The following is a 55,152-nucleotide window of genomic DNA, read 5'->3' as shown; positions in this document are numbered from 1 at the left end:
AAGATCTATAGATTTTGTGCAACCTTTTTCGGAATTTTCTTTTAATTTATTTTAAATAAAAGGGTATTCGTTCATAAAACCATCAAAGAACGCCTTTTTTGGTTGTTAAATAACCAAAACAACACAAAAACAAGCTGGTTACTCTCATAGATCTGGCATAACCACAGGCACTGATCGCACCACTTTCATCTCTTGGGAATCGATCGCCACTTGATAGGCAATAACTTCCACCCCTTTCTCGACTACTTCAACAAAAGCCTGCGCATATTTTTTATCTATATGTACTGCTGGAGTCACTGAATTTATTCCAGTATGGCTCACACAGAAGAACATTACTGCTCGATGACCTTCTTCGACCATCTTCGCAAGTTCATATAAGTGTTTGCGACCACGATCCGTCACCGCATCAGGGAAATACCCTAATCCGTCTTCTTCTAATAAGGTAACGTTTTTAACTTCCACATAACACTTGCGGCCATCATCACACGTCAGCAACCAATCGATACGACTTTTTTCACCATACTTTACTTCCGCTTTCTGCTCTGCATATCCAACAAGCTCAGTCACAACACCATTGGCAATGGCTTCACCAACTAGCTTGTTTGGATAGCCAGTATTGATACAAGCCAAATACTTATTATCAACCTCAACTAACTCCCATGTATAAGCAAGTTTACGTTTTGAATTATCGCTTTTAGACATCCATACACGTGCATCATCTTGCTGACATCGCTTCATTGATCCCGTATTCGGGCAATGCGCGACCACCACCTCGCCATTCGGCAATTCGATATCCGACAAAAAGCGCTTATAACGCTTAATCAGTTTCCCTTCTATTAAAGGCGTTGGAAATTTCACAACAACACTCCAGAACTTTTTTCGAGATTTCACACAAACAAAAACGGCCCTCTTTATTATAAAGAGAGCCGCTTTATTACATCATTATTAAGAAAGGATTATTCCCACTCAATCGTCGCAGGTGGCTTAGACGATACATCGTAAGTCACGCGGGAAATGTGTTCGATTTCGTTGATAATGCGACCAGATACGGTTTCTAGCAATTCGTAAGGAAGGTGAGCCCAACGAGCTGTCATGAAGTCGATGGTTTCAACAGCACGAAGCGCAACCACATATTCGTAACGACGACCATCACCCACTACGCCAACCGATTTAACTGGCAAGAAGACAGCGAAAGCTTGGCTTGTTTTATCGTACCAACCAGAGCGACGAAGCTCTTCGATGAAGATAGCATCCGCGCGACGAAGAATGTCAGCGTATTCTTTTTTCACTTCACCCAAGATACGAACACCAAGACCTGGCCCTGGGAACGGATGACGGTAAACCATGTCGTAAGGAAGACCTAGCTCTAGACCCAACTTACGTACTTCGTCTTTAAACAATTCGCGAAGTGGCTCAACCAGCTCCATCTTCATATCATCAGGTAGACCACCAACATTGTGATGGGACTTGATAACATGCGCCTTGCCTGTTTTAGACGCTGCTGATTCGATTACATCAGGGTAAATGGTGCCCTGCGCAAGAAAATCGATACCATCTAATTTAGATGACTCTTCATCGAAGATCTCGATAAAAGTATTACCAATGATCTTACGTTTCTTCTCAGGATCATTTTCACCAGCTAACTTACCAAGGAATAAGTCCTCTGCATCAACTCGGATAACTTTCACACCCATGTTGTCTGCAAACATTTTCATTACCTGGTCGCCTTCGTTCAAACGAAGTAAACCGTTATCCACAAACACACAAGTCAACTGATCGCCAATCGCTTTATGGAGCAGCGCTGCAACCACAGACGAATCTACGCCACCAGACAAAGCTAACAATACTTTACGGTTACCAACTTGCTCTTGCATACGCTCAATGGCGTCTTGCGCAATGTTTGCCGGCGTCCACAAAGTGTCACAACCACAAATATCGATAATGAAACGAGATAGAATACGGCCGCCTTGTAAAGTATGAGTAACTTCAGGGTGAAATTGTACACCGTAAAATTTCTTCGCTTCATTCGCCATCGCAGCAATTGGGCAACTGTCTGTAGAAGCCATCAAGGAAAAGCCTTCAGGCATGGTAATAACTTTGTCGCCATGACTCATCCAAACATCTAGCAAAGCCACACCGTTGTTCGCAATGTGATCTTGAATATCGTCGAGCAATACAGGGCCTTCATGCTTGCGGATTTGCGCGTAGCCAAACTCACGAATTTCAGAACCTTGAACCTTTCCGCCCAACTGCTCTGCCATGGTTTGCATACCATAGCAGATCCCGAAGACAGGCACGCCCATTGAAAAAACAGCATCTGGGGCGCGTGGCGAACCTGGTTCAGGAACCGATTCAGGACCACCAGCAAGGATGATACCTTTTGGATCGAAGTCGATCACTTCTTGATCTTCCATATCAAAAGCACGAACTTCACAATAAACACCAATCTCGCGAACACGTCGCGCGATTAGCTGAGTGTATTGAGAACCGAAATCAAGAATAAGAATTTTATGAGCATGGATATCTTGCGACATGGTTAGCCATTCCTTTCACTCTGCAAAAGAAAAACTTTCACAGAAGTAATCAATTAATAATTGGAGCAACAAATAAAGATGGGGCGTGTCATACGCCCCATCTCAGTATCAAATTACTGGCCGTTAACCGACTTGATAATTTGGCGCTTCTTTTGTAATAGTCACGTCATGAACATGACTTTCACGCATACCTGCACCCGTAATCTGAGAAAACTGAGTTTTAGTACGCATAGTTTCGATATCAGATGATCCAGTGTAGCCCATAGAAGAACGCACACCACCCATCAACTGATGAATAACAGCGGCCATCGGGCCTTTTGATGGCACGCGGCCTTCAATGCCTTCAGGCACAAGCTTTTCAACACTGCTTGAATCTTGGAAGTAGCGGTCGCTTGAACCTTGAGATTGAGACATCGCACCCAGGGAGCCCATGCCACGGTAAGCCTTGAATGAACGCCCTTGGAAAAGTACCACTTCACCAGGCGCTTCATCAGTACCAGCCAACAAACCGCCTACCATGATAACACTCGCGCCGGCTGCGATCGCTTTGGCAATGTCACCAGAAAATCGTACGCCACCATCAGCAATCACTGGAATACCACGTGGGTTCATTACTTCAGCCACATTGGCCACCGCGCTAATTTGTGGAACGCCCACACCAGCAACAATACGTGTTGTACAGATAGAACCTGGACCGATACCCACTTTCACGCCATCCGCACCGGCGTCAGCAAGAGCAATAGCGGCTTCAGCTGTCGCAATGTTGCCGCCGATAACTTGAATATGAGGGAAGTTTTCTTTTACCCAGCGAACGCGATCAATAACGCCTTTAGAATGACCATGGGCTGTATCAACCACAATAATATCAACGCCCGCATCAGACAAGGCTTTAACACGATCAGCGGTATCCGCACCCGTACCAACAGCAGCACCAACGCGCAAACGACCTTGATCATCTTTACAAGCGTTCGGGAAGGTAGTGGCTTTGTTGAAATCCGTTACCGTAACCATACCACGCAATTCAAATTGCTCATTCACAATCAACACTTTTTCAATGCGATTTTCATGCAACAATTTGCGGATAGAGCCAGAAGATGCCCCTTCCAGCGCGGTAACAAGACGATCTTTTGGCGTCATGATGTCAGAGACTTTTTTATCAAAGTCTTTGACAAAGCGCACATCACGACTGGTGACAATACCCACCAAATCGGTACCTTGAACAACAGGCACACTTGAAATGCTGTTTGCTGCAGTTAAATCCATCAGCTCTTTAACACTGGCTTCTGGGTTGATGGTAACAAGATCACGGACGATGCCGCTTTCGAATTTTTTCACACGACGCACTTCACGAGCTTGCTCTTCAATGGTCAAGTTTTTGTGCACAATGCCTATGCCACCTTCTTGAGCCAGAGCAATCGCCATGCGATGTTCAGTAACGGTATCCATCGCAGAAGAAATAAGCGGAATATTCAGCTCAATGTCTTTAGTGATTTTCGTTTTGAGGCTAACATCCTTAGGAAGAACTTCGGAATAGCCGGGGATAAGCAATACGTCATCAAACGTTAAAGCTTCTTGCACGATTCGTAACATAATGGGGAGTTTCCAATGCCAACAAGGGTGTTAAGATGGCAGCTAATTCTACTCCAATAGTTGCATTCGGTAAATCACAACCACGAGAGATTGATGAAAAATTTTACAACTTCTGCGTCACAAGAAACGGCTTTTACCGTCTCACAGCTAAATAGACAGATACAACAGTTACTTGAGGCCAGTTTGCCGTGGATTCTGGTAGAAGGAGAAATTTCCAATCTCGCCAAACCCAGCTCGGGTCATTGGTACTTTTCCCTCAAGGATGACAAAGCACAAATTCGCTGCGCCATGTTCAAAGGCAAAAATGCCACGGTTCGCTTCAAGCCCAAAGATGGCGACATGGTTCGCTTACGCGCGCGCGTCACCTTTTATGGTCCACGAGGTGACTGTCAGCTCAGTGTTGAAGGCATGGAGTCTGCGGGTGAAGGCGCACTTCAACAAGCGTTTGAGCGTCTAAAGAACAGTTTACAAGCCGAAGGCCTGTTCGCACCTGAGCACAAAAAGCCACTCCCCACCAAACCAGAGCGTGTCGCCATTATTACCTCACCAGTCGGTGCCGCTGTGCGCGATATGATCATCGCCTTTCGTCGTCGTTTTCCGTTAACTGAGCTAACCATCCTGCCCTCTTTAGTACAAGGCCAAGATGCCGCCAAAAACATTCTAAGACAATTACAGCGAGCCGATGGCAGCGGCCACTTTGACGCCATTATTCTCGGTCGCGGTGGCGGTTCATTGGAAGATTTATGGAGCTTCAATGACGAAACATTGGCGCGCGCTATCTTTGCCGCCAACACGCCGATTGTCTCGGCTGTGGGTCATGAGACAGACTTCACCATTGCGGATTTTGTCGCTGATGTCCGCGCTGCCACACCAACGGCGGCAGCGGAATTATTAAGCCCCGATCGCCATCAATTAATTCGACAAATAGAGCAACAAGAAAAACAACTGGTTAGGCGCATGTCTCGCATTCTCGAACAAAGTCAGCAGCAGCTCGACTTCATGACCAAACGTATTCGCCATCCAAAAGATCGAATCGAGCAACAACAAAATCAACTAGAACAGCTGAAACGCCGTTTGCAACAAAGCATGCAGCGCAAAATAGTAGAGCAACAAACGCAAACCGCCAATTTGGCTCATCGCCTAGAAAGAAATAGCCCCACTCGCCGTATCGATCAGAACAGACAAAAGCTCAAAGACATCGACGCTCGCCTTGCTCGTGCGCTCAATAACACCTTGACCAACAAGCAAACCACCTTTGCTCGTATCATCGACAAGTTAAACCTCGTCAGCCCACTGAATACCTTAGCTAGAGGCTACGCCATTGCCTCCAAAGACAAGCAAGTGATTCGCTCCATTAAGGACGTTGAAAAAGGCGACGCTATTTCGGTAAGAGTTCAGGATGGCATCATTTCGTGTGAGGTAACCGCTAACAAATCCACTCCGTGACGTCTGTTTTTAAACGCATCCATAACGTAAACAAGGTTATAAACCATATCGCTCTATTTTCTTAATCAGCCCTTGCCGTGAAATACCCAGTTGTTTGGCGGCTTGGGTGCGGTTGCCTTGATTTTTTTCTAAGGCTTGGTTAATCAGTCGAATCTCAAGGTCGCGGACTTGTTCATCTAATGAGGCGTCGCTCGTTGGTAAGCTTGCCATGGTTTGACGGACAGGTTCGCCACTTGGATATAACAGCTGGATATCTTCCATAGTGATTCGACCTTGTGGGCAAATAGAAGCCACGCTTTCTAGGGCGTTTTTCAATTCACGGACGTTACCTGGCCATGACTGATCTCGAAACCATTGCACGGCTTCAGTACTGAGCTGTAGCGACTTGGATTGCTGGTTCTGCAAACGCTGTAAAAATGACTGAAGCAGTACGGGGACATCTTCTAGCCGCTCCGCGAGCGCTTGAGTTTCAATGTTGACGCCTTTGATTCGGTAATACAGGTCCTCTCGGAAGCTGCCTTCTCGGACTTTCTCAAGTAAGTCAGCGTTGGTCGCGGAAATCACACGAATATCGATGTATTTCTGCTCTCGCCCGCCAACAGGGAAGAAGGTACCTTCTTGCAGCACTCGTAGTAATTTCACCTGCATCGCCAACGGCATTTCACCAATTTCATCCAAGAACAAGGTACCGCCATCAGCCAAACTCAATAGGCCAATTTTGTCTTTTTCCGCCCCAGTAAACGCGCCTTTCACGTAACCGAACAGTTCGCTTTCTAATAAATCCGCCGGAATCGCGCCGCAATGCACCGAAACAAACGGCTTGTCTGCGCGATGACTCAAGTCATGTAAGGTGCGCGAAATCACTTCTTTCCCCGTACCCGATGGCCCCGTGACCAACACCCGCACGTCGGTTGGTGCAATACGCTCCACCAGCGCCCTGACCTTTTGTGAACTGACCGAATGGCCAATGTAAGCCGACGCGCCTTGAGGCGAATGACTGGCTTGCTTGAGCTGAGTCAGCTCTCGCTCTAAGGTGGTTTTGGTGATGGCTCGACGCACCACCACCGCCAACATATCAGGATCAATGGGCTTGGCAATAAAGTCCCATGCGCCCAGTTCAATGGCTTTTAGGGCCAAATCCCGATCCGCGTGGCCGGTAATAATAATCACCGGACGACCCGCAAAATCGTCCATCGCATCCAAAGTCACTTGCGGATCAAAATGCGGTGGCATAGACAAGTCTAATAGCACCAAATCCGCATCAAACGATGCCAATGCACCTCGGGCGTCGTCTAAGCTACCCGCGGTTTTGACCTGGTAATCTTGCTTCGCCAACCAACGGCTCGCCAATTCACGAAACGCGGGTTCATCGTCAACCAGTAATATTTTATTTTGTGTCATGGAATTCTCTGTTTAAAATCGCAACGCCAGAAAAGTGGCGAGGCAAAATAAGCTCGAAGGTCACCGGCCAAGCCGAATCAGAACGGTGTCTAATCTTCCCGCCATGGGCATCAACAATACGACGCACAATCGCTAACCCAAGTCCACTGCCACCCGCTCGCTTGGTGACAAAGGGCTGGAACAAGGCCTCACCTTGCAGGCTTGGGTCGATGGCTGGCCCGTTATTATGCACTTGGATAACGATCTGCTGATCTTCTTCTTTGGCTTCAATGGATAACTTGCCCTCTGGCATATTGCGCAAAAACGATACGGCGTTATCGATGAGATTAATAAACACCTGCTGGAGTCGTTGCGGGTCAGCATCCAACTCAATCGCTTCATCGATATCAAGCTCAAACGCCACACCCTCTAGCTGAGCTTGCGCTAGAATACTCGCTATTAAAGAGCGTAAAGGCGTGGCAACGACTTGCAACGTCAAGCCACCGGAATACACCAACATATCGCTCACTAACCGATCCGCGCGTTTTAGCTGAGTCTGAATATGCTGACGCGTTTCAGCTGGCGCGTCATAGGCTGCCATGGCAATAATATTAAGTGGGTTGCGTAATTCGTGGGCCATGGCTGCAGACAAACTGCCCAGTTCGACCAAGTGCTGTTCATCCATACGTTTTCGTTCCGCCACCGCCAAGGCCAACGACCGCTCAAGCAGACCACAACTGTTTGAAAATAAGGAGGCAAAGACTTCGGCCGTTAAACGCATTCCAGGACTGGCATTTTCCCAGCCAATCAACACAAAATGCCAATCAGAATGAGAAGATGAAACACAAATCGCTAAGTCAGGATGTTTCTTATTACTCGAAAAACGATCTCCATCCAAATGAATCGCCACACTTCGCCTTATCTGTAAAGAGAGTAAACGCTCACCAATGGCAATCAGTTGTGGCCAATCTTGGGCGTCTTTCAACTTCGTTGACCAGGTATCCAGCACGGCTTCATTTAAGGAGGCGCCAGGATAAATGAGCCGCGATACCAAGCGACTCAATGGCTGATAAACGACCGCAGCGACAACCAAGATCAACAAGGAATACAGCCACAACTGCCAACTTGGCACATTGGCTAACGCCTGCAAACCAAGGCGCCCAGACACCACGCTGATCACCGCGATGACACAGAGAATCACCAGCATCATGGCCAACCAAAGCAAGGCGCGATTGGCAAACGCATTGACCGATAAAATCTGATAGCGCACCACCGCGTACACCAACAACAATAAATAAGTTGGCAGCAGCAACATAGGGTAAGGAAACCAACTAATGCCGAAAGAAGGGAAAACAAAACTGGTCGCCAAGAATAAGCCCCAAGCTCCCACACCGAACATGGCCAAAATGGAGCGTTTCTTGTTACCAGAATGCCGATACCAACCAAACAGCAGTACACCATGAGCCAAGATGCCAATCAACACGGTGTAGGCGAGATTCCAAGCCCCCGCTTCGGTAAAAATGAAAAATGAACGTGTCTCTAAGGTGCTAATCGCATCACCCGCTCCGACCCACCAACTTTGCAACACAACCACAACGCTGGTGAAATAAAACCAAGGCACAGCACGATATAAATGCTCTAACATAGGCTCTTTAACGGAGCCAGAGTTTACAAAACGGATAGCAAAATGTAAGAAAAAGGTCGGCATTAACGGGTTAGCAAGAATGATATGAATACCAATTTGCTCATAGCCTTGAAATAAAACCACATGCCCAAAACACCAAATCGCCATCATGATGGCGAAACCTGCCAAGGCTTGAAGATCGCTTTGCTTTCGTGCTCGCCACAATAACCAAGCCGCTACCAATACACCGCACACGCTCGTCACCAACATGGCGACTTCAAACATCAAGGAAAGCGTCAAAATCGTAAACCTCGTTTACACCTATAAGTGAAAAAATCGTAAACCTTTTTTACATCGCAAGCAAAGAAATAAAAATTCTCTTTAAAATCAATAACATAAATTTCACTCATAGTTGGCCTGCCCTTTGCTATGACTAAGACAACCTTTGATTTACATCAAATATTTATCAACTAACAGGACTAACACCATGAACACTGGCTTTTTAATGACCGAAATCATTGCACTTTTTAGCATTGTAGGATTAGCAATACTGCCTTTAGCGGTACAACAAATACGCACGCTAAGCGTTAAAAACAACATTTAACTACCTAACGCTTATTTATTGCTCAGGGAGCCATTATGGACCTCGACGTCGCCATCTTATCTCGCATACAGTTTGCCTTTACGGTGAGCTTTCATATCATTTTCCCCAGCATCACCATTGGTCTAGCGACGCTGATTGCTATTTGGGAAGGTTTGTGGCTCAAAACGCACAACCCCTACTACTTACAGTTGGCCAAGTTTTGGATCAAACCCTTCGCCATTACCTTCGGAATGGGTGTGGTGTCCGGTATTGTCTTGTCCTACGAGTTTGGTACTAACTTCTCCAAGTTCTCAGAAATGACCGGGGCGGTACTTGGGCCATTGATGGCCTATGAAGTCCTGACGGCTTTTTTCATGGAAGCGGGCTTTCTTGGTGTCATGTTATTTGGCTGGCAGCGTGTGGGTCGTAAGCTGCATTATTTTTCCACACTGGTTGTTATGCTCGGCACTTGGGTGTCTTCGTTTTGGATCATCGTAGCCAATTCTTGGATGCAAACCCCCACAGGGCACAAAATCGTCGATGGTAAATTTGAAGTGGAAAGCTGGATGGCGGTGATCTTCAATCCTTCCATGCCCTATCGCTTGACGCACATGGTGGTCGCGTCATTCATTACCGCCACTTTTGTTGTAGCCGGTATCTGTGCCTATTACTTATTGAAAAAGAAACACATTCCATTTGCGAAAAAAGGCCTGTCTATGTGTATGTGGTTCGCCTTGGTGCTGACGCCGCTACAAGCCTGGATTGGTGATCTGCATGGATTGAACGTCAAAGAACATCAGCCTACTAAATTGGCGGCGATGGAAGGCATTTGGCCAGCGCAGGAAGAAAACGTGCCGTTATTATTATTCGCTATGCCGAACATGAAAACCGAGTCGAACGATTATGAACTCGGCATTCCAAACCTTGGCAGCCTGATCCTAACTCACTCGTGGGATGGCGCAGTGCAAGGCCTAAAAGCGGTACCGCCAGAAGACAGACCCAACGTGCCGTTAGTGTTTTGGTCTTTCCGTGTCATGGTTGGCATTGGCTTTGGCATGATGGGGATTGCGGCGCTTGCTCTCTTGTTACGTCGTAAAGGCCGCTTATATGAAAACAAAGCCTTCTTGTCTCTGGTGACATTATTTACCCCTATGGGTGTCATTGCGGTACTGGCAGGTTGGTATGTAGTCGAAATTGGTCGTCAACCTTGGATTGTCTATAACTTGGTGAGAACGTCCGAAATTGTATCGCCACTGCCTGCAGAACGCGTGCTCTTTACCTTGACCATGTTTGTCATCATTTACACCTTACTAATTGGTGTTTATCTCTACTTCATGGGCAAGCTGATTAAAAAAGGACCGCCCTCTATGGAAGCCTTAGAGCAACAGCTCATTGGTATGAAAGCGCCAGGCTATGCCTTGGCTTGGGTAAAAACACTGCAATCGAAAGAGTCACACTTACACAATCAACCAACCATAGTGCAAGGAGATAAATGATGGACTTGGCGCTTTTCTACTTCCTTGTTTTAGGCTTTGCCATCTTTATGTACGTGTTACTTGATGGCTTCGACCTCGGGATTGGCATTCTTTACCCTTGGTTTAACCAAGAAGGCGAGCGCGACCATTTAATGCGCTCTATATCACACGTTTGGGATGGCAACGAAACCTGGTTAGTCTTTGGTGGTGTGGTGTTGTTTGCCGCTTTCCCTGCCGCTTATGCGGGAATTGCTTTAACCTTTTATCTCCCTATCATGCTGATGCTGTTTGCTTTGATTTTTCGTGGGGTGGCATTCGAGTATCGATTTAAGTCCGATACGTCTCGACCTTATTGGGATGTCGCCTTTAGCGCGGGATCCGCTATCGCGGCGTTTTGCCAAGGCATGTTGCTGGGCGCCATCGTTCAAGGTGTGCCCGTCGGTGTCGAGAGTATATCCAGCTTACACTGGTTAACCCCCTTCTCTATATTCACGGGATTTTCAGTGATGGCGGGATATGCTTTGCTGGCAGCTTGTTACCTGTTTATGAAAAGTCGTGGACGTATTCAAGAACACGCGGCGAAATTAGGCAAACAACTCTTAATGATAACCGTGTTTGCCATGATCATCGTCAGCGTGTGGACAGTGGCAAACCAAGTAGACATTCGTCAGCGTTGGTTTTCTGGCTTGAATTTCTTGTGGTTATCGCCCTTGCCTATCATCACCTTGGTGGTTGCGGTTTTAGCATGGCGAGATTTAAACAGGCATTCGGCTGACATCGTTCGCCATGAAGGTCGACCATTTTGGTATGCCGCTACCCTGTTTTTATTAGGCTTCGCGGGGCTTGTGGTCGGTTTGTTCCCGTACCTCATACCAAGGCAACTCACTTTTATGGAAGCGGCATCGCCAGACAGCAGCTTGCTCTTCTTGCTTCCCGGTATCTGCATCTTCGTACCCTTGATATGCGCCTACACCTTATGGGGCTATCGCGTTTTTGCTGGCAAGGTGGAAGATTATCAGGAGGGTTACTAATGCCATTTACCAGAGCAGGTCTAAAAAGACTAAAAGAAAAAACCGCCAAGCTTAAATCGTGGCAATGGTTCGGACTGCTGTATGTCACTGGGTTCATTGCGATTACATGCCTTTCATACAGCCTGAAACTGTTAATAACAGGACTACCTTAAAGCAATATCACTGTGTCCTCGGTTATTTGTGGATCTGTCCATGTGCAAACAGAAGTAAAACACGTAAAGTGAATGGCTTATTTTCACTTCACGATTGTACGGTTAAGGACTCACCATGATTCGCAAAGACATGTTTTTGGCGCTGATTATCATAGTCGCATGGGGCTTTAACTTTATCGTCATGCGCTGGGGCTTAGATGAACTTACGCCTATGATGTTAGGTGGATTACGCTTTCTTGTTATAGGTTTAATTGGCTGTTTCTTTTTTTCACGACCCAACACACCGCTACTGTGGTGTATTGGGTACGCATTAGCGTTAAATTTTGGCCAGTTTGCGTTTCTATTTAGTGCCATGTCGTTTGGTATGCCGGCGGGACTTGCGTCTTTGGTGCTGCAATCTCAAGCGATTTTTACGCTGCTATTTGCCGTCTTGCTATTAAAAGAAACCGTACGCCCTTACCAGGTGCTCGCTATTGGCATCGCTATTGGTGGCCTCGCGGTGATTGGTCTTGATAACGACGACACCACTATGACGGCGCTGGGATTTGGTTTAACACTGGCGGCGGGGTCAAGCTGGGCGCTGGGCAACATCTTCACCAAAACCATCAGCCGAAGAGGCTACGACGCCAACCTAAACTTAATCGTTTGGTCTAGCTGGGTTCCCCCTGTTCCCTTCTTCCTTTGCGCGTATTTTATTGATGGTGGCGATGTTATGTGGAGCAATATTGTCGGGCTGAACATTAAATCGATAGCCACCCTTGCATACCTGTCCTTGTTTGCAACCTTAGCAGGCTACGGCTTGTGGAGTTATCTACTGTCTCGCTATCCAGCTGCCACGGTAGCACCACTGACGTTAGGCGTTCCCGTTGTCGGACTGACTTCCGCAGAAGTTTTTCTATCCGAAACGGTAAGCATGATGCAATGGTGGGGGATTTTTATCGTTCTACTAGGGCTGATGTTAAACACCTTTGGTGGCCGCTGGTTAAAAAAAGTCAACCAGCAGCCGACGTAAATCACCCTAACATAAGGGGTTATCGGTTCTTGTCATCTTGTTGCGCGTCAATCTTATCCGCAAGACGCGCGACCTGAGCTTGTAACTCAGAAATTTGCGCAACTAACGCTTGATGATGATTTTCTTGGTTTTCATGCTCTTCTTCCGCCGTTTCTCGAGTCATCACATCCAACACCACGCCCACCATCATATTTAAAAACACAAACGCTGTTAAAAAAATGAAGATAATGTAAAAAATCCAGCTAAGTGGGTACACTTCCATTGTTTCATACATCACATCTGTCCAGTCCTCAAACGTCGCCACTCGAAACAGTGTCAACATGGAAATGGCGATATCACCCCAAAGTGTCTCGTTGACGTGGTGAAAAAAGATCGAGCCCACCGCGGCAAAGATATAGAAAATGATAAACATCAACAGGGCAATGTAGCCCATTTTGGGGATGGCTTTGAGCAAAGCATTAATCAAGAAACGCAGATCTGGAATGATCGATACCAAGCGTAATACGCGAAACACTCGCAGCAGACGCGCGACCAGAATCATTTCGGTATCCGATATCGGCATTAGACTGCCCGCCACAATCACCACATCGAAGATATTCCACGGGTCTTTGAAAAAATGACGCTTACTTTCACACGCTAAAAACCGCAAACTGATTTCAACAAGAAAAAAGATTGTAATAAAGATATCTAAATAATTAATCGCTTTATCAATGCCATACGGCAAGGGGTAGGTTTTAGCTCCCACAGTTAACGCGGCAATCACGATGATTGTAATAATAAAACCTTGAAACCACTTACTGCGCTCAATGCGCTTCATCATGGTAAACGCGCTTCCAGAACGACTCATATTCATTGTTTTTCACACCCAATACGCAAAGATACATCCCTGAAGTAGGGACAAGCGCGGCTATATTAAGTTCATATCAACAAGAATTAAAGCAGAAGTGCTAGGGATCGCACAGCACAGAGACTAGGTGCGCTTTACTCGGACGACTTTCATAATTTCGACAGGAATGCCCGCAACCATTTCTTGGGTAGGATAATAAGTCAAATTTACCCTCGCCCCACGCAGCGTACGATACTTGCCTTGTCGCTTAAATCGAAAAGGCACGTCGTAACCTTCGATCATTAAGGTGTGCAAAACCCAGTCTTCTTGGGGGCGCTGGGCATGAGATTTGACTTTAAGTGCTTCAGAGTGAATCAGCTTATCGTTATTTTTTAACAAGGATTCAGGATCAGATTTCACAAGAGAGGTTCCCTTTTTTAAGATAAAACCAAACCAGTATGACACATCTTTAGGTCATCTCAAAAAAACTGATCGTTATTTAACCAATCCTTAAGGTGTTGGTGGTAACTCATCGGGCTTTGCTGGTAACACAAATTGGCTCATGGCTTGTGCCGCTTCTTTATTTTCAAAACGCACAACCGCTTTTTGTAATATCAGGCTGTTCGGATAAGTGACGACATCGCCTGATAAACGCTGAATAATCACGTGAAACGTCGATATTTCTAAAATTTGCCCTAAAACTTCATCGTCTTTATCCACAACCTTGACCCAATCTCCAACGCGATATGGGAAACCAAAAAAGATAATCAGACTGGCGGTAATGTTACTTAAAATAGACCATTGGGCAAACAAAGCCACACCAACGACCGCAAACACAGACGAGAAAAAGATCGCCAACTGGCCATAACCTACCCCTAAAATCAGGCAGACCACCAACACAAAAGTCGCCGTCATACCAAGATGCAACATCTTAGAAACATAGGTAATACGAACTTCGTTCACCGCTTTTTTATGACCTAACAAAGCAATGCTTGATTTAAGAAGACGCGAAAGGACAACATACGCCACCACCAATAAAACAATTAAACCCACTTTTACCATCATCGCTTTTTCCTATCGTCTTCTGATTGGAGCATTACAGCACATAAAATAACACACAAGGAATAATCGCGATGCTCATGATATTACTGATCAACACGATCGAGGCAACCTTATGGGGCTCTTGCTGGTAGAGTTCAGCCACCATATAGTTCAACACCGCAGGCGGAAGACAGGCAAAAATCAGCAAATACGCAAAATTTTGCGCGGACATCCCAACAAAGTACTGCCAAATCACCGCCACAATTAATCCACTTAAAGGACATAACACACCACTAATCACTCCCAATCGCCATTGACCGAAGTCCACACTGGTCATACGCACCCCCAAGGCAAACAGCATCAAGGGAATTGCAATTTGCCCAAGCATATCAACAGACACTTTAACCGCCGGGGCAAGGGTCCATCCCTGAAAACTCCACACTAAACCCAACATGGTGGCAATAATCATCGGCATTTTTAACACGTTGAGAGGGTTCGACTTTGGGTTAAGTAAATACATACCCACCGTAAAGTGCAGCAAATTTTCTGTTAAAAACAGAACTACCGCGATCGGTAAAGCGGATTCGCCAAATGCCAGTACAATCAGCGGAATACCTAAATTGCCACTGTTATTAAACATCATTGGTGGGATAAAGGTCTTAGGAGAGATTTTTAACCACTTACAAAATGGCAAGACGACCAGTCCAGAGCCTAATACCACCACAGCGGCGGCTAAAATAAGATCCAGATATTGCGCAATATGAAACTCTTTCGATGCCATCACTGAAAAAATCAGCGCCGGACAAAAGACACTAATATTAATCCGGTTAGCCACCGCCATGTCGGTCGGTCGGACACGCGCATAGAAGAACGCCACCAATACGATACTGGCAAGCGGAAAAACGGTATTAAAGATTTGAGAGAAAAGCGTAGACGTGTCCATGAGCGGCCTCTATAACGAAGCCCGATAGCTTAACCCCGTTCACAATAAAACACCAAGGGACTAAGACTAAAAGCCAAGATTCGAAACAAAAATAAACGCAACTATTTTCACCGGAGTCGGTTTTAATGAGGTCAATTTTACAGAGGTCATCCCCTTTACGGCTTTTCGACCAAAGCGGATGGAATAAGAAAAAAACGCTGTGCAACCTCTTTGCCTTGCAGCAAATCCATACCTATCTCGATGGCTTTTTCTGCCATAGGTACAGGACGTTGGACTGCTGTGGCGACCCAAGGGTTGTCAGATTGAGCGATAATCTCTGTTGCAAACGGCGCACCGTCTACAGAAGCTAATAAAAAATCGTGGCGATTGGCTTGTTGAGCGGCGCGTAGTACACCCAACGCCGTTGGATCGTTAATCGCAAAAACAGCGTCAATGCTATCATACTCTTCCATCAGATAGGTCATGGCCTCCATACCACCTTCTACGCTGCCGGTGCCATTCATACGGTCACTCAATAAGGTAATGTTTGGGTACTTAGTCAGTGCTGACTTACAGCCAGCGACGCGTTCAATCACCGACGAAACAAGCACGCCATTAACAATCACAAAGTTCCCTTCATAACCTATTTTTTCAGCCAACTTTTCACACGCCACCACACCAGCTTGAACATTATTCGTGGTGATGGTTGCATCCGCTCCGTGGGCATTGACATCCACAGCGATCACCTTAATACCGGCTCGTTGGGCTTTGGCAACCACGCCCGCCACCTTGTATTCATCCGCGGCGGTTAACACGATTAAATCGACTTTTTGTTCAATGAAATCATTAATTTGATCAATTTGTCTTTGCCAATCATAAGCATCCGAGCGAATTAACATTTTTACGGGGTGTCCCGTCAGCGCTTCGGCTTTCGACGTTGCCGACTCGACCAACTGAACAAAATAAGGGTTACCAAGATCGGCCACACTAATGCCGATTGACCTAAGAGGCTGCGGCTCAGAAGACTGGGATGACAAAGGTGAAAAAAGCAAAACAGCGACAATAAAAATAGCCAAAAGACTGGACATAAAACGATATTCTTTAAAAGACAATAATCGCCCAATAACATGCTTCTCAGTCAATGTGTTAACCCTCATATTACCACCTCAAGATTGCCATCCACTTTATACACTTGCGCTGAAAGGCTTATTACTAAAGCACTCTTTTACTGCATGCAGAGCATAAAAAGCCGCTATTCTGCCTTACTTTGCCGTAGAAACAAAATAGCGGTTTGATTTTTCTCTTAAGCCGCCTGTGTTGGACTATTCACATCCATGGCACCGGTCATAATCGCCACGGCATCCGACATTGAATGGGATTGAGGTGTGACAATCGCGGCACGTTTACCCAAGCGATGAATATGAATACGGTCAGCAACTTCAAAGACATGAGGCATATTGTGACTGATGAGAATAATCGGCAGACCACGATCACGCACTTCTTTGATCAGGTTTAGGACTCGGCGCGACTCTTTCACACCCAATGCAGCCGTTGGCTCATCCATAATAACCACTTTACTGCCAAACAAAGCCGAGCGAGCTACCGCAACACCTTGGCGTTGACCGCCAGAAAGCGACTCTACGGCTTGGCTGATGTTTTGAATGGTCATTAATCCAAGTTCAGACATCTTAGCTTTAGCACGCTTTTCCATTTCCTTCTTATCCAGCATGCGAAAAACGGAGCCCAAGATACCTGGCTTACGCAACTCTCGCCCTAAATACAAATTATCCGCAATGTTTAACGCGGGAGACACGGCCAAGTTTTGGTAAACCGTTTCAATCCCCAAGGCGCGCGCTTCCATCGGAGATGAAAAGTGCACAGGTTTACCATCCAGAAAAATCTCACCTTCATCTGGAATTAAGGCACCAGACAGCGCCTTAATCAAAGAAGACTTACCGGCGCCATTGTCACCAATGACCGCCAAGATTTCACCAGGATACAGTTCAAAATCAGCATGATCGATGGCGGTTACACTGCCATAGCGTTTTACCAAATTTTTTGTTTGTAATACCGGAGTTTGATCGTAATGTGCCGTCATTATGCTTTCCCTCTTCGAATCCACTGATCAATCGCGACCGCTGAAATAATCAATATACCGACGGTAAACTCTTGCCAAAGTACGTCTACACCAGCCAAGGCTAAGCCGTTTCGAAACACACCCACGACTAATGCGCCTATGAGGGTTCCATAAATAGAGCCTCGACCACCAAATAAACTACAGCCCCCGATAACGACCGCGGTAATACTATCAAGGTTGGTCATAGTGCCCGCTTGTGGGCTAACCGAACCAATACGACCGATCAATACCCATGCGCCTATCGCACACACCACACCGGCCAACACATACACAGACATTAAAATACGATCGGTGCGAATACCGGCTAATTTCGCCGCTTCTGGGTCATCGCCAGTGGCATAAACATGTCGTCCCCATGCGGTCCAGTTCAAGGCATACCAAATGAGGAAGAAGATACCTAACATCAACAAGGAACCGTAGGTCAACCTAGCCCCGAAGAAATCAATGGTCTGTCCCGTCCATTGCAATAATGGCGCAACACTACTGATATCTTGGGAGCGAATGGTTTCGCTTTTTGAGTACCAAAGGTTTAAAGCAAAAAATACGTTCCAAGAGCCTAAAGTCGCAATAAAGGGCGGAATTTTTAGACGTGTAATCAACAACCCATTGATGAAGCCAGCTAAGGCGCCAACACCGATGCCAATTAGAATGGATAAGCTTGGGTCAATACCATAATTTACCGCCATCCGACCCATCACAACGGAGGTCAGTACCATGATGGCACCCACCGACAAATCAATCCCCGCCGTTAATATAATCAGCGTCTGTGCGACACCAATCACACCGATAATGGTGACTTGCTGCAACACCAAAGATAAATTAAAAGGATGCAGGAAACGATCACCTACAATCACACTAAAACTAATAATCGCAAGCACTAATACAATTAATGGCGCCGCAATCGGATAGTGATGAAGAAATTTCTGAAAGCGCTGCAAAGGAGTTTCTTGGCGCTCAAATTGAGCCACATACACACTCGCTTGATCGGCCACTTTGTCGTGGTCAAGCATGGGCGATGAGGGTTTTTTATCGGTAGAACTCATAGATTACTCCAGACAGGAAAAGGGCCGTTAGCCCAACAAAATGGCTAACGGCAAACAAGGGCGCCTTGCCCATCTATTTCAGGAACGGAATTAGCCCCAGCACATCGCCAAGCCAGTTTGAGAACCAACAGACTGGACGCCTTTGGCAGGTTCGTCAGTGATAAGCTGAACGCCTGTATCGAAGAAATCTAAGCCCGTAGAAGCCGAAGGACGTGAACCGGATTTAGCAAATTCAACAATCGCAGTCACACCTTCAGAGGCCATTTTCAGAGGGAATTGCATAGAAGTGGCGCCAATTACGCCATCCTTGATGTTACGCACACCAGGACAACCGCCATCGACAGAAACAATCAAAACATCTTTTTCAAGGCCAAACGATTTCAACGCTTCATAAGCACCAGCCGCTGCGGGTTCGTTAATGGTGTAAACCAGATTTACCCCTGGGTCTTTTTGCAACAAGTTCTCCATGGCGCGACGGCCACCTTCTTCAGAACCTTGAGTAACGTCATTTCCAACTATTCTAGAGTCAGTTTCATCGCCCATGCGGCCTGGATTTTTAATATCAATGCCAAAACCTTGTAGGAAGCCCTGGTTACGCGCCACGTCAACCGTAATTTGGCTAGTACTTAAATCAAGTAGGGCTATTTTCGCGTCTTTGGCTTTGTCGCCCATTTTCGCTTTCGCCCACTGACCAATCATCTCGCCGGCTTTGAAGTTGTCCGTTGCGAACGTCATGTCAGCGGCATTAGCAGGGCTAAGTGGCGTATCTAACGCGATTACCAATAGACCGGCATCACGTGCTTTTTGAATCGTTGGCACAATACCCGCTGTATCGCTTGGGGTAATCAAAATACCCTTAGCACCGGCAGCAATTAAGTTCTCTACTGCTTGTACCTGCGTTTCATTATCGCCATCGTAACGACCAGCAAAAGTGCGCAACTCAACACCTAGCTCATCGGCTTTCTGTTGAGCACCATCTTTCATTTTAACGAAGAAGGGGTTGGTATTGGTTTTGGTGATTAAACCAATAATGGGGGTTTCTGCTATGGCAACAGTGGATAAAGCACTAGCAGCAACAAGACACGCGATTTTTTTGTATGGAAGAAATTTCATCGTTTTATAACTCCAATTTTTGTTTTTATTATTGGCGGCGACGCCATTAAAACAGACTCAACCCAGACTCTGTTTCTAATAAGCACTATGCAGCGAGAAAACGAATGAATAATTTCATCATTGGGTCTTTTTTTGTAATATTTGTAACAATGCTCTAACTATTTTGAAATATTTCTCTTAACTGTTTGATTGTAAAAGGCTTAGCAATAAATAAGTCCTCTTCATTTAATTGATATTTTTGTTTTAACTCGTCTTTTGGGAGTCCAGACATTAGTAAGATGGGGCCTGTAAAAGCAAACTGTTCAGAACGAACTCGTCGCGCCAGTGCAACGCCGTTCATGGCACCCGATAAATTCACATCCGATACCATGGCATCAGGGATAATGGCTTTTTCTAAGGCGTTCTCCACCGCTTCAGCGCAATCAAAACTTTGCACCATAAAGCCCATTTTTTCTAGCTGCTCACGCATCACCCGACAGACTTCTTCGTCGTCTTCCACCAGCCAAACCAAACTGTGCTCTGCTAACTTGATCACATTTTGACTCGGTACAGCATGCGTTTCAGAGACGTTTTCCAATGAAATAAGTTGCGGTAAAAAAAGACACACTCGCGTCCACTGACCTTTTTCTGAGGTCACTTTAATCTCGCCGCCACTTTGTTTCACAAAGCCATAAATCATACTCAACCCTAAACCACTGCCCTTACCGACAGGTTTGGTGGTAAAAAACGGCTCAAAAATTCGCCCAATCACCTCTTCTGCTATGCCTTCGCCCGAATCTTCAACACGAATACGAATAGCGGGGACATCACTGTCAGGCAGAGTGCAAAGTTTGGTAGAAAAGGCCAAACGACCACCTTCTGGCATAGCGCTGGCGCTGTTTAAAGACAAATTTAACAGGGCGTTTTCCAGCTGCGAAGGATCAATCAAACTCACCACATCAGGACATTGTAAGTCGCTGTCAACAACGATATGTGAACCAACACTGTACTCCACCAAATCCAGCATGCCTTCAATGAGATCATCAATCGCAATCGGAACCGGAAACAACTGCTGACGGCGACTAAAGGCCAACAATCGCTGAACCAAGTTACTGCTTTTTTCCGAGACCACCAGCGCGCGCTCTATGTAGCGCGCTTGATCAGAGGTTTGTGGGCGCGAATCTGACAACATTTGTAAGTTGCCCATAATCGCGGCTAACAAATTATTGAAATCATGGGCTACCCCACCGGTCAACTGCCCCAACATCTCCATTTTTTGCGCTTGACGCAACTGGCTTTCAACACTTTTACGCTCAGTTAAATCCGTGTAAAGGGTCACAAAACCGCCCTCGGGCATAGGTTTAGAGCGAAATTCAATGATCTTGCCTGAATCAAAATGCCGTTCAAAACTTTGAAAACGCAAATGACGAGACACATTCACTTCGTCCATGTGTACTTGTTGATTTTCTAGGTTTAGGTTCTTATGTTGCCCTTGATTAATCAGGCTTTGTACCTGATCAATAGACATACCGACACTCAAATCATCGTCAGACAAATCGAACAGGGTTTGATAGCCCGAATTCCACGCCACCAAGGTGCCCTTCGCTGAAAACACACTCAAACCATCGTTCATGTTGTCGAAAATGGTTTCCAACAGACGCTTCTGTTCTGAAAGCTCTGCGGTGACTTCCAAACGCCTTAACGCATCACGACGAAATACCTCAAACGTATCCGCTAAGGTGCCAATTTCATCATTGCGACGTATACCTGTGTGTTTGGAATCGACTTGTCCCAATGACAACTGCTCCATGTCGTTTGTCACCACACCCAAGTCTTTTGTCATCCGCTGGCTATACCAATACAAGCGAGTCAAACCTAACAACAGAAACAACGAAATGCCGATGATCCAATTTTGCCCTCGCGCCACAAACGCAGACACATCCTGACGCTGACGACTCACTTTTTTCTGTAAGCCACCCACAAAGTGACTAACTTGGCGACTGAGTTGCTCAGATTTAGCGCGGATCGCAATGAGCAAATACCCCTTACGCTCTTGGATTTCACTCAAACGCCGATGAGCACTCAAAAGATCCTTGGCAATACTCGCCACCTGATCCTCTTGATCGTACAACTTTAAGCTTTCTAAGATACTTTCTGGCACCAAACTCGGCGCCTCAAGCAACTGCAGCAACCAAGCCAAACCTTGCTGGCTGTTTATCTGCGCGGCATCTAGATTGTTCAGTGGCAACTGACGAATTCGAAACTGCTGCGCCAAACTGTCCTCGCGCAAATACAGCTCCTCCCTCACTAAAGCGACCAACTCTTCTAAGGTAGTCTGCAAATCATCAAGTCGATCGTCGATATCACGCTGGAAAACGGAATCTGTCAGGCTATCCGCTACCCCGCGTAACTCAAGAATACGCAGGCGAATCCGTTCGGACTCAGTTTGTAGTTGAAAAGGACGCCCAGAACCTGCGGTATAAGGCGCGATGGCGGCTAACTGAGCAACACCCTCGGCCAAGGTGAGAGCCGTATTGATTTCAGGTAAGGTTTCGGACTCAAATTCGGACAATGACGCTTCACTGACACGCATAGACTGCCAACCTATGCCCACCATAAAAAACGCCACCACACTGATGGCTAAAATCGATAAAGACGCTTTTTGGCGGATACTCGTAAAGCGCATTTACTGAATCCGCACCGGGCCCTGGAAAAAATACCCCAAGCCACGTTGAGTCTTAATGAACTCCGGCGTTTTGGGGTTTTGTTCTATTTTTCGACGCAGACGCAAAATCAGCACGTCTACCGTGCGGTCAAACACCTCGGTGTCTAAACCTCGGCTTTGCTCTATCAATTGTTCACGGGAAAAAATCCGATCAGGATGACGCGCCAACACCTCTAACAAAGAAAATTCACCCAGCGTCAAAGTCACCAGCTTTCCCTCTTTATCCTGTAAAAGCCGCGCCGTTAAATCCAGTACCCAACTGCCGAATACGAGACACTCATGATCTTGATTAATGGCGCTGCCCAAGGCTGACGGAGCTTGATAAGCACGACGTAACAGAGCATGAATACGAGCGGTCAGCTCACGCAAGTTAAACGGTTTCATCATGTAATCGTCTGCGGCAAGCTCCAACCCTAATATTCGATCGGTTTCATCCCCCTTACCGGTTAGCATCATGATGGGCATGGCAAATCGTGATCTAATGTCTCGAGCAAGATTCAAACCGTCTTCTTCTTGAAGGTATAAATCCATCAATACCAAATCCACGGGCTCAACGTCCAAATGAAGCCAAGTCTGACGACCATTTTCCGCTTCTAATACTCGATAGCCTTTTTGTGACAAGGCGTCACAAAGAAGTTGACGAATGTCTTGATCATCGTCCACCACCAATAGGGTCTTTTTATTTTGCTCTGTCATTGTCTAAGCTGGAATCCATTGTCGTTATTATTTGCACACCAAACTAACGCAAAAATCGCCATCAAGGTATGTGTTGTATCATGTTAAAATTAATAGAAGATTAACAGAAGAAAAAGCAAAATAACCTTTTATCACACGGTATTATCGCACCAAGATACCGTTTAGATCACACCATGAGCCATTGTATGTCAAACGAACTGCCCATTCACTCACTTATCCCCCAACTCAAGCAGCAACTTTTGCATCACCACGAAGCCATATTAGAAGCCGCTCCCGGTACGGGTAAAACCACGGTGGTTCCATTGGCTTTAATGAATGAGGCTTGGCTCAAAGGGCGCAAAATACTCATGTTAGAACCAAGACGTTTAGCCGCGAAAACCGCAGCAAAACGCCTTGCGGACAGTTTGCAAGAAGCTCTCGGACAGCGTATTGGTTATCGAATTCGCCATGAAGGCAAAGAAAGTCCACTCACACAAGTTTTGGTGGTCACCGAAGGTGTATTAACGCGCATGTTGCACGATGACCCAAGCCTAGATGACATTGCTTTGGTGATTTTCGACGAGTTCCACGAGCGCAATTTGCATTCGGATTTAGCCTTTGCTTTGTGCCTACAAGCACGCGAATTGTATCGTGACCAAGATCCGCTTAAGCTCTTGGTGATGTCTGCGACGCTAGATACCGACGCACTAGAAACGCGACTTGGTTGCCCAACCCTGACCAGTCAAGGCCGAAGTTTTCCAATCACGACACATTATGGCAATAAATCCCTTAAAACCTTTCAGGTCACCGACGAAGTCGTGCGCCTTACTTGCCAAGCTTTTTATGAAGAAACCGGCAGCATTTTGGTCTTTCTACCAGGTCAAAAAGAAATCCGACACGCTGCCAGCCAATTGCAACAGCACTTAGGCCATGAAGTCTATTTAAGCATCTTGCCCTTGTATGGCGAGCTCAGTTTAAAAGAACAAGAAACGGTCATTGAACCCACGACAGCCCCCCATCGTAAAATTGTACTGGCGACAGCCATTGCACAAACCAGCTTAACCATTGATGGCATTCGCGTAGTCATTGACAGTGGTCTTAGCCGTGAAGCACGCTTTGATGCCAATACAGCGATCACACGATTACATACACGTCGCGCAACACAAGCGGAAACCACTCAACGTATGGGTCGAGCTGGGCGAACCGAAGCAGGCGTTTGTTATCGTTGGTGGAGCGAAGCACAACAACATCAGCTTGCTCCACAGGCTCAACCACAAATAGAAATCAGCGACTTGAGTAGCCTGGTGATGGATTTAGCAAAATGGGGCGTGCAAGAACGTTTGGAATTGGATTGGATGACACCGCCACCGAACAGCCATTGGCAACAGGCGATTGACTTGCTAACCAACCTGCAAGCACTTGAGCAACCTCAAACATCACCACCGTCTTTAGCGTTAAGCCAACTCGGTGAGCAAATGAGCCGCCTTGGAATCGAACCTAGACTGGCCCGATTGCTGCTGGATGGCAAGCAAAACAATCAAAGCGATTTAGCCAGTGCCATCTGTACACTTTTGTCGGAGGGCGATCCTCTGTCCAATCACCATAGCGACTTATCGGATCGACTTCATTGGTTATCTGGGTCACGTCAGATCCAGAGCAAACGCCCAAGACAACACTATTTAAACGCTCAGCAACAATGGCAAAAGCGCAGTCAGCAAATCAGCACGCAACCGGCCTCAAACAATGGTCAAAAAGAGATCGCTTTTTTATTGATTCGAGCGTTTACGGACCGTATTGCACAACGTGCAGGGCAAGACCATGACAAGACACGATACAAACTGGCCAATGGTCGCATGGCCAGTCTATCGTCTCTCGATCCTTGCGCCCAAAGTGACTGGCTCATCGCATTAGATATCGGTGGGCATCATGGGCAAGAAGAAGATCGTATTTTTCTCGCTTACCCCATTCAGCTTTCCATGCTGACACAAGATTTTGACGACGTATTCACCGTTAAACATCATCTTGCTTGGTCAAAAAAAGAAGAACGTCTACTCAGTGAGTCACAACATTGGATTGGCAAATTGTGTGTGCATAAACAAAAGCTCAATAAACCGTCTGAAGCCGATATCGGCCAAGCGGTTTGCCATTTCATTCGCCAAGAAGGTCTGTGTGTCCTGCCTTGGAACGAATCCAGCGAGCAACTACGAGCACGCCTACAATTCGCCTTCATGCACGATCAGCAAAACCTCTGGCCGAATTGTTCTGATAACGCGTTATTAGCAGACCTCGAACAGTGGCTCGGGCCGTATCTTGGCAAGGTAACCAATCAACAAGCCATGAACAAGCTCGTATTAAACGATATTTTGTTAAGTCGGCTAGATTGGAACCAACAGCAATTTCTTAATCAAAAAGTCCCTGCCCGAATCACTGTGCCATCGGGATCCAGTCATGCGATTGATTACTGTGAGCAACAGCCAACCCTGAGAGTCAAACTTCAAGAAATGTTCGGCTACACCAGCAGTCCCACTGTACTGAATCAGATAATACGTATCGAACTGCTTTCACCGGGGCAGCGCCCCCTTGCAGTAACACAAGATTTAGCGTTTTTCTGGCGTGAAGCGTACCCAGAAGTACGCAAGGAAATGCGCGGCAGATACCCTAAACACCCTTGGCCAGAAGATCCTATGACCGCTCAAGCTACGGCAAAAACCAACCGTGCATTAAGATCGTCTTAATTGACTTAACGCCTGTCCAGTCAATTGCTGGCTGAAGGGCGTATTTTTCGGATGAGTGGGCGACCAGCCCATAATAAAGCGATGAAAGTCTGCCCACGCAATAGGAAACAAGTTTTGCCACTCTTCAATGACCTCTTGAGCAAAGGCCTGCGACTCGCCTTGCGCCATCAACGCTCGTCCTAACTCTGAAAAATAATACTCCAATAGGTAATCTATATTTTCGGCCAACTCAAACTCAGATAAAGCACTGCCTAAAAGATACGCTAAATCCTGCACTCCCACACCACCACCAACGTATTGGAAATCCACTGCAGCCACTTGATTATCAAGGGGCGAAAAACAAAAATTCGCCACCTTGGCATCTCCATGAACTAGGGTTTTAAAACGCGCGTTATCCAAACATTTTGCCAATTCAGACGCGACAAATTTTAATTCGCCCTCAGCCATAACAGACCACTCTTCTTGGCGAGTATCAAGATGCCAATAAGTTCCTTTGCTCCATAAACCATTCGGCCAATCAGTAGAAGGTGTTGGATGAATAAAGCCTGCATGAAACGCCGCAAGCCAATTAATACAAGAAAGCAAATACTCGCTATTGTGAGCGTTATATCGATCTTCATAACCAACAGCGTCTAAATCTTCCAATAAAGTTAATCGTTGACCTGTATATTCATCATAAAAATCGCCATAGCACTGCGCAACACGCGCCGACGGATGACAGCGAGACGCCCAATGTCGATACCAATGTTGCTCTATTTCATAGGAACGAACCTTACGAAGATGCGCATGATCCGAATGCCACCCCCTAGGATGACTCACTTCCAAAGGAAATGAGCAATGCTTAACAATAACAGACGATGGCGCTTCTTTTCCTGTGAGCGAATAACGCACTACCTCGCCATAACCGCTCCACAGTGACTGAATCAACGACCCGCGCTCTACCGTATCCGCTTTACACTGCCGCTTAATATAAATCTCGGGCGTCATCATTTTTCTAAAATCCACGTAAAAGACGCGACTATTTTACCCATAAAGCGGTATTCTAAAACGTCTTTTATCATCATTACTGATCTGACATGAGCCTTATTCTGTTCTACTTAAAAAAATTCATCGGCATGATGCTAATGCCCATTCCCCTAACATTAGTGGCCATGTGTCTCGCGTTTTTACTGATGAAAAAATGTCCGAAGCTCGCTCGGCTCTTCTTGTTAATCGGCATCATCATGCTGGGATTAACCAGCTGGAGCCCAGTGGCCGATAAACTCATCGCCACGGTCGAACATGACTTCCCCATATTTGATATTCAGCAGCCAGTGGATGTGGTTATCGTCCTCGGCAGCGGCCATAAAGACCTCAGCAAAACGCCAACGATTATGGCATTAGGGAACAGCGCCCTGTTTAGACTCGAAGAAGGGTTACGTATTTTAAAAGCCAACCCCAACGCGCAATTATTCGTGTCTGGTTACTCTGGTGAAATGACAGAACCTCACGCAGAAGTCATGCGTCGAGCCGCCATTGAGTTAGGCGTCAAACCTGACCGTATTAAAGCCTTCCCTCTCGCCAAAGACACCGAAGAGGAAGCCAAGAGCATGAAACCCTATCTAGATGAAAAACAAGCCGCACTGGTTACCGAAGCATCACACCTCAAACGTGCGTCTATCTTCTTCGAAAAAGCCGGCATCAACATCATCCCTGCGCCCGCCCTGTACTTAGGCTCAGAAAAAAGTGACTGGCAAATCGACGCCAACGCCGCCTACAAAAGCCAACGCGCCTTTTACGAATGGCTTGGACGTGGCTGGCAATGGATTAAAAATTAAAAAGCAGCACCCATCACTGAGTACTGCTTATCTATTGCTTCAGTTAATCGCTATTCTTTAAGACATCAAACCTGAAACAAGAAGTTTTTGATCAGGTCTTTTCCACCTTCTGTTGCAAAGGATTCTGGATGAAATTGAATGCCTTGGATTGGGTATTCTTTGTGACGCACGCCCATCAGCTCAAACTTGCCGCCTTTATGAATCGTCGCGAGGTCCTTGAAATCAGCTTGTTTTAACTCACCAACGGACGCGGTGACTTCTAGCACATCAGGGAAGCTTTCTGCTTCGGCAATAAGCGAGTGATAGCGCATCACTTCCAGCTGGTCAGGAATGTCATGAAAAATACCTTCGCTATTGTGGGTGATCGGGCTGGTTTTGCCGTGCATCGGCAAGGGAGCTTTCACCACTCTGCCACCAAATACATGACAAATACCCTGCATTCCCAAGCAAACACCCAACAATGGAATGGTTTTGCCAAATTCTAAGATCACGTCTGCACACACGCCAAAGTAAGCCTTGTCGTCTGGGGAACCTGGCCCTGGGGAGATAATAATGCGATCTGGTGCAGCGGCACGAATATCGTCTAAGGTCACCTCGTCGTTACGTTTAACAATCACCTCAAAGGCGTCGATTTCACCACGGCTTTTTTCGGTTTCTAATACTTCACCAATAAACTGATACAGGTTGTACGTGAAGGAATCGTAGTTGTCGATAATATACACTTTCATGTCGGCTTCCCTTACGCTTTGTCTTGTATGTTGGCTGGGGCGAAACTGTCTAACACCCGCTTGGTGCCAGCAAATTTGCGTTGGATTTCTTCGTATTCGTCTTCGGCATTGGAGTCATACACATTGCCGCCACAGGTTTGCACATAGGCTTTATTGCCCTTGGCAAACACAGTACGAATCGGAATCGCAAACATACAATCGCCATTAAAAGAGAACTGACCCACCGCGCCGCCGTAAGGACCACGACCGTCGTTTTCCAAATCGTCGATGATCTTCATCGCTTCGATTTTTGGCGCGCCCGTCAAAGTTCCTGCAGGGAAGTTGCTCGCCAACGCAGAGAACATATCGTGATCTTCCGCCATAATGCCGACAATCTCACTGGAAATGTGTTGAACGTGACTAAAACGCTTAATGTCCATCAAGCTGCGCACTTTTACTGTACCGAATCGCGCTACGCGGCCAATGTCGTTACGATGCAAATCGACAATCATATTGTGCTCAGCGATTTCTTTTGGATCGTTCAACAAAGCACGAGCCAACGCCGTATCTTCTGCCGCGTCTTTACCACGCTTCGCTGTACCTGCTAGCGGGAAGGTTTCCATTTCCCCTTGGCGAACTCGGAACAATAATTCTGGACTCGCTCCAATGACTTTTTGCTCACCAAACTTGATGTAATACATTTGCGGCGAAGGGTTCACTTCGCGCAATTGCTCGTACAAGTTGATGGTATCGCCTTCCATATCGAACCATTTTTTAAAGCCCACTTCACACTGGAAGATCTTACCTTCAATGATGTCTTGCTTCACCTTGGCAACGGCATTCGCGTGATCCGCCTTACTCATGGACTCACCTGCCGGCGTAACCACAAAGGGGCCGTTTTCTGGCGTTGGTTCTGCCATCATGGCGTTCACCAAGTCCACACGGTTTGCGTCACCAGACTCGTCTTCATAATAGAAGTAAAAAACATCCCCCGTCATCTTGTCCAGAATCAAACCATCTTTGTACAAACCAAAACGAAAGGCGTCGAACATCTCGCTCGATTGCAAATCCAAGGTCGACTCAAAGTAATTCATACTATCGTAACCGATATAACCCGTTAAACCACCTGCAAAGCCCCGCGACAAAATATTCTGCGGCACGATATCACGCAGCAAATAGTACGGATTGTCGGATTCAAACGATTCCGTGCTGCCGTTGCGTTCTTGGATAAACAACTGTTTGCCTTCAGCCCAGATCAGTTTTTCAGGGTCAAAACCAATGATCGAATGGCGGGAAATGAAACTCTCTTCACCAAGGGATTCCAACATAAAACAGTTGTCAAAACGTTTCTCGACCTTTTTAAACAAATCAAAAAAATCACAAGTGGAACTGATGGTAACGTACTTAGGTTTACGCGGCAGCGTAATGCGCTGCGGCTTTTTAGTATATGAACTCATATCTCTTTTAATTCCTTCAATGCTCGGGAACCACGGGTCACAGTGGCAATTCCCACCCCTAATTGTTTCGCAATGTCTCGCTGTGGCACGCCTTGCTCTAACAGAGAGAAAATTTGTAATCTGTGTTGCATCTCGTTGATTTCATTAGGAGTTAGCAAGGCTTTTAAGCGTTTCTCCAACACCACTTCATCACCGACTTCGGTTAAAAACTGGACCAAGTCCTTCATAGGATTCGACTCTCACAAGAAGGTTTGTATTCACGTACTAGTACGGTATAGATTTTAAGGGAGAGAAGCAAGAGGAACAGACACAAAAAAGCACCGGCTAGCGGTGCTTTTTTGTTAGGGCGATCACTCTTTTTGAGGGGCTAAACCGTTTTAAACAAATACGCCTTGGCTTCGTAGGTTTTAGACACCTCTGCAATTTCCTCGCTGCTCTGTTGAAGATTCATCATCAAGTTAGACAGTGTCTTTATGGATTGTTCATTTTCACTGATTTTTTCATTGATCAAACGGATAACCTTTTCTTGCTCAAGTGTCTCTTTCGCAATGGTTTTGCTTGCCTTAGCGACATTACCGACCGCTTTCGACCGTTCTAGCAATGCGCTGGATATTGTCTGTGCATGCTGAACACTGGTCGAGGTTGTCTGTTTGCTGGATTCCATAGAGTCGACTGTGCGCTTAACACTGGTATTTAGATTCACCAATACTTTTTCTATCTCATCGGTTGAATCGCTGGACCGTTGCGCTAGCGTTCTCACTTCATCCGCGACAACGGCAAAACCTCGACCCGTTTCGCCGGCTCTGGCGGCTTCAATCGCGGCATTTAATGCCAGTAAATTGGTTTGCTCAGAAATACTTCTGATTGAGCTGAGTAACTTGGTAATGGAATCCACGTCGGCCGTAAGCGAACTGAGTGATTCCGACGCTGCCAAGGTGTTTTTCGACAACAGCTGCATATCATCCATGATCGCCAGCGTTTGATTACTGTCGCTTAAAATACCCTTTTCTAAGTCCGTTATTAACTCTGCGGACTCCCCACTACGCTGAGTAACAGACTGCATAGATTGGGACACATCGCCCGTAAGCTCTGCCGCATTTTGTGCAAGGGCATTACCATACACCACACGCTCCGTGGCTTCTTCACTAATGGTATTCACCTGTCGACTGGTAGATACAAGCTTATTGGCTATCTGTTGATAATCCGTAAAAACGCCTACCAATTTATCTAACAAAGAATTGAACGATTGTTCCGCACTAGAACGAGGATTTTCAAGTCGTACTGACAGGTCGTTATTGTTAGAAATACGCTCGATCGCAGTGGCTATTTTTATGTTTGCACTCGATTCACTTTTCATCAAGGACGCCATGTATATCAACAAGCCCGACTGAGCAATCGCAAAAGTACAGTGCACTATGGTCAGCCATACCGTATGACTGCCAGCAATCACTATAATAGGCATATCGCCTAAGTGCGCACCCTGCATCTGTAGAAACATGAAACCAATATGGTAAACGGCCGTGGTCAACAAAGCGGCGATAATGGGCTTCCAGTCCTGATACACAAGAAACACCACAATAGAGGCAAAAATATGAAAATGCATTTCAACCATACCCAGCTGACTCTGAATAAGCGCAGATGAGAAAAGCATCATATAAATGCCTGCCAACACGGAGAAGACCGTAGTTCCCTTAAATAAGCTATAAGACACCTGGGTCGCAACAAACAAGACCGCTGAGCTTATCAAAGTAAACACCAACAGGCCTTCTCCAACCGATCCACTGATCAGCAGTATAGGTATCTGCAACAGCAAAAAGCGGTAAATAAACAAATCATTTTTCTTGGTACTTTCTGACGAAGTTGACATTATTGGCCTTTAAATGAGTTTTTTTTCTATGGGTACTACTAGCACGACGTTGAGTCATATCTATGGTTAAAATATATCCTAAAATGCCAAATAGTCGATTTATCTATACGACCAAAGTAAAGATTAAGATCAATGCATAAGACAAATTATGGCTTTTTTAGTTCCTTCCCCAACTCTAGCCTTAAATCCAGTCTATTTTATCACTTAATGTATATAAATGTTTATTTTGGTAAGCCAAAGAAAAACACTACAGATATAAAAATCGCCTTATGCATATTCCAAAAAAGTTTATTTAAAGGCGTTGTAATAACCAAATCTTTTAAGTAACCTCACTCTTAATGAAATATTAAGCTTCCCAAATGAGGATACTATGAAATCTACACCCCGTTTTTTTAAGTCAGTGATAGGCACCTTATTGTTGACTGGTGCGGTCCAAGCGTCCGCGGCGGATCAGGCTATTTTAAACACGTCTTACGACATCGCTCGCGAGTTGTTTGCCGCTTACAACCCAACCTTTGAGCAACATTGGTTAGAAAAGACCGGAAAAACCATCGAGATCAAGCAGTCTCATGCGGGTTCTTCTAAACAAGCCAATGCCATTATGAACGGTTTATCTGCTGACGTAGTAACCTTTAACCAAGTGACTGATGTACAAGTATTGCATGACAAAGGCAAGATGATACCTGCCGATTGGAAAACACAATTCCCAAATGCCAGTTCACCATACTATTCAACTACTGCGTTTCTTGTTAGAAAAGGTAATCCGAAAAACATTCAGAACTGGGGAGACCTAGTCGCAGCGGATGTTGCATTAGTTTTTCCAAACCCCAAAACATCGGGTAATGGTCGTTATACTTATTTAGCTGCTCAAGGCTATGCTCAAAAAACCTTTGGCACTGATGATGAAGCGAAAATCGACGATTTCTTGCGCACTTTTCTTAAAAACGTTGCCGTATTTGATACGGGCGGCCGTGGTGCCACAACCACTTTCGTTGAACGTGGCATAGGCGATGTGTTGATTACATTTGAATCAGAAGTGAACAATATCCGTAGCCAATATGGCGCAGACAATTACGATGTTGTTGTACCTAAGACTTCTATCTTGGCAGAGTTTCCGGTTGCTGTCGTGGAGAAAAATGTAAAGCGCAATGGTACAGAAGCAGTCTCTCGTGAATATCTAAGCTACTTGTACAGCGAAGAGTCACAGCGCTTATTAGCAGGCTTTAATTACCGTGTGCACAACGATGTAGTGAAAGCGGAGTTTGCAGAAACGTTTCCCGAGATTACTCTGTTGACGGTAGAAGAAATTGCCGGTGGATGGCCACAAGCGACTAAAGACATCTTTGCTAATGGTGGTAAACTAGACCAACTTCAGCGCCGCTAAGACTGAGATAGGCACTTTTCAGCATAGTATAGAAAAATATGCTCATTAGATTGACCTTTTCATAGCAGAAACACATTAGCCGGTTACGTTAACGTATCCGGCTTTTCTGTCCTTTAACGTACGCTTTACATTGTTTACATTCTGGTCACTTTAAAAACACAGGCATCAAGATGGCAACCCATTTAACCGCAGCAAATGTGCGTCCTCGTCATAAGCGAGTTCTACCCGGACTCAGTTTAAGCTTAGGAACTTCCTTGCTGTTTATCAGCTTAATTCTTTTATTACCCATGACTGGACTGGTCATGCAAACCATGGATATGGGATGGGAAAGATATTGGCAAGTCATCACCGATGAACGTGTCGTCGCCAGTTATAAAGTCACCCTATGGGCCGCTGCTTTGGCGTCGATTTTTAACGGCTTTTTTGGTCTTTTACTGGCTTGGGTATTGGTGCGTTATGAATTCCCTGGGCGCCGTATTTTAGACGCCTTGGTGGATTTACCCTTTGCATTACCCACCGCTGTAGCGGGCATTACACTGGCAACACTGTACGCTCAAAATGGCTGGTACGGTGACGTGCTTGAAAGCCTAGGTATCAAGGTGGCTTATACCCCCTGGGGTATTGTTTTAGCTATGGCCTTTACCAGTATACCTTTTGTGGTTCGAACGGTTCAGCCAGTGTTAGAAGAGCTATCTCCTGAGGAAGAAGAAGCAGGTATGACCTTGGGGGCATCCGATTGGTCGGTGTTTCGACGCGTGATTTTTCCTGCATTGTGGCCAGCCCTCATGACCGGCATTGCGTTATCTTTTACTCGCAGTTTAGGCGAGTTCGGCGCGGTCATTTTTATCGCGGGTAACATGCCCTATGTGAGTGAAATTACTTCTTTGATGATTTTTATCAGCTTACAAGAATTTGATTTCGCCGCGGCCAGCGCCATTGCCTCTGTGGTCTTAATGGCGTCGTTGGTACTGCTGTTCGCAATTAATATTTGGCAAGCGCGCTATTTGCGTCGCCTTCACGGACGCTAAGTTAGGAATACATTATGTCAGCAACTAAATCTGCACCTGGACAGCGCCATACATTAAGAGTGGGCGACAACCCTATCGTTAAATGGTTATTGATCAGTGTAACGCTGTTTTTAACCGTCATCTTACTGGTGGTGCCTTTAATCAGTATTTTCCAGCTCGCGTTTATGGAGGGAGTCGCTCACTATTTCAGTAGCCTGATGGAAGCCGATACCTTACACGCTGTGGGCTTAACACTGTTGGTTGCCGCGCTTACTGTGCCCATCAATTTGGTGTTTGGGGTGATGCTGGCCTGGGCGGTAACACGCTTTGAGTTTCGGGGTCGCAAGGTGTTAATGACCCTGATGGACATTCCCTTTGCGGTATCGCCTGTGGTCGCAGGTTTGCTGTATCTGTTGCTGTATGGCAACAACGGCTGGATTGGCGCTTGGCTTTACGACCACGACATCCAGTTAATGTTTGCTTGGCCTGGGATTGTCATGGTGACCGTGTTTGTGACCTGCCCCTTTGTGGCGCGCGAATTAATTCCTTTGATGCAACAACAAGGTCGAGAGGACGAAGAAGCCGCCGTCATTTTAGGCGCATCTGGCTGGCAGTTGTTTCGCCGAGTGACCTTACCCAACATAAAGTGGGCACTTATTTACGGAGTGATCTTAACCAATGCGCGTGCTGTGGGTGAATTTGGCGCGGTTGCCGTGGTGTCTGGCAACATTCGCGGCGAAACCAACACCTTACCCCTATTAGTACAAGCACAATATGAGGATTACCAAGCGGCCGCGGCTTTTGCCAGCGCGTCGCTATTGGCTATGCTGGCCTTGGTGACCTTACTATTTAAAGCCTTCGTGGAATGGCGTCAGGAACGCAGTTTGAACATTGAATCCGATAAAGAGAGAAAGGCCGTCGCATGAGCATTTTGATTGAAAATATTTCCAAAAAATTTGGCCACTTTCAAGCCTTATCCCCTTTATCATTAGATATTAGCGAAGGGGAAATGATTGGTTTACTAGGCCCCTCTGGGTCAGGTAAAACCACCCTGCTACGTATTATTGCTGGGCTGGAAGGCGCAGATTCCGGACGTATTCAGTTTGGTGATCGCGATGTCACCAATCTGCATGTGCGTGATCGCCGTGTTGGTTTTGTGTTCCAAAACTACGCCCTATTCCGTCACATGACGGTGGCTGATAACGTCGCCTTTGGCCTTGAAGTGCTGCCTCGTAAGGAGCGTCCAAGCCGTGCTGAAATCCAAAAGCGCGTCCAACATTTATTAGAAATGGTCCAGCTTGAACACTTGGCTAATCGTTTTCCATCACAACTGTCTGGTGGTCAAAAACAGCGTATCGCTTTAGCGCGTGCCTTGGCAACACAACCTGAAGTCTTGTTATTAGACGAACCATTCGGAGCCTTAGACGCAAAAGTTCGCAAAGAACTGCGTCGCTGGTTGCGTGGTTTGCACGATGAATTGGGCTTTACGAGCGTGTTTGTGACTCACGATCAGGAAGAGGCGCTAGAACTGTCAGACCGCGTCGTGGTAATGAGCAATGGAAACATTGAACAAATCGACCAACCAGGCACTCTCTACGCATCACCAAACAGCCGATTTGTCTTTGACTTCCTTGGCAATGCCAACGTGTTTGAAGGCAAAACCGACGCGGGGGTATGGCGTAACGGTCAAGCCAGCATCGCGCTCCCTAACGGAGCCCAGCAGGAAGACGGTCAGCTCTATATTCGTTCTCATGAATTCTTTGTCTCGACGGAAGCAACCGCCCAAGCCGATTTGCCCTTACGTGTTATCGCCATCAATCCGATTGGTGCAGAAGTACGTCTAGAGCTGGCTCCCATTGGCTGGCAAAGTAACGACGTGTGGGAAGTCGACCTGCCTCACAAGGCCTTTGATAAAAACGGCTTTGAAAAAGGCCAAACGGTTTTTGTGACACCCAAAGCCGGTTATTTCTTCGCCCACGATGCCAAACAGCCCGTAGAAATACACTGGTCGATAACAAAATAACCACACAGCGACACACAAGGCCCCTATTCTCAACGAACCTCTGCGTCTTCGTGGAATAGGGGCTTTTATTTACTTGAAAATATGCGATATTGGGCCCGACAATAATAAGCAAGAGAGTCAGGTATGTCGCAAGAAAAGGGGACATTAAATACAGCGCATTTTCAAAGCCATCTAAAACACGCCAATTTGGTATTCACTGCAGCAACGGAACGCAAAACCACCCCGGACGCTAAAAAAGCCTGCTTTGTTCTACTTGATCATTTTTCGATGTCTGCTTTCTCTATCGCCTTAGACACGCTCGTCACCCTTAACTTGGTGCACAATCAGTCCATTTATGACTGTAAAACATATAGCCTTAATGACAACAAAACGCTTTCAGACATTTCTATCACTCTGACCACCGATGGCAATATACAAGATATCTCCTTAAGAAAAGACGACCTCCTCGTCGTATGTGGGGGATTCAGGACAGTGTTAAAATCTGAACCACAGCTCAACAAGATCATTCGCAAAGCCGTTCAATCAAGCGCCACCGTCATGGGCATCTGGAATGGGGGGTTCTATATTGCAGACAGTAAAATAAAAGACAACCACACTGTTGCTATTCATCAAGACAATAAAGCCATTATGGCAGAACGATTTCCGGGGCTGCATGTTGCAACCTCTAGCTACAGCGAAGAAGGCCAAATATTAACTTGCTCAGGACCCAACAGCACCCTAGACATGATGTTGCATTTCATCAAGCTGGCATGGGGAGCGGAGAACGCTCAGGCGGTAGCGAAAGTGATAGGCGCAGATCGCGTCAGCGAAACCGATAACGACATTAGCAATCGTTTTTTGCGGGCCGATTCCCGCATTCCCGACTGCATCAAAGAATCCATTATCTTGATGGAAAGTAACATTGAAGACCCGCTGACCATTGATGAACTAGCGAACCTAGTCGGCATTTCCCGACGCAAGCTAGAACGCTTATTTAAAAGCCACATTGGTGTCGCACCCGCGCGCTACTACATGGAGTACCGCTTAACCCGGGCTAGGCAACTTATCCAACAATCAAACTTAAGTATTTTTGACGTTTCCATTGCCTGTGGCTTCGTCAGTTCAGCCCATTTTAGCCGAACGTATCATCGTTACTTTGCTCAGTCACCGATCGACACGCGACGCACCACGCAGTCAAGTTGATCAAAAATAACGCACTCACATCTGGAATAAACTAGAGCTTCATTAGGCTACGAATATGGCAAAATGCGGCACGACCAAGGGCATCCACATTGTACCCGCCTTCTAAAACAGAGACGATGCGCCCCTGACAATGGCGCTCGGCCACCTCCATCAAACGATCTGTGATCCAAGTAAAATCGGACTCGCTTAGTCTTAGCTGCCCCATAGGGTCTTCTTTGTGGGCATCAAAGCCCGCTGAAATCATAATAAGTTCAGGCTTAAAAGCCTCCAATGCGGGCAGTAATTGGGTGCTGATAACGGCTTGAAAAGCCTCACTGCCAGCCCCTGCTTCTAGTGGCATATGCAGAATATTGTCGTGAGAATCGCCCGGATCACTGTAAGGATAAAATGGATGTTGATAGCTGGACGCAAACAAGACGCTTTCCTCGTTTTTGAAAATGTCTTCCGTGCCATTGCCATGATGAACATCAAAATCGACGATGGCAACACGCGCTAACCCGTAGTGCTTGATTGCATGTCGGGTACCAACCGCAATATTATTAAACAAACAAAACCCCATGGCTTTATCGTATTCCGCATGGTGCCCTGGAGGACGAATCGCACAAAAGGCATTGTCCATCTCACCTGTCATCACTAAATCGACCGCTTTCACAACGGCCCCCGCCGCAAATAAAGCCGCGTCTAATGTGTGAGGCATCATGATGGTTTCAGGCTCTAACTCGACATGCCCCGCTTCAGGCGCCCGAGCAAAAATAGAGTCCACATAAGCGGCATCGTGAGTGTCCACAAGCTGCTCCCGTGTCGCAGGGTCTGACTCTATACGGCGCACAAAGTCCATCAACTGACCATTAATTAAGCGGTTTTGTATCGCCCCAAGACGCAAGGGTGACTCAGGATGATCTTCCCCAATATTGTGTTTATCGCAATAAGTGTGTGTGATATAAGCCGTTGTCATTTAAGGTCTCTGGATTATTATTTTTATTAATGTAATGCTGATAAGTATCAAGCCACGAAGGTGACAATACAGTCTATCCTACCATGGTCTACCCTTAAGGGAGATGACCCTTTGTCGCATCCCTTTCATCGAGGAGAAAAACCAGTGAGCCAACACGCTTTACACACCTTACTCGCTCCCAAATCCATCGTGGTATTCACTGGCGAAAATGGACAAGATCCCTTGCTTTTGGCGCTCTTACAATCCCTTAGTAGTGCGAAAAAATCGTGTCCTGTGAGCCTGGTGGGGGTCAAACCTGAACGCCCCTTCCCTTTCAGCCATGTGTCCTCCCTAAGCGAATTAAGTACTCAGCCAGACCTGGCGGTGATCGCTGGCACAGACGCAAACACCTCGATGGAAGACATTATTGCCGATTGTGGCGCCGCTGGTATTCAATCACTTTTAATGCTGTCATGGACAGGGGAGCCACAAGACTCTCTGCTCGCCTCATTACGCCAACATAATGTGCGCTTACTGGGCCCCAACAGTTTTGGCATTTGCCGTCCCAAACAAGGCGTGTACGCTTGGCTTGGTTTGACGCAGCCGCTAACCGGTAAATTGGCCCTGATGTCGCAATCGGGCACCGTCGCCAGCGCCTTGGTGGATTGGGCTACATGGCAAGGCATTGGCTTCTCACAAGTGGTGTCCATGGGCACGCCTATTGATGTCATGCCATCGCAAGTGTTGGATTATTTGTCCAACGACTTCGACAGTCAGGCTATATTAATGTATCTGCAAAAAATTGGCCGCCCAACGCGCTTTCTCAGCAGCTTACGGGCCACAGGTCGCAGCAAACCCGTTGCCGTTGTCACCGAACACTCTGTGGGTGCCGATGAACGAGTACTCGACGCTGCCCTAAGCCGAACCGGTGCAGTAAGAGGCAGACGCCTTAACGATTTAATCGCGGCCGCTTCCGTGATGACCAACGCCCGTCGCATAAAAGACGGCTCGCTGCTCATTATTGGTAATGGTGCAGGACCTGGCGAACTGGCGGCGCAACGGGCGATGGAACTCGGCATTGACTTACTCACCCCAGAAGGCGACTTGAGGGATAAACTCGAATCCACTATGGCGGGACGAGGCGGTATTGGCCCTGTCACCACAGTTTGGGCAAGTTGCGCCACAGACTTGTTCATTAACCTGGCGGAAAACGCCTTGAGCAGCTCAGATTGCGGGGCCGTACTTCTCACCCTAAGCCCCACCGCTCTCATTGACATAGATTCCTTGTACGATCTCATCATCAGGTTACACCGTACCCAGAAGAAGCTGGTCATGGTGTGCTTGCTCGGTGGTGGCAATATGACCAACATGCGCACACGCATCAATGAAGCCGGAATACCTACGTTTAGAACCCCGGAAACCGCCATTGAAGGCTTTCAATTTTTAGTTCAATTTCAACGCAATCAGTTATTGGCGAAACAATCACCAGACAGTCACGCGTTTCGTTTCAAAATCGACGTTTCAGAAGCCACACAAACCCTCAATCAGTTAGTCAAAAAGGAACAAAACATCGTCCATACCGATGAGCTGAGAGAGATTTTTGAGCTTTTTCATATCCGCTTAATTTCACGTCGCCAAGCCACTCATCAACTGGCTGCGCCCATTCATTTACGCGTCTTTCAAGACCGTATTTTTGGCCCTGCCATTGGCCTATCATTGGAAGGCGCCCAGCAACACAAACAAGCCGAGGCCGTTGCACTGCCACCGCTTAATACCATCTTGGCAAAAGATTTGATCCAGCGCGCCTTTCCCAGTGAAGAATCATTTGAGTTGGAAAGCTTACTGCGCAATCTATCCACCATGGTGTGTGAACTGCCCGAAATAGAAAGCCTAGAACTGGCTGATGTGAGATTCCATGAAAGTGGCAGTATTTATGCTGATGTCACCGCCCATCTGCGCTCTTGCAAAAACTGGCGCCGTTATGAGCACCTCGCCATTCATCCCTATCCGAGACAATGGGTTTCAGAACGTGTCTTAAAAAATGACGAAATCGCCACTGTTAGACCCGTTTTACCCAGAGATGCCGGCATTTTAGCGGATTTTGTTCGCAGCATGTCCCATGAGACACGCTACTTTCGCTTTATCTCCAACATAGAAGAACTGACACCACGTATGCTTGCCAGCCTTTCCCACATCGACTACGACCGTGAAATGGCTTTGCTCGCGGTGATTCAACGGGATGGACAAGATTTGCTCATAGGCACGGCACGTTACATAGACAACTTTGATGATCAAAGCTGTGAATTTGCCGTGGTGCTCGGGGATGCATTCCAAGGCTTAGGTTTGGCGTCTTACCTGATGCGACAACTGTTTCAGGTCGCGGCAGACAAGGGAATTCGTGTCATGAAGGGCATTGTGCTAGCGGAAAACAAACGCATGATCGACTTTTGCAAGCACCTGGGGTTTACTATCCAACGTGACCCAGACGACTTTGGCCAAGTCATTGCCAGCATCAAGCTAACACCAACACGGCTAAAATCCATCTCATAACATAGCAAGGACAGACATCCCCAAAATGCTCTCTCGCTGGACAACACCATGGCGGCTTATTGTGCTGCTTGTGGTCTCTTTTCTCCTAGTGGTGCTTCTAGAATACGCTCATGTACCTGCTGCCTTACTGTTAGGCCCAATGATAACCGCCATTGTACTCGCCACGAATGGGGCGGGCATGACCTTGCCAAGACCCATTTTTTTAATGGCCCAAAGCATCCTGGGGATGATGATAGCAAACAGCTTACCATTAACCGTGTTCAGCAAAATTGCCCAAGAATGGCCGCTGTTTCTAATGGGTACCCTATCGACCATTATTGCGTCGAGTTTCTTAGGCTGGCTGCTTAGCCGAACAGGGTTATTACCTGGTACCACCGCCATCTGGGGCTCTTCGCCAGGGGCCGCCTCAGCCATGACCATAATGTCAGAAGCTTATGGTGCTGACATGCGCCTAGTGGCTTTTATGCAATACTTACGCGTTGCTTGCTGCGCCATAGCAGCGGCCTTGGTCGCCCGTCTTTTTCACAACGAGGGATTTACCGCCGCCCCCATCGACTGGCTACACGTTTCTTCTTGGTCTGAGTTTGCCATTACTCTAGGCGTTCTTTCATTGGCCTGTGTGGTCGCCGTCGCTCTGCGTTTATCAAGTGGACCCTTATTATTAGCCCTACTCGTGGGGTTGATCATTAAGTTTTCAGGCGTTTTGCCCATTGTTCTGCCGAACGTTTTTCTGGCACTCAGTTTCGCCGTGCTTGGTTGGGCGATTGGCTTTCGCTTCACACGTCAAGCCTTAGAACACGCATGGCATGTGTTTCCCCACGTCTTTGGGGCGATTATCGCACTCATTGCGATCAACGCCTGTGTGGCCCTTCTATTGATTTACTTTGCTGACATTGATCCGCTCACCGCTTTTTTGGCCACCAGCCCAGGTGGCGCAGACTCGGTGGCCATTATAGCCGCTGCCACCAATACAGATGTCGCCTTTGTTATGGCCATGCAAGTAGCGCGTTTTTTACTGGTGCTTATTGCAGGACCTATGCTCGCCCGTTGGCTCTCAAACCATAGAATGGCCTAAAAAAAACCACCCGAAGGTGGTTTTATAAAATAACAATTGAACACTAGCTGGCCTGTTCGAGGTTTTCCGGACCGAACGAGGAAGGCAAGAGTTCATTCATAGTGAAGGATTGCCTGACGCCTTCGGCACCACAAACGTGAATCACGGTCTGCGCCGAAGAGAACTCACGAATCTTCTGACGACAACCACCACAGGGCGTCACCAAACCCTCGCCGTTACCAATCACATAGATGTCTTGAATCTGTGTTTCCCCGTCGCGCACCATGGCCGCAATGGCACCGGCTTCTGCACAAGTACCTTCAGGATAAGCTGCGTTCTCAACGTTACAACCAGAATACACCTTGCCCGTCTGGGTTAAAATGGCCGCACCAACAGCAAACTGAGAATACGGCACATAAGCCTTGGCCATAGCTTCTTGAGCCAATTCAAACAGGGTTTGATCGTGCTTTATATTAGACACAGCTACGCTCGCTCTTTGACATAGGGTCGACCAATGGCTTTTGGCCCAACCGCTTTACCGATGAAGCCCGCAAGCAACAAGACGGTTAACACGTAGGGCAATACCTCGATGGCCTGCACGGGTACTTGACCAATACCTGGAATTTCAACACCTTGCATACGCACAGCAACGGCGTCTAAGAAACCAAACAACAAACACGCCAACAACACAGGCACAGGACGCCATTTACCGAAAATCAGCGCCGCCAAAGCCATGTAGCCTTTGCCCGCACTCATGTCTTTTAGAAAGCCTGCGTTGTGAGCGGTAGACAAGTACGCACCCGCAAGACCACACAAGATGCCGCACACAATCAAGGCGCGATAGCGGATAAACGCCACGGAAATCCCCGCCGTATCCACCGCATGAGGATTTTCCCCCACGGCGCGCAAACGCAAACCAAAGCGCGTTTTGTAAACCACCCAATAGGTCAACGGCACCATGGCAAAGGCCAAATACACCAAGATATTGTGACCACTGAGCAGATTCGAATAAATCGCGCCTATGACGGGCACATCTTGCAAAGCATCAGCAAACGGGAAAGTGATGTCTAAGAAACGTGCATCACCCGACAAGGCCGGTGTCTGTCCGCCCATGCCAAACCAATACATAGACAAGGTCACCGTTAAACCGGCCACAATAGTGTTAATCGCCACCCCTGACACAATGTGATCGCCTCGGTGGGTGATACAGGCGAATCCATGGATCATCGCCAAAGACACTGACGCCAAAATCCCCAAACATAGACCAATCCAAGCCGAACCAAACACTGCTGCCCCTGCAGCCGCCGCAAAAGCACTGCCTAAAATTTTTCCTTCCAAGCCGATATCAACAATACCCGCTCGTTCAGAGTACAAACCGGCCAGCGCAGCCAGAATCAATGGCGTAGAGACACGCATGGTGGCGTCTAACATAAGTATCAATGTTTCAAACATAGTTTTCCCCTACGCGACCGCTTTGCGAATAAAAAAGCCTTCGATGCGATCTTTCAACATGTGTTCCAGTGCACCAGAGAACAGAATCACCAAACCTTGAATCACTACCACAATCTCAGGTGTGATGGACGGAATCTCAAACGCCAACTCAGCACCGCCCTGATATAAGGCCCCAAACAAGATCGCCGCCAAAATAATACCAATCGGATGATTACGTCCCATCAAGGCCACCGCAATTCCCGCAAAACCATATCCTGCAGTAAAGTTCAGCAACAAACTGTGGTTCACCCCCATGATCTCGTTTAAGCCAACAAAGCCCGCTAGACCACCCGATATCAACATCGCCCAAATGGTGACCTTAGCCGTATCAATCCCAGCATAGCGTGCCGCCGTTGGATTCGTACCTAAGGTGCGAAGCTGATATCCCCAGCGAGTGTGCCAGATCAATCCCCACACAAACACACAGCACAACAGCGCCCAAATGAACGCCAAATTCAATGGCGAACTACCAATATCTATCCCCAATGGCGACAGCACTTCATGCAAATAAGGCAACCAAGCGTTTTCTTCAAACGTTCGGCTATTGGGCGCCATACGACCATCTTCCTTCAGCCAGTTCACAATTAAATAAACCATCAAAGAAGAGGCAATAAAGTTAAACATAATGGTGGTAATAACAATGTGACTACCACGACGCGCCTGAAGATAACCCGGAATGTACCCCCACGCGGCACCAAATGCCGCCGCACCAAGGATCGCCAAAGGCGCAATCACATACAAAGGCATGGTGTTATCAAGAGACAAACAGATCAAACCGACCCCTAAACCACCAATGTAAGCTTGACCTTCACCACCGATATTGAATAACCCACCTTTAAAAGCCACCGACACCGCAAGGCCAGTGAAAATAAGGTTGGTCGCATAGTACAAGGTATAGCCAATTCCCTCATCGTAGCCAAACGCGCCATAGATAAGATAGCCCGCGGCTTCAAGTGGGTTTTCTCCGATAGCAAGAATCACCAACCCGGACACCAAAAAAGCCAAAAACACATTAAGAAAAGGAATAAGAGCCAGGTTTACCCAAGCCGGAACTTTTGCCTGACTCATGCGGACACCCCTTCTTGCTCTTCGCCTTCTTGCTCTTTGTTATGGGCATTAGCCATCATTAAGCCAAGGGTTCGCTCGTCGGCGTCTTTCGCATCAAGCTCGCCAACAACCGCACCATCAAACATCACAACGATGCGATCACTCAGTGCCATAATTTCATCCAATTCAACGGACACCAACAAAATACCTTTGCCAGCATCACGAAGTTTAACAATTTGTTCGTGAATATTTTCTATCGCCCCAATGTCAACACCCCGAGTTGGCTGACCAATCAATAAGACTTCAGGGTTTTGTTCCACTTCACGGGCGATAACGATTTTCTGCTGATTGCCACCGGAAAAGTTCGCGGTTTTTAAATGCGGATTCGGTGGACGGACATCCCACGCGGCCATACGTTCATTGCATTCATCTAACATAGCCTTACGATTCATCAGAATCTTGCCGTTATAAGCGAGGGAATTATGGTATCCCAACACCGCGGCTTCATAGGCTTCAAACCCCGTAACTAACCCCATTTTATGGCGATCTTCTGGTACATGAGCCATCTTCAAATCGCGCATCTGTGCGGCGTCTCGGGGGGATTTTGCATTGATCACCTGACCGGCAAAGTGGATTTCTCCCTCGTCCATCGGAGTAATGCCAGACAGCACATTCAGTAATTCACTTTGCCCATTGCCCGAGACCCCAGCAATGCCCAATATCTCACCCGCACGCAGCGTCAGGCTGACATTTTTTAAACGCTTAACGCCTTGGCTATCAAACTGAGATAAGTTCTGCGCTGACAAGAGCACATCTTGTGGTTTCGCGTCGTCTTTATCGACCGTTAAACGCACTTTTTTCCCCACCATTAACTCAGCAAGCTCTTCTTTACTAGTGTGGGCGGTCTCACGGTGAGCGACCATTTCACCTTGACGCATCACGGATACGTTATCGGTGGAAGCCATGATCTCACGCAATTTGTGAGTGATTAATAAAATAGTAACACCCTGATCTTTCAGGGCTTTTAGAATACGGAACAAATGGTCCGCTTCTTGAGGGGTCAACACGCCGGTTGGCTCATCGAGAATAAGAATGCGAGCGCCGCGGTATAGAGCCTTTAAAATTTCAACACGCTGCTGTAAACCCACCGGAAGTTCTTCGACGATGGCATCCACATCAATGTCTAAACTGTATTCATTCGCTAAACGCTGTAATTCCACTCGTGCCGCCGCCACGCCACCCTTTAACAAGGCGCCGCCTTCTGCACCTAAAATAACATTTTCCAAAACGCTAAAAGTATCCACCAGCATAAAATGCTGATGCACCATGCCTATCCCTGCTGTAATGGCATCCTGAGAATTACGAATTTCAACACGCTTACCGTCTACTTCAATGTGACCCGTGTCCGCTTCATAAAAGCCGTAAATAATGCTCATCAAAGTGGATTTCCCAGCGCCATTTTCACCGATAATACCGTGAATAGTGCCCGCAGGAACTTGTAAGCAAATGTCTTTGTTGGCCTGAACCGCACCAAAACGTTTACTGATGTCACGCAATTCAATTGCGTATGGCATTGTTTGATTCGTCATATCTAAAAGAATTCATCTGCTTGGAAGTAAAAATGCTAAGGTAAAAAAAACAGTTGCCCACAAAAAGCAGGCAACTGTTTCCTAATGCAACTTAGTAGTTACACGTGTTATCAGACATGTAGTCGTGAACCTTGATCTCACCACTGACAATCTTAGCGCGAATGTCGTTTAGCTCAGCTTTCATTTCTTCGGTAATTAAATTGGCGTTGTTGTCATCTAACGCCCAATCCACTCCGCCTTCAGCCAAACCTAAAACCACTAAACCCGGTTTCCAAGTACCCGCTGCAGCGTCTTCGTAAGTTTTGTAAGCTGCTTCATCCACGCGCTTTACCATGGACGTTAGCATGGTGCCTGGCTGAATATGGTTCTGGTTAGAATCCACACCTATCGCCAGTTTTCCACCGTCTTTCGCCGCTTGATAAACACCGATACCCGTACCACCCGCAGCCGCAAAAATCACATCAGCGCCTTGTGAGAATTGGCTCTTCGCTAATTCAGAGCCTTTTGTTGGGTCATTAAACGCCGCACCGGTTGACCCCGTCATATTTTGTAGCACAGTAGCGCTAGAAGACGCGTATTTTACGCCTTGCTCGTAACCACAGCCAAATTTACGGATCAGCGGAATATCCATACCACCGACAAAACCGACTTTATCGGTTTTAGAGGCCATAGAAGCCAATGCGCCGACAAGGAATGACCCTTCGTGTTCTTTAAAGACAACCGATTGAACGTTAGGAAGATCAATCACACCGTCAATAATAGTAAATTGAACATTAGGAAAGTCTTTCGCCACTTTTTCAACAGACGACGTCATGTTAAAACCAACCGTCACGATAGGCGAATAGCCGCGATTCGCAAGACGACGCAAACCTTGCTCTACTTGTGCTTCGTTTTTCGGTTCGAATTCACGGATTTTTACACCCGTTTCTTCGGTGTATCTTTTAACGCCGTTGTAAACGCCTTCATTAAAAGATTTATCAAATTTACCTGCTTGATCGTAAACAACAGCAGGTTCTGTGGCTGCATGAGCCATGCTTGATGCAATGGCCAGCGCCGTTGCTGACGCAAGAAAGACAGCTTTCATTCCAATTCCTCTTCTATGTAATATATTCTAGGCGGCATGGAAACCTGCCTAACTGGTCAAAAATAAACCGAATAGCAGAATACCGCAATGTAATCTGCACATTTTAGCCTACATTTTTTTATTTCGTACAAAAAAGCCGCCTCAAACGCGCTTTTTCGCCACAAACTGATAGTGCCATTGACGCACCAACAAGTCATGCGAGCAATACTTATGCCGAATAAATAAGCACTATTAAGATTGGCAATGTTTGCAGTAAACCGTACTGCGTTGCGCCTGACGAATTTCCTTCAAAGGCGCGCCACACAACACACAAGGTTTTTCTGCTCGACCATACACGGCCAACTCTTGCTTGAAATAACCGGGTTTACCATCGCCACCCACAAAGTCTTTTAACGTCGTGCCGCCCCGTTTAATGGCTGCCGCTAGCACCACTTTGATGCATTCAACCAACTTGACTAAACGGGCCTTACTGATCTTACCCGCCAAACGGTCAGGGCGGATACCGGCTTTAAAAAGCGCCTCGTTGGCGTATATATTACCCACCCCAACCACGACCTTGCTGTCCATGATAAAGGTCTTAATCGGGACTTTGCGGCCCTTTGCTCGCGCGTACAACATATCAGCGTGAAACAAATCGGATAAAGGTTCAGGCCCTAGGTGCTTGATCAACTCGTGTTCATTCCAATCCTGTGTTGTCCACAAGATAGCACCAAAACGACGAGGATCCGTATACCTTAACCAGACATCATCATCGGAAAAACAAAAATCCACATGATCATGAAACAACGGCGGCGTCTCCGCCGGCACAAAATACAAACTGCCAGACATACCAAGATGCACAATAACCGTGCCTTTGTCGGTATGAATACCAATGTATTTACCCCGTCGCGAAAGGTGCGTGATCTTTTGCCCAACCACCTCAGAGGGTAATTCAGGTGTGATTGGCCAGCGCAATTTTGGCTGGCGAATATCAACCTGAGCCAGAGAACGCCCAACAAGCTTAGGCTCAATACCCCGTAACGTGGTTTCTACTTCTGGTAATTCAGGCACAATTCACCTCAATAATGACAAGATATACACAAATCATACTGCGTTAGTCACTGAATAGCGTTTACTAGATACAAAAAAACCGACTCGTTGAGTCGGTTCCTTTTGACTAAGACCGAAAATTACTTAATTTTCGCTTCTTTGTACATAACGTGCTGGCGTACAACAGGGTCAAACTTTTTCATTTCAAGTTTGTCTGGAGTATTACGCTTGTTCTTGTCAGTTGTGTAAAAGTGACCAGTACCAGCAGAAGATACCATGCGAATTAGATCGCGAGCGCCTTTAGAAGCCATGATTCAGATCCTTATACTTTTTCGCCGTTAGCGCGCATTTCAACAAGAACTGTTTCGATGCCCTTTTTATCGATAATACGCATACCTTTAGAAGATACACGTAAACGGATGTAGCGGTTTTCACCTTCGACCCAAAAACGGTGCCAGTGAAGGTTAGGAAGAAAACGACGCTTAGTACGACGCTTTGAGTGAGAAACATTATTACCTGTAACAGGACGTTTCCCAGTAACTTGACATACGCGAGACATAATTAAATACCTTTTGCTATCCAGAAAGATTATTGGAAGTGTTTCACTTCCTCAGGCGGAGCATGATTCCTTATGAATCAAAAAAATCCCATACCGAGGATATAGCGGCGCGCATTTTCCCATAACCCCACCCATTGAGCAATTCTTTTGTTAAAAAAATGATCAACTGGCATAGTCAAACAAAAATTCCAAAGAAAAACACAGTGATGCCCCATATCGAAACTCGCGCCTACCTCTACCGAGCATCACTGTGTTTTTCTTAAAAGGCGACTTATTATCTAAATTCAGGCCTACACCAAGCCTCTCTCAGCCAAGGAAACAGGCGAGCCATCGCCCACTACAAAGTGATCGAGCAATCGCACGTCCACAAGGTCCAGAGCGCGTTTGATTTTGCCCGTAATGCTGATATCCGCCTGACTGGGCTCCGCCACACCACTAGGATGATTGTGGGCCAAGATAACCGCAGCGGCATTATATTGCAGTGCCGCTTTGACCACTTCTCGTGGGTAAACTGCCGCGGCGTCTATGGTGCCCATAAAGAGCTCTTGATAACGAATAAGCCTGTGCTGGGTATCTAAGAAGAGCACCGCGAATATTTCTCGTTGAGAATGGCGCAGTTGTGAAGAAAGGTAGGTTCTAACGTGCTCAGCACTGGTGAAGACAGTTTCGCGCATCAGTTGTTCTTGTAAATGTCGTTTCGACATTTCTAACACGGCTTGCAGTTGCGTGTATTTTGCGTCACCCAAGCCAAAACCTTGGCAAAACTCCTCGCGGCTGGCTGACATTAACGCACGTAAACCGCCGAATTGGGATAACACCTGTCGAGCCAGCTCAACGGCACTGATACCTTGTGTGCCAGTACGAAGAAAAATCGCCAGCAATTCGGAATCACTCAGCGCACTCGCCCCCTGATGAATCAACTTTTCTCGGGGTCTTTCTTGCTCTGGCCAGTGTTTAATACTCATGATCTAGTCCTTGATTCATGTTAATCTTGCATTCAATTTTAATGAGAACGGCGTCCTGCCTATTGCTCACTTTATCGACCACAGCACGAATTGAGAAGTTTTTTATGTCAAATCTCGCTCAAAAACGCATTCTATTAGGCATTACCGGTGGCATTGCGGCTTATAAAAGCATCGAACTGATTCGTTTGTTAACTAAGGCGGGGGCTGACGTTCAGGTCGTGTTGACCGACGGTGCAAAAGCCTTTGTCACCGAAATGACGCTGCAAGCCATTTCTGGTCACCCTGTGCGCAGTACCTTATTAGACCCAAATGCCGAAGCAGGAATGGGACACATAGAATTAGCGAAATGGGCCGATTTAATTGTCATTGCACCCGCTTCGGCTGACTTCATGGCACGTTATGCTCAAGGCATGGCAAACGACTTATTAAGCACCTTATGTTTGGCGACAGAGTCCCCTGTTTTACTTGCTCCTGCAATGAACCAAGCCATGTGGAAACACCCCGCTACACAAGCCAATGCCAAGCTACTCACCGAACGCGGTATACTCAACATTGGCCCAGCCGATGGCGCTCAAGCCTGTGGTGACATTGGCCCTGGACGCATGAGCGAGCCGGGCGATATTTTTAACACCATAATGACGCACTTCGACAAGGCTCAAGTTAAACAAGATTTGGCTGACCAACATTGGGTCATCACCGCCGGTCCAACTATGGAAGCTATCGACCCTGTTCGTTTTATTAGCAATCACAGTTCAGGCAAAATGGGTTACGCTCTCGCCACCGCCGCCATGGCTCGTGGCGCGACAGTCACTTTAATTAGTGGCCCAGTGCAAATCACCGCACCGGCTGGCGCGAAAATCATTGCCGTAAAAAGCGCTGATGAGATGCTCGCCGCTTGCGAGCAAAGTATGATCACACAAGCGGATGTATTCATTGGCGCCGCTGCCGTGGCCGATTTCAAAATGAAAGCGGCTAACGACCAAAAGATGAAAAAGCAATCCGACACCGATGAAATCACCCTGACGCTCGTTAAAAATCCAGATATCATCGCCACCCTCGCCCAACAAAAACGTGCCAAAACTCTGGTTGGCTTTGCGGCAGAAACGCAAAACGTGATCGAATACGCAAAAAGCAAACTCGAACGAAAAGGTCTGGACATCATCATCGCGAACGACGTGTCACGCGCGGACATTGGTTTTAACCAAGACGACAACCAAGTCACCGTGATCACCAAAGACAAGACGTGGTCACCGGACAAAACCACAAAAAATGCGCTTGCAGAACAACTCGTTGAGTTTATTCAACAACAGACTCAATCCTAGCCTGACAAAGTATTTATCAATTAAAAGACAATGAGACAGTCACCATGAAACAAGCAATTCAATTAAAAATCCTTAGCGACAAAATCGGTAAAGAGATTCCTCTGCCAACCTACGCAACCCAAGGTTCTGCTGGCCTAGATTTACGCGCTTGCCTTGATCAAGCAATCGAACTAGCTCCAGGAGAAACACGGCTACTACCAACGGGCTTGTCTATTTACATTCAAGACCCAAACCTGGCCGCTACGATATTGCCACGTTCTGGGCTAGGGCATAAGCATGGCATTGTTTTGGGCAATTTGGTGGGGTTGATCGATTCAGATTACCAAGGCGAACTCATGGTGTCTTGCTGGAACCGTGGCAACACCACCTTCACGATCGAACCAGGTGAACGTGTTGCCCAGCTGGTTTTATTACCGGTTGTTCAAGCTGAATTTAATATCGTGACCGAATTCGAAAGCACCGAACGCGGCGAAGGTGGCTTTGGTCACACGGGCACAAAATAAATAAGGGTAAACAAGGCTAAATACGCAAGACCCGCACTCGAAGGGTGAGAATATTTCACCTTTTGAGTGCGGGTAAGTCGATTCACTCAACCATCTCTCGCGCCAAAAAAGAAAATTACTTTCATAAGCCCATACTTGGTAATTTTCATACAATTTTCTATAGTTAATCCGCTCGTATCACGTTATTATTTTACCTCTAAGTGGTCACTTACACTCGTTGTTAGCCTTGGCTGTCATCGTTTTGCCACAGCAAGTTGATAAGCTAGTCGCCTATACATTATGAAAACTCTCGATTAGTTTGCATTCGTTCCGCACAACCCTTTTTTACAGGAGTATGTAATCCGTGGCTTTTTCTCGTGAATCTGCTTTAGACGTCGCTAAGGTTTTAAGCGAATCGCTTCCTTATATTCAGCGCTTTGCTGGTAAGACATTGGTTATTAAGTACGGCGGCAACGCCATGACCGACGAAACCCTACAAGCTGGGTTTGCACGAGACATCGTTTTGATGAAAGCCATTGGAATCAACCCTATCGTTGTTCACGGTGGTGGCCCACAAATTGGCGACATGCTCACTAAATTAAATATAGAGTCCAAATTCATCAATGGGATGCGCGTCACTGACACAGCGACCATGGATGTGGTTGAAATGGTGCTGGGCGGCCAAGTAAACAAAGAAATCGTTAACTTAATTTGTGAAGCGGGCGGCAAAGCCATTGGCATCACTGGCAAAGACAGCCGTTTTATTAAAGCCAAGAAGCTATTTGTCAAACACCAAGCGGAAGGCATGAGCACACCGGAACAAGTGGATATTGGCCACGTTGGCGAAGTCGCCAGCGTCGACACCAGCTTCTTAAAGTTCTTCGAAAACAGTGATCTAATTCCGGTTATCGCGCCGATTGGTGTCGACGATCAAGGCAACTCATACAATATTAATGCCGACCTTGTCGCGGGCAAAGTCGCCGAAGCCGTTGGCGCAGAAAAGCTCATGCTGCTCACCAACATTTCCGGCGTGCAAGACAAGCAAGGCAATGTACTGACTGGGCTAACAACGGCTCAAGTGGATGCACTGATTGCAGACGGCACCATTTACGGTGGCATGTTACCTAAAATTAGCTGCGCTCTGTCTGCCGTCAACGCGGGCGTCACCAGCGCTCACATTATTGATGGCCGAGTACCGCACGCGACCTTGCTAGAAATATTTACCGACACAGGCGTCGGCACTCTGATTTCCAACACCAAACTGGGTGAATAAATGCTTTATTCTTATTAGTAAGATAAAGAAAGACTGAATAGAAACTGGATACGACCAATGAGCAACAAGAAAAACGATCGTCGCACAGAAATATTGCAGGCACTGGCGCAAATGCTAGAAAGTAGCCCAGGAGCGCGCATCACCACCGCCGCGCTCGCCAAGCAAGTCGGCGTATCGGAAGCGGCGCTATACCGCCATTTTCCTAGTAAAGCGAAAATGTTCGAAGGGCTCATTGAATTTATTGAAGAAACACTTTTTACGCGTATTAATCGTATTATCCAAGAGGAAAGCAACGTCATCGGTCGTGTCGAGATGATTACCACCCTGGTGTTGGGGTTTGCGGAAAATAACCCAGGCATGTGCCGATTATTAACCGCTGATGCGCTCTCAGGAGAAACGGATCGCTTGCGTCTGCGAATCACGCAAGTGTTTGACCGTATTGAAACTCAGTTGAAACAGGTTATGCGTGAAGCTGACCTAAAACAGGGATTACGACCTGCGATGGGCGTGGCCCCTTGCGCCAATTTTTTAATCGCGATTATCGAAGGAAAGATTCGCCATTATGTGCGCAGCGAATTTAAAGTGAAACCCATGGAGATTTGGCCCGAACAATGGAGCGTTTTGGCACAAAATTTGATGTTAAATCGTTAAGATTTGAGGCGAACCCCAAACCTTAACCACATTGAACGAAACGAAAAAGAGCAAAACGAGAACGAATTAGATACCGTACTCAAGACGATAGGCTTTCACTGCATCAAGATGCTTGGCAAATTCAGGTGAATCTTGTTCTGCTAAGTAAGTCATGATGTCATTGAGAGAAACGATACTGATCACCGGCATACCGAAGTCACGTTCGACTTCCTGAATCGCAGACAAGGTGCCCTGGCCTCGCTCTTGACGGTCCAGAGCAATAAGTACACCGGCAGGATGTGCATCGGCGTCTTGTATAATGGCCATCACTTCTCGGATAGCCGTACCAGCGGTAATAACGTCATCAATGATCATGACGCTACCCGCCAGCGGGGCACCGACAAGAGAACCGCCTTCGCCGTGAGTTTTTGCTTCTTTACGGTTGAAAACGTATGGTGTGTCTACATTATGATGGTCATACAAAGCCACAGCGGTTGTGGTCGCTAAAGGAATGCCTTTATAAGCAGGGCCAAATAGAACATCGAATGGAACGTTTGCTTCCATTAATGAGGCCGCGTAGAAGCGTCCTAACTTTGCTAATGCTTCGCCAGAGCTAAATAGGCCTGCATTAAAAAAGTAAGGGCTCACACGGCCTGATTTAAGAGTAAATTCGCCAAAGCGCAGTACGTTTTGTTCAATAGCGAATTCAATAAAGTCTCTTTGGTAAGGTTTCATGCCAACTCCAGAAAGATAGATAATACACAACTCAGCACCGCCAAGAACGCGCGAAGCCAAGCCAACATTGGATAGGTACTAATATAACACACGGCTAGGAATTGTAGGGACCAGAAATGAAGGTCATCAGCCTTAATGTAAACGGTATAAGACAAGCAGCAGATCGCGGCTTTTTTGAATGGATGGTTCGTCAGAACCCAGATGTTGTGTGTCTGCAAGACATACAAGCCGATGAACGCAGCCTAAATGACAGCGTGTTTTTTCCACCCGAGTTCAATACGTATTTTTTTGACTCCATGGAAAACCCTGAACAAGCCGGCGTGGCCATTTACAGTAAAACCATGCCAAAGGCCATCATGACCGGAATGGGATTCCCAGAATGCGACTTTGAAGGACGTTTTATTCAGGCGGACTTCGACAAAGTCAGCGTTGGGGCTTTTTTAACACCCCATGGCTCCAACCATGAGGAAGCGCTACAAGAACATAAGTATCGCTTCATGGAAGGGTTTAAAAACCACCTAATCAAAACACGCCGCAAGCGTCGTGAGTTTATTTTTTGCGGTACAGCTAATGTGGCTCGGTCTCCTATCGACGTCAGCAGCTGGTTCGTGAACCAACGTAACTCGGGGTTTTTGCCTGAAGAGCGTAAGTGGATCAACGAAATATTCAACGAAATGGAATACATAGACGCCTTTCGTCAAATCAGCAAACAGGACAAGCAATACACCTGGTGGCCAGATTACGAGCGCGCTTGGAAACTCGACGAAGGTGGCCGTCTGGACTACCAGATCACCACCCCGGGTTTAAAAGACCTCATCCAAGGTGGCTCTATCTACAAAGGACAGCGTTTCTCAGATCACGCGCCTTTAACGATGGAATACAACATCGATTAAATAAAAAAACCCGTCAAATTGAAGTGACCCCATAAAGTTGGACACTTT

49 protein-coding genes are annotated in these 55,152 nt (G+C 46.8%); 18 read left to right on the top strand and 31 right to left on the bottom strand.

The window, feature by feature from the left end; genetic code table 11:
• Window positions 1-144 precede the first annotated feature (144 nt).
• The 3 genes from sfsA to guaB form a co-directional block, all read right to left on the bottom strand.
• Window positions 145-858, bottom strand: coding sequence for a DNA/RNA nuclease SfsA (sfsA, locus tag EBI00_RS15400; RefSeq protein ID WP_123096820.1), 714 nt, complete (start codon window positions 856-858; stop codon window positions 145-147).
• Window positions 859-956: 98 nt separating this feature from the next.
• Window positions 957-2,534 carry a glutamine-hydrolyzing GMP synthase gene (gene guaA / locus EBI00_RS15395; RefSeq protein ID WP_123096819.1) on the bottom strand — a complete coding sequence of 526 codons (1,578 nt, stop codon included), beginning with the start codon at window positions 2,532-2,534 and terminating at the stop codon, window positions 957-959.
• A gap of 123 nt (window positions 2,535-2,657) precedes the next feature.
• Window positions 2,658-4,124, bottom strand: coding sequence for an IMP dehydrogenase (gene guaB, locus EBI00_RS15390; protein WP_123096818.1), 1,467 nt, complete (start codon window positions 4,122-4,124; stop codon window positions 2,658-2,660).
• 93 nt (window positions 4,125-4,217) lie between these two features.
• Here guaB and xseA point away from each other — a divergent pair, with 93 nt between their 5' ends.
• Window positions 4,218-5,570 (top strand): exodeoxyribonuclease VII large subunit, encoded by a 1,353-nt coding sequence (xseA, locus tag EBI00_RS15385; protein ID WP_123096817.1) that lies wholly within the window; start codon window positions 4,218-4,220, stop codon window positions 5,568-5,570.
• Between the two features lie 36 nt (window positions 5,571-5,606).
• On the opposite strand, the gene EBI00_RS15380 is transcribed toward xseA, so the two are convergent.
• Together EBI00_RS15380 and EBI00_RS15375 are read right to left on the bottom strand one after the other, a co-directional pair.
• Window positions 5,607-6,971: a sigma-54-dependent transcriptional regulator gene (locus EBI00_RS15380; protein ID WP_123096816.1), complete on the bottom strand. Its 1,365-nt coding sequence runs from the start codon at window positions 6,969-6,971 to the stop codon at window positions 5,607-5,609.
• Window positions 6,958-8,874 carry a sensor histidine kinase gene (locus tag EBI00_RS15375; RefSeq protein ID WP_241557068.1) on the bottom strand — a complete coding sequence of 639 codons (1,917 nt, stop codon included), beginning with the start codon at window positions 8,872-8,874 and terminating at the stop codon, window positions 6,958-6,960. The genes EBI00_RS15380 and EBI00_RS15375 overlap by 14 nt, the downstream gene beginning before the upstream one ends.
• A gap of 339 nt (window positions 8,875-9,213) precedes the next feature.
• On the opposite strand from EBI00_RS15375, the gene EBI00_RS15370 reads away from it, so the two are divergent.
• From EBI00_RS15370 to EBI00_RS15360, 3 genes are all read left to right on the top strand, one after another.
• Window positions 9,214-10,653, top strand: coding sequence for a cytochrome ubiquinol oxidase subunit I (locus tag EBI00_RS15370; RefSeq protein ID WP_123096814.1), 1,440 nt, complete (start codon window positions 9,214-9,216; stop codon window positions 10,651-10,653).
• Entirely contained in the window at window positions 10,653-11,663 is a 1,011-nt protein-coding gene (gene cydB, locus EBI00_RS15365) for a cytochrome d ubiquinol oxidase subunit II (protein WP_123096813.1), read from the top strand. Before EBI00_RS15370 ends, cydB begins: the two co-directional genes overlap by 1 nt.
• 267 nt (window positions 11,664-11,930) lie before the next feature.
• Window positions 11,931-12,827 carry an EamA family transporter gene (locus EBI00_RS15360; RefSeq protein WP_123096812.1) on the top strand — a complete coding sequence of 299 codons (897 nt, stop codon included), beginning with the start codon at window positions 11,931-11,933 and terminating at the stop codon, window positions 12,825-12,827.
• A 19-nt stretch (window positions 12,828-12,846) separates the two neighbouring features.
• Here EBI00_RS15360 and EBI00_RS15355 read toward each other — a convergent pair whose 3' ends face one another.
• The 10 genes from EBI00_RS15355 to EBI00_RS15310 form a co-directional block, all read right to left on the bottom strand.
• A complete protein-coding gene (locus EBI00_RS15355) occupies window positions 12,847-13,680 on the bottom strand; it encodes an ion transporter (RefSeq protein WP_123096811.1) in 834 nt (277 codons plus the stop codon).
• A 117-nt stretch (window positions 13,681-13,797) separates the two neighbouring features.
• On the bottom strand, window positions 13,798-14,073 hold the full coding sequence (locus EBI00_RS15350; protein ID WP_111608926.1) for a hypothetical protein: 276 nt from the start codon (window positions 14,071-14,073) through the stop codon (window positions 13,798-13,800).
• 90 nt (window positions 14,074-14,163) lie between these two features.
• Window positions 14,164-14,718: a mechanosensitive ion channel domain-containing protein gene (locus EBI00_RS15345; protein ID WP_123096810.1), complete on the bottom strand. Its 555-nt coding sequence runs from the start codon at window positions 14,716-14,718 to the stop codon at window positions 14,164-14,166.
• A gap of 31 nt (window positions 14,719-14,749) precedes the next feature.
• Entirely contained in the window at window positions 14,750-15,637 is an 888-nt protein-coding gene (locus EBI00_RS15340) for an AEC family transporter (protein ID WP_123096809.1), read from the bottom strand.
• A gap of 155 nt (window positions 15,638-15,792) precedes the next feature.
• Window positions 15,793-16,773: a substrate-binding domain-containing protein gene (locus EBI00_RS15335; RefSeq protein WP_123096808.1), complete on the bottom strand. Its 981-nt coding sequence runs from the start codon at window positions 16,771-16,773 to the stop codon at window positions 15,793-15,795.
• A gap of 146 nt (window positions 16,774-16,919) precedes the next feature.
• Complete coding sequence (locus tag EBI00_RS15330; RefSeq protein ID WP_123096807.1) at window positions 16,920-17,714, bottom strand: ATP-binding cassette domain-containing protein; 795 nt, start codon at window positions 17,712-17,714, stop codon at window positions 16,920-16,922.
• Complete coding sequence (locus EBI00_RS15325) at window positions 17,714-18,796, bottom strand: ABC transporter permease (RefSeq protein WP_123096806.1); 1,083 nt, start codon at window positions 18,794-18,796, stop codon at window positions 17,714-17,716. Before EBI00_RS15325 ends, EBI00_RS15330 begins: the two co-directional genes overlap by 1 nt.
• 90 nt (window positions 18,797-18,886) lie before the next feature.
• Window positions 18,887-19,909, bottom strand: coding sequence for a sugar ABC transporter substrate-binding protein (locus tag EBI00_RS15320; protein WP_123096805.1), 1,023 nt, complete (start codon window positions 19,907-19,909; stop codon window positions 18,887-18,889).
• A gap of 154 nt (window positions 19,910-20,063) precedes the next feature.
• Window positions 20,064-22,574, bottom strand: coding sequence for a PAS-domain containing protein (locus EBI00_RS15315; RefSeq protein WP_123096804.1), 2,511 nt, complete (start codon window positions 22,572-22,574; stop codon window positions 20,064-20,066).
• On the bottom strand, window positions 22,575-23,309 hold the full coding sequence (locus tag EBI00_RS15310; RefSeq protein WP_123096803.1) for a response regulator: 735 nt from the start codon (window positions 23,307-23,309) through the stop codon (window positions 22,575-22,577). It lies immediately after the preceding gene.
• A gap of 185 nt (window positions 23,310-23,494) precedes the next feature.
• On the opposite strand from EBI00_RS15310, the gene hrpB reads away from it, so the two are divergent.
• Window positions 23,495-26,023, top strand: a complete 2,529-nt coding sequence (gene hrpB, locus EBI00_RS15305) for an ATP-dependent helicase HrpB (protein ID WP_123096802.1) — start codon at window positions 23,495-23,497, stop codon at window positions 26,021-26,023.
• On the opposite strand, the gene EBI00_RS15300 is transcribed toward hrpB, so the two are convergent.
• On the bottom strand, window positions 26,009-27,013 hold the full coding sequence (locus EBI00_RS15300) for a phosphotransferase (protein WP_241557066.1): 1,005 nt from the start codon (window positions 27,011-27,013) through the stop codon (window positions 26,009-26,011). The genes hrpB and EBI00_RS15300 overlap by 15 nt on opposite strands.
• A gap of 86 nt (window positions 27,014-27,099) precedes the next feature.
• Here EBI00_RS15300 and EBI00_RS15295 point away from each other — a divergent pair, with 86 nt between their 5' ends.
• Window positions 27,100-27,840 (top strand): ElyC/SanA/YdcF family protein, encoded by a 741-nt coding sequence (locus tag EBI00_RS15295; protein WP_123096801.1) that lies wholly within the window; start codon window positions 27,100-27,102, stop codon window positions 27,838-27,840.
• A 65-nt stretch (window positions 27,841-27,905) separates the two neighbouring features.
• On the opposite strand, the gene EBI00_RS15290 is transcribed toward EBI00_RS15295, so the two are convergent.
• From EBI00_RS15290 to EBI00_RS15275, 4 genes are all read right to left on the bottom strand, one after another.
• Window positions 27,906-28,568, bottom strand: a complete 663-nt coding sequence (locus EBI00_RS15290) for an anthranilate synthase component II (RefSeq protein ID WP_111608549.1) — start codon at window positions 28,566-28,568, stop codon at window positions 27,906-27,908.
• Between the two features lie 11 nt (window positions 28,569-28,579).
• Window positions 28,580-30,004, bottom strand: coding sequence for an anthranilate synthase component I family protein (locus EBI00_RS15285; RefSeq protein ID WP_123096800.1), 1,425 nt, complete (start codon window positions 30,002-30,004; stop codon window positions 28,580-28,582).
• Window positions 30,001-30,231, bottom strand: a complete 231-nt coding sequence (locus tag EBI00_RS15280; protein WP_123096799.1) for a Trp family transcriptional regulator — start codon at window positions 30,229-30,231, stop codon at window positions 30,001-30,003. The genes EBI00_RS15285 and EBI00_RS15280 overlap by 4 nt, the downstream gene beginning before the upstream one ends.
• A gap of 140 nt (window positions 30,232-30,371) precedes the next feature.
• Window positions 30,372-31,871 carry a methyl-accepting chemotaxis protein gene (locus tag EBI00_RS15275; protein ID WP_123096798.1) on the bottom strand — a complete coding sequence of 500 codons (1,500 nt, stop codon included), beginning with the start codon at window positions 31,869-31,871 and terminating at the stop codon, window positions 30,372-30,374.
• Window positions 31,872-32,241: 370 nt separating this feature from the next.
• On the opposite strand from EBI00_RS15275, the gene cysP reads away from it, so the two are divergent.
• From cysP to EBI00_RS15250, 5 genes are all read left to right on the top strand, one after another.
• On the top strand, window positions 32,242-33,255 hold the full coding sequence (gene cysP, locus EBI00_RS15270; protein WP_123096797.1) for a thiosulfate ABC transporter substrate-binding protein CysP: 1,014 nt from the start codon (window positions 32,242-32,244) through the stop codon (window positions 33,253-33,255).
• Between the two features lie 170 nt (window positions 33,256-33,425).
• Window positions 33,426-34,283, top strand: a complete 858-nt coding sequence (cysT, locus tag EBI00_RS15265; protein ID WP_123096796.1) for a sulfate/thiosulfate ABC transporter permease CysT — start codon at window positions 33,426-33,428, stop codon at window positions 34,281-34,283.
• 14 nt (window positions 34,284-34,297) lie between these two features.
• Window positions 34,298-35,188 (top strand): sulfate ABC transporter permease subunit CysW, encoded by an 891-nt coding sequence (gene cysW / locus EBI00_RS15260; RefSeq protein WP_123096795.1) that lies wholly within the window; start codon window positions 34,298-34,300, stop codon window positions 35,186-35,188.
• On the top strand, window positions 35,185-36,285 hold the full coding sequence (locus EBI00_RS15255) for a sulfate/molybdate ABC transporter ATP-binding protein (protein ID WP_123096794.1): 1,101 nt from the start codon (window positions 35,185-35,187) through the stop codon (window positions 36,283-36,285). The genes cysW and EBI00_RS15255 overlap by 4 nt, the downstream gene beginning before the upstream one ends.
• A 123-nt stretch (window positions 36,286-36,408) precedes the next feature.
• Window positions 36,409-37,467, top strand: a complete 1,059-nt coding sequence (locus EBI00_RS15250) for a GlxA family transcriptional regulator (RefSeq protein ID WP_123096793.1) — start codon at window positions 36,409-36,411, stop codon at window positions 37,465-37,467.
• 31 nt (window positions 37,468-37,498) lie between these two features.
• On the opposite strand, the gene EBI00_RS15245 is transcribed toward EBI00_RS15250, so the two are convergent.
• Window positions 37,499-38,422, bottom strand: coding sequence for a histone deacetylase family protein (locus tag EBI00_RS15245; protein WP_123096792.1), 924 nt, complete (start codon window positions 38,420-38,422; stop codon window positions 37,499-37,501).
• Window positions 38,423-38,566: 144 nt separating this feature from the next.
• On the opposite strand from EBI00_RS15245, the gene EBI00_RS15240 reads away from it, so the two are divergent.
• Window positions 38,567-40,951 carry a bifunctional acetate--CoA ligase family protein/GNAT family N-acetyltransferase gene (locus tag EBI00_RS15240; RefSeq protein ID WP_123096791.1) on the top strand — a complete coding sequence of 795 codons (2,385 nt, stop codon included), beginning with the start codon at window positions 38,567-38,569 and terminating at the stop codon, window positions 40,949-40,951.
• A gap of 25 nt (window positions 40,952-40,976) precedes the next feature.
• Window positions 40,977-42,026: an AbrB family transcriptional regulator gene (locus EBI00_RS15235; RefSeq protein ID WP_123096790.1), complete on the top strand. Its 1,050-nt coding sequence runs from the start codon at window positions 40,977-40,979 to the stop codon at window positions 42,024-42,026.
• A 43-nt stretch (window positions 42,027-42,069) separates the two neighbouring features.
• Here the strand turns inward: EBI00_RS15235 and EBI00_RS15230 are convergent, their stop codons facing one another.
• The 9 genes from EBI00_RS15230 to radC all read right to left on the bottom strand — a co-directional run bounded on the left by EBI00_RS15230 (window position 42,070) and on the right by radC (window position 49,769).
• Entirely contained in the window at window positions 42,070-42,486 is a 417-nt protein-coding gene (locus EBI00_RS15230) for a cytidine deaminase (RefSeq protein WP_277749222.1), read from the bottom strand.
• A gap of 2 nt (window positions 42,487-42,488) precedes the next feature.
• Window positions 42,489-43,457 carry an ABC transporter permease gene (locus EBI00_RS15225; protein ID WP_123096789.1) on the bottom strand — a complete coding sequence of 323 codons (969 nt, stop codon included), beginning with the start codon at window positions 43,455-43,457 and terminating at the stop codon, window positions 42,489-42,491.
• A gap of 9 nt (window positions 43,458-43,466) precedes the next feature.
• Window positions 43,467-44,564: an ABC transporter permease gene (locus EBI00_RS15220; protein WP_123096788.1), complete on the bottom strand. Its 1,098-nt coding sequence runs from the start codon at window positions 44,562-44,564 to the stop codon at window positions 43,467-43,469.
• Window positions 44,561-46,132: an ABC transporter ATP-binding protein gene (locus EBI00_RS15215; protein WP_123096787.1), complete on the bottom strand. Its 1,572-nt coding sequence runs from the start codon at window positions 46,130-46,132 to the stop codon at window positions 44,561-44,563. Before EBI00_RS15215 ends, EBI00_RS15220 begins: the two co-directional genes overlap by 4 nt.
• 91 nt (window positions 46,133-46,223) lie before the next feature.
• The gene (locus tag EBI00_RS15210) at window positions 46,224-47,216 is read right to left on the bottom strand and encodes a BMP family lipoprotein (protein WP_123096786.1); all 993 of its coding nucleotides are present in this window, start codon (window positions 47,214-47,216) and stop codon (window positions 46,224-46,226) included.
• A 231-nt stretch (window positions 47,217-47,447) separates the two neighbouring features.
• Window positions 47,448-48,266, bottom strand: coding sequence for a bifunctional DNA-formamidopyrimidine glycosylase/DNA-(apurinic or apyrimidinic site) lyase (mutM, locus tag EBI00_RS15205; protein ID WP_123096785.1), 819 nt, complete (start codon window positions 48,264-48,266; stop codon window positions 47,448-47,450).
• A gap of 119 nt (window positions 48,267-48,385) precedes the next feature.
• Window positions 48,386-48,556: a 50S ribosomal protein L33 gene (gene rpmG, locus EBI00_RS15200; RefSeq protein ID WP_123096784.1), complete on the bottom strand. Its 171-nt coding sequence runs from the start codon at window positions 48,554-48,556 to the stop codon at window positions 48,386-48,388.
• 11 nt (window positions 48,557-48,567) lie between these two features.
• Entirely contained in the window at window positions 48,568-48,804 is a 237-nt protein-coding gene (gene rpmB, locus EBI00_RS15195) for a 50S ribosomal protein L28 (protein ID WP_072838851.1), read from the bottom strand.
• A 290-nt stretch (window positions 48,805-49,094) separates the two neighbouring features.
• Window positions 49,095-49,769 carry a RadC family protein gene (gene radC, locus EBI00_RS15190; protein WP_123096783.1) on the bottom strand — a complete coding sequence of 225 codons (675 nt, stop codon included), beginning with the start codon at window positions 49,767-49,769 and terminating at the stop codon, window positions 49,095-49,097.
• 104 nt (window positions 49,770-49,873) lie between these two features.
• Here radC and coaBC point away from each other — a divergent pair, with 104 nt between their 5' ends.
• From coaBC to slmA, 4 genes are all read left to right on the top strand, one after another.
• Entirely contained in the window at window positions 49,874-51,091 is a 1,218-nt protein-coding gene (gene coaBC, locus EBI00_RS15185) for a bifunctional phosphopantothenoylcysteine decarboxylase/phosphopantothenate--cysteine ligase CoaBC (protein ID WP_123096782.1), read from the top strand.
• Window positions 51,092-51,135: 44 nt separating this feature from the next.
• A complete protein-coding gene (gene dut / locus EBI00_RS15180) occupies window positions 51,136-51,594 on the top strand; it encodes a dUTP diphosphatase (RefSeq protein WP_123096781.1) in 459 nt (152 codons plus the stop codon).
• 343 nt (window positions 51,595-51,937) lie between these two features.
• Window positions 51,938-52,846, top strand: coding sequence for an acetylglutamate kinase (gene argB / locus EBI00_RS15175; protein WP_123096780.1), 909 nt, complete (start codon window positions 51,938-51,940; stop codon window positions 52,844-52,846).
• A gap of 57 nt (window positions 52,847-52,903) precedes the next feature.
• Complete coding sequence (slmA, locus tag EBI00_RS15170; protein ID WP_123096779.1) at window positions 52,904-53,497, top strand: nucleoid occlusion factor SlmA; 594 nt, start codon at window positions 52,904-52,906, stop codon at window positions 53,495-53,497.
• 66 nt (window positions 53,498-53,563) lie between these two features.
• Here slmA and pyrE read toward each other — a convergent pair whose 3' ends face one another.
• Window positions 53,564-54,211 carry an orotate phosphoribosyltransferase gene (gene pyrE / locus EBI00_RS15165; protein ID WP_123096778.1) on the bottom strand — a complete coding sequence of 216 codons (648 nt, stop codon included), beginning with the start codon at window positions 54,209-54,211 and terminating at the stop codon, window positions 53,564-53,566.
• A 116-nt stretch (window positions 54,212-54,327) separates the two neighbouring features.
• Here pyrE and EBI00_RS15160 point away from each other — a divergent pair, with 116 nt between their 5' ends.
• Entirely contained in the window at window positions 54,328-55,104 is a 777-nt protein-coding gene (locus EBI00_RS15160; RefSeq protein WP_123096777.1) for an exodeoxyribonuclease III, read from the top strand.
• Window positions 55,105-55,152 lie beyond the last annotated feature (48 nt).

Origin of the sequence: Marinomonas hwangdonensis (genome assembly GCF_003721245.1) — a bacterium.
GTDB classification, from domain to species: domain Bacteria; phylum Pseudomonadota; class Gammaproteobacteria; order Pseudomonadales; family Marinomonadaceae; genus Marinomonas; species Marinomonas hwangdonensis.
Note: the sequence above shows the minus strand (reverse complement) of the source record. Positions and strands in the feature narration are given on the sequence as shown.

Bases quoted from the DNA above. Each gene is read 5' to 3' on its own strand.
- EBI00_RS15345 (WP_123096810.1), bottom strand. From the start codon at position 14,718: ATGATGGTAAAAGTGGGTTTAATTGTTTTATTGGTGGTGGCGTATGTT.
- EBI00_RS15370 (WP_123096814.1), top strand. From the start codon at position 9,214: ATGGACCTCGACGTCGCCATCTTATCTCGCATACAGTTTGCCTTTACG.
- EBI00_RS15380 (WP_123096816.1), bottom strand. From the start codon at position 6,971: ATGACACAAAATAAAATATTACTGGTTGACGATGAACCCGCGTTTCGT.
- guaB (WP_123096818.1), bottom strand. From the start codon at position 4,124: ATGTTACGAATCGTGCAAGAAGCTTTAACGTTTGATGACGTATTGCTT.
- EBI00_RS15355 (WP_123096811.1), bottom strand. From the start codon at position 13,680: ATGAATATGAGTCGTTCTGGAAGCGCGTTTACCATGATGAAGCGCATT.
- EBI00_RS15225 (WP_123096789.1), bottom strand. From the start codon at position 43,457: ATGTTTGAAACATTGATACTTATGTTAGACGCCACCATGCGTGTCTCT.
- EBI00_RS15315 (WP_123096804.1), bottom strand. From the start codon at position 22,574: ATGCGCTTTACGAGTATCCGCCAAAAAGCGTCTTTATCGATTTTAGCC.
- cysP (WP_123096797.1), top strand. From the start codon at position 32,242: ATGAAATCTACACCCCGTTTTTTTAAGTCAGTGATAGGCACCTTATTG.
- EBI00_RS15235 (WP_123096790.1), top strand. From the start codon at position 40,977: ATGCTCTCTCGCTGGACAACACCATGGCGGCTTATTGTGCTGCTTGTG.
- cysW (WP_123096795.1), top strand. From the start codon at position 34,298: ATGTCAGCAACTAAATCTGCACCTGGACAGCGCCATACATTAAGAGTG.
- xseA (WP_123096817.1), top strand. From the start codon at position 4,218: ATGAAAAATTTTACAACTTCTGCGTCACAAGAAACGGCTTTTACCGTC.
- EBI00_RS15320 (WP_123096805.1), bottom strand. From the start codon at position 19,909: ATGAAATTTCTTCCATACAAAAAAATCGCGTGTCTTGTTGCTGCTAGT.
- EBI00_RS15275 (WP_123096798.1), bottom strand. From the start codon at position 31,871: ATGTCAACTTCGTCAGAAAGTACCAAGAAAAATGATTTGTTTATTTAC.
- EBI00_RS15310 (WP_123096803.1), bottom strand. From the start codon at position 23,309: ATGACAGAGCAAAATAAAAAGACCCTATTGGTGGTGGACGATGATCAA.
- EBI00_RS15335 (WP_123096808.1), bottom strand. From the start codon at position 16,773: ATGAGGGTTAACACATTGACTGAGAAGCATGTTATTGGGCGATTATTG.
- radC (WP_123096783.1), bottom strand. From the start codon at position 49,769: ATGAGTATTAAACACTGGCCAGAGCAAGAAAGACCCCGAGAAAAGTTG.
- slmA (WP_123096779.1), top strand. From the start codon at position 52,904: ATGAGCAACAAGAAAAACGATCGTCGCACAGAAATATTGCAGGCACTG.
- rpmB (WP_072838851.1), bottom strand. From the start codon at position 48,804: ATGTCTCGCGTATGTCAAGTTACTGGGAAACGTCCTGTTACAGGTAAT.
- EBI00_RS15300 (WP_241557066.1), bottom strand. From the start codon at position 27,013: ATGATGACGCCCGAGATTTATATTAAGCGGCAGTGTAAAGCGGATACG.
- rpmG (WP_123096784.1), bottom strand. From the start codon at position 48,556: ATGGCTTCTAAAGGCGCTCGCGATCTAATTCGCATGGTATCTTCTGCT.
- EBI00_RS15210 (WP_123096786.1), bottom strand. From the start codon at position 47,216: ATGAAAGCTGTCTTTCTTGCGTCAGCAACGGCGCTGGCCATTGCATCA.
- EBI00_RS15330 (WP_123096807.1), bottom strand. From the start codon at position 17,714: ATGACGGCACATTACGATCAAACTCCGGTATTACAAACAAAAAATTTG.
- EBI00_RS15245 (WP_123096792.1), bottom strand. From the start codon at position 38,422: ATGACAACGGCTTATATCACACACACTTATTGCGATAAACACAATATT.
- cysT (WP_123096796.1), top strand. From the start codon at position 33,426: ATGGCAACCCATTTAACCGCAGCAAATGTGCGTCCTCGTCATAAGCGA.
- EBI00_RS15295 (WP_123096801.1), top strand. From the start codon at position 27,100: ATGAGCCTTATTCTGTTCTACTTAAAAAAATTCATCGGCATGATGCTA.
- EBI00_RS15325 (WP_123096806.1), bottom strand. From the start codon at position 18,796: ATGAGTTCTACCGATAAAAAACCCTCATCGCCCATGCTTGACCACGAC.
- EBI00_RS15285 (WP_123096800.1), bottom strand. From the start codon at position 30,004: ATGAGTTCATATACTAAAAAGCCGCAGCGCATTACGCTGCCGCGTAAA.
- dut (WP_123096781.1), top strand. From the start codon at position 51,136: ATGAAACAAGCAATTCAATTAAAAATCCTTAGCGACAAAATCGGTAAA.
- coaBC (WP_123096782.1), top strand. From the start codon at position 49,874: ATGTCAAATCTCGCTCAAAAACGCATTCTATTAGGCATTACCGGTGGC.
- cydB (WP_123096813.1), top strand. From the start codon at position 10,653: ATGGACTTGGCGCTTTTCTACTTCCTTGTTTTAGGCTTTGCCATCTTT.
- EBI00_RS15220 (WP_123096788.1), bottom strand. From the start codon at position 44,564: ATGAGTCAGGCAAAAGTTCCGGCTTGGGTAAACCTGGCTCTTATTCCT.
- EBI00_RS15340 (WP_123096809.1), bottom strand. From the start codon at position 15,637: ATGGACACGTCTACGCTTTTCTCTCAAATCTTTAATACCGTTTTTCCG.
- EBI00_RS15360 (WP_123096812.1), top strand. From the start codon at position 11,931: ATGATTCGCAAAGACATGTTTTTGGCGCTGATTATCATAGTCGCATGG.
- EBI00_RS15250 (WP_123096793.1), top strand. From the start codon at position 36,409: ATGTCGCAAGAAAAGGGGACATTAAATACAGCGCATTTTCAAAGCCAT.
- pyrE (WP_123096778.1), bottom strand. From the start codon at position 54,211: ATGAAACCTTACCAAAGAGACTTTATTGAATTCGCTATTGAACAAAAC.
- EBI00_RS15215 (WP_123096787.1), bottom strand. From the start codon at position 46,132: ATGACGAATCAAACAATGCCATACGCAATTGAATTGCGTGACATCAGT.
- EBI00_RS15280 (WP_123096799.1), bottom strand. From the start codon at position 30,231: ATGAAGGACTTGGTCCAGTTTTTAACCGAAGTCGGTGATGAAGTGGTG.
- EBI00_RS15160 (WP_123096777.1), top strand. From the start codon at position 54,328: ATGAAGGTCATCAGCCTTAATGTAAACGGTATAAGACAAGCAGCAGAT.
- guaA (WP_123096819.1), bottom strand. From the start codon at position 2,534: ATGTCGCAAGATATCCATGCTCATAAAATTCTTATTCTTGATTTCGGT.
- EBI00_RS15290 (WP_111608549.1), bottom strand. From the start codon at position 28,568: ATGAAAGTGTATATTATCGACAACTACGATTCCTTCACGTACAACCTG.
- hrpB (WP_123096802.1), top strand. From the start codon at position 23,495: ATGTCAAACGAACTGCCCATTCACTCACTTATCCCCCAACTCAAGCAG.
- EBI00_RS15255 (WP_123096794.1), top strand. From the start codon at position 35,185: ATGAGCATTTTGATTGAAAATATTTCCAAAAAATTTGGCCACTTTCAA.